Genomic DNA, 57,671 nt, shown 5'->3' with positions numbered 1-57,671 from the left:
CTATCGGTAGAATGGGCAAACCTAATAAGCCTGATTATAAACTTCCTATGACTTTAACTAAAATCATTAATTTTAATGCGAATTCGGTTTTAGGAAATGAAAAAATTCTTGTTGTTGGGGGTGGAAATTCTGCCGCTGAATATGCTGTTGATCTAGCAAATTCAAATAATGTAAGTCTTTGTTATCGTAAAAAAGAATTTACAAGATTAAATGACATTAATCTTAAAGATATCACCGAGGCAGGAAATTCAGGAAAAGTGAATTTGAAGCTTGGTATTGATATTGAAGAAGTTGAAGATGAAAATGGCAAGGCTAAGGTTAAATTTAATGATGGAACGAATGAAATTTATGATAGGATTATTTATGCTATCGGTGGATCTACTCCGCTTGATTTTCTGCAAAAATGTGGTATTGAAGTCGATGATAAGGGTGTTCCTTTGATGGATGAAAATAAGCAGAGCAATGTTAAAGGTATATTTGTAGCAGGAGACATTGCAACTAAAAATGGAGCAAGTATTATTACAGGACTTAATGACGCTGCCAAGATACTTTCTATTTTGTAAAATTTTAGCCCTTTAGGGTTAAAATTTGACTTATTGAAGATATAATGTTATAATTTGTCTGAATTATAAAAATTCAAAAGCTATTATCATGCGAAATAAAACTGAATTAAATAAACTTACGATTAAAATTTTCTACTTAAATTCTTATACTTTAGGATGTTTAGCATTCTATTAGCGATCTTAAAGAGTATTTTTATTTGAAAATATTTTTTAAGGATAAACTATGTCAAATCTTTTTAGCACTTTAAGCCCCTTCAGGCTTTTTGTAAAGTGTGCCGTGCCCAATATGATTAGTATGGCATTTCTTTCACTTTATTATATTATAGATGGAATTTTTGTTGGTAAATATCTAGGAAGTGATGCTTTAGCAGCTTTTGCTTTGATCATTCCTTTTATTATGATGTCTTTTGCATTGTCTGACACTATAGCGATTGGTTCTGCTGTTCAAATTTCTATGAAATTAGGACTTGGTAAGAAAAAATTGGCTGGAAAAATTTTTAGCTCTAGTTTGGTGATTATTTTTCTATTTTCTTGTTTGGTTGGAATTTTAGAGTATATATTAGCACCTATTTTGATCAATTTTTTAAACGTGAGTGATGAGATTAAACTGATGGCAAAAGAATGTATGCTTGTTTTTGCTTTGTTTGCACCTTTTACTATGTTTTCTTTTGCTTTAGATAATTATTTACGAATTTGTGGTAAGACCACTTATAGTATGCTAGTTAATGTTATTCTTGCTTTGACCAATATCTTATTTGATTATATTTTTATAGTTGTTTTAGGTTGGGGCTTGTTTTCTGCTGCACTTGCAACTTGTTTAGGTTTGGTTTTGAGTGGAATTTTTGGAATCATTCCTTTTTTGTTTCAAAATTTAGAATTGCGTTTTTCTTTACCTTATTTTAATTTCAAACTTTTTAAAAATATTTTTTATAATGGAAGTAGTGAATTTTTTAACAATGTTTCAGGCTCGCTTTATGGCGTTTTTGCTAATTTTGTTTTACTTAGAATAGCTGATGTTAAGGCTGTTGCTGGATTTTCTATCATAGTTTATATAGATACTTTTATCATGATGCTTATCATTGCTATGGCTGATGCTATGCAGCCAGCATTAAGTTATAATTATGCAAAAAAAGACTTTTCTCGTATAGTATCGCTTTTAAAAGTTATATTTTTAGCTGGAGCTATTTTATCGATTATTGTATTATTGTTAATCTATTTTCTAGGTTATGATTTGGTCGGATTTTTTGCCAAAAATGATGATGTTGATTTTATTAATTTTACTTATATGGCTTTAGTTCTTTTTTCTTTAAATTACATTTTTGCCTGGTTTAATGTATTGAGCAATTCTTTTTTAACTGCTTTTAATAAGCCTAGTTTTTCTCTAATTTTAAGCTTGAATCAAAATTTATTTATTCCTTTATGTTTTCTTTTTGTTTTATCTTATTTTATGGGTTTAAATGGAGTATGGCTTACGCCGTTTTTTGCAGAATTATGCGTAATGATTTTAGCAATATTTTTTTTAAAAAGATGCTTAAAATAGCTTTTGGTTTTTTTAGATATTTATGTGTTATGTGAATTTTTAAGTTTTTTTGCTAGAATTTTGAAACATTATAAGTTTAAGGAAAAAGATGCAACAAGAGCATTTTGATTTGGATTTAGAACGTGCAATTTTAAGTAGTTGTATTATGAGTGAAGATGCTTATGCTAGTATAGCAGGAGACATTGATCCAAAAGATTTTAGTTTAAAGGCACATCAAGATATTTTTAAAGCTATAATCGCTTGTGTGAATTCAGGAGAGCCTATATCTATAAGTTTTCTAAAAAAGCATAAAAAATTAGATGAGCAAATTTTAAATGAGGTCATTGCAACACCTTCGATGATTGATTTGCCTGCTTACGTTAATGAACTTCGTGAAAAATCAATCAAAAGGCAACTTTTAAGTTTTGCACATCTTCTACCAACTCGCATCAATGATAATCGTGCTGTGAGTGAAATTTCAGATGAAATCAGTAAAGAAATTTTTAATCTAACAAATCGTATCAATACAAATGATATTAAAGACGTAGAGCTTGTTTTAAGCGAACTTTTAGAAGAGTTTAAAAAACAAAAAACTCTTGAAAATAAGTCTATTATAGGCTTAGATACTGGGTTTGAGGATCTAAATTATATGACTAAAGGTTTTAAAGATGGTGAGCTTATCATCATTGCTGCTCGTCCTGGTATGGGAAAAACAACTTTGTGTTTAAATTTTATCGATCAAGTATTAAAGAAAGATCAGGGTGTGGTTATGTTTTCTTTGGAAATGCCTGCTACTCAGATTATGCAAAGGCTTTTGTCTGCAAAAACTTCCATTCCTTTGCAAAAAATTCTTACTGCTGATCTTAATGATGATGAATGGGATCGCATAGGTGATGCTTGTAATATGTATTCTAAAAAAAAGCTTTTTATTTATGACAGTGGTTATGCGACAATAACTGATGTTAGAGCTATTTTAAGACGCTTAAAAGCACAAGAAGAAAGTATAAAGCTTTGTGTGATTGATTATATTGGACTTATGATGAGTAATTCCAATTTTAATGACAGGCATTTACAGGTGAGTGAGATTTCAAGAGGATTAAAACTTTTAGCTAGAGAATTAGATATGCCAATCATTGCACTTTCGCAATTAAATCGTTCTTTAGAACAGCGTGCAAATAAGCGTCCTATGATGAGTGATTTGCGTGAGAGTGGGGCAATAGAACAAGATGCGGATACAATCTTGTTTGTGTATCGTGATGAGATTTATCGAGATCAAGAAGAGAAAGAGCGGGAAAATAAAGCTAAGGCAGAGGGAAAAACATATCAAAGAGTTTTTATTCCAAATCCTATGCAGGAAAATGCTGAAATTTTAGTTGGAAAAAACAGAAACGGTCCGGTTGGAACTGTTGAGGTTTTATTTTTGAAAGAAAAATCGTGCTTTGTAGATAAACCAAAATTTGAAAGCACAGAATTTCAAGAATGATATTTAAGTATGAAAGTAATGGTGGATTTAGCAGGACTCGAACCTGCGACCAACCGGTTATGAGCCGGTTGCTCTAACCAACTGAGCTATAAATCCTTAAAAGTGAGAATTATAGCTTATTCTTGCTTAAAAATATTTTATTTATTTGTCCAAGAATATCTGAAAGTAATCAGATGTTGCAATATTCCAAAAAAAATCATAAAAATAGTAAAAGAGCTTCCCCCATAACTAAAAAAAGGTAAAGGAATTCCAACAACTGGAGCAAAACCTATAGTCATAGAAATATTTACTGCAACATAGATGAAAATAAATAAAGCCACGCAATTAACTACTACTCGAGTAAAATAGTCATCTTTTAGTTTGTGATTGAGACTTAAAAGATGAAAAATAAGTAGAATATAAAGCAAAATTAAAACCAATCCTCCTAAAAATCCCAATCTTTCAACCAAATACGCAAAAATAAAATCACTTGTAGATATAGGTAAGAAATTGAAATGAGTTTGGGTTGCTTCATCTTCTGATTTTCCAGTAAGACCTCCATTTCCTATGGCTATCATGGATTGAGCTACTTGATAACTTGGTTTTTCTGCTATAAAATCATGAATTCTTTGTTTTTGATAAGGTTTTAAAAGATGTGTATAAATTATAGGGGAGCTAATGCTTATAGCAAGAATAATACTTAACCAAATTTTATAATGTACACCTATAATAAAAAGCACTCCAAAACCAACAATTAAAAGAACCATAGCACTTCCTAGGTCAGGTTCTTTTGCTATAAGTAAAAAAGGTAAGATAATAAAAAAACTTATTTTTAGAAATTGCTTAAGTTTATAACCATTTATTGGAGGTGGATTTTGATATATAAGATAGGCAAGCATCAAAATAAAACTAGGTTTAAAAATTTCAGAAGGCTGGATTGTAAAATGAGTAAAAGGGATTTCTAACCATCGTTTCGCTCCGAGTTTTTCAACTCCAAAAATATCCACGCTCAGGAGTAAAAGAATATTAATCCAGTAGGCTATAGGTATAAGCCAAATTAATTTTCGAATTGGAACAATAAAAAAAATAAAAAATGCAATTAGACCAACGCAAGTATAAACAAGCTGTTTTTCTGCTAATAAGGCATTTGCTTCAAAAATTAAAAAGAAAGAAAGAAGTACAATGGGGATAAATAATAAGGGTTGCATATAATCAAAATGCGTTAATATTCTTCTATCTAATACGAACAAAATTTGCCTTTAGTTTATTATTTTAATTTAAAATTATACTCAAATTCTGATATTATTTGGAAACAATTATAGGAAAAATGCAAACTTTTTTAGCAAATGAAAATTCAAGATTAGATATTTTTTTAGCAAAAGTATTAAATCAAAGCCGTAATCAAGTGGCACTGTTAGTGGAAAAAAAATGCGTTCAGGTAAATTCTAAAATTCAAAATAAAAATTCATTTAAGTTAAAAATTGGAGATGAAATTTCTCTTAAATTACCTTGCATTAACGAGAAAGAAAAACTTTCTTTTGATGTGGATTTTAATATAGAAATTTTATATGAAGATGAAGATTTGCTCGTTTTAAATAAGCCTTCAAGTTTGATTGTACATGGAGCAAGTAGTGTTAAGGGTTTAACTTTAGTAGATTGGTTGATTGCGAAAAATTATACTTTATCCAATTTAGGCGGAGAAATACGTGCAGGATTAGTTCACCGATTAGATAAAGATACAAGTGGTGCTATACTTATAGCTAAAAATAATTCTACTCATCAAAAACTTAGCGAGCAATTAAGCAATAAAACTATGGGAAGAATTTATCTTGCGTTAATTGATTTGTCACTAAAAGAAGATAAAATTACTATTGAAAAAGCCTTAGCAAGATCTCAAACCAATGCTATTAAAAAGGTAGCAGTAAGCGATAAAACTAAAGGCTGTAAATACGCTAAGAGTGCCTTTGTTAATTTGGTTAGTAATGAAGATGTTAATCTTATAGCCGCTAAACTTTTTACCGGTAGAACGCATCAAATTAGGGCACATTTAGCGAGTATAAATCGTCATATTTTAGGCGATAAATTATATGGTTATAAAGGGAAATATGATTGTAGGGTAATGCTTCATGCTTATTTGTTATATTTTACCCATCCAAAAAAAAGAGAAACTATTTTTGTTAAAGCTCCTTTGATGGAGGATTTTAAAAATATTTTACAAACAAAATTTATTTTAGGAGAGATTGATGAAAAAATTTCACTTGAGTCTTTGCTTGAGCATTTTAGTTCTTTTGTTTAGTGCTTGCAGTGTTTCACAGGTTAATTCAAATAAAGAGGTATTGATTGATGAGAGTTTGCCTAAAATGGATAATTTAAAAAGCCTTAGTGATATGAGTAATATAGCTTTTGAATGGGAGCCTCTATATAATGACAATATACAAGGTTTTTACTTGTATCGATCTAGTGATATCGATCCTCAATTTAAGCTTATAGCAACCATTAAGGATAAATTTCAAACTCATTATACAGATACTAATCTTGATCCTAATACGAGATATTATTATAAAATGAGAAGCTTTGATAGTCAAGGACATATTTCAGAAGATGGTAAAGTTTTAGAAGCAAAGACCATGCCAAGACTTGAAGCCCTTCCTTTTGTTCAAGCAGTGACTGATTTGCCAAATCGTATTAAATTAATTTGGCGTCCTCATCCTGATTTAAGAGTTAATTCTTACATTGTTGAAAGATCAAAAAGCAATGAAGATAATTTTAAAAAAATTGCTGAAGTAAAGAATCGTTTAAGTGCAGAGTATATAGATGAGGATTTGAAACCTAATGAAAACTTTAATTATCAAATCATTGCTGTAAGTTTTGATGGTATAAGAAGCGAACCTAGTCAAGTGTTAAATTCTACCAGCAAAGCTTTACCTCCAGAAGTTAGAAATTTAAGTGCAAGTTTAGATGGATCCAATAAAATCATTTTAACTTGGGATACGCCTGTATATAAAGATTTTTCTTATTATAAAGTCTATTCTACAAGTTCAAGCATTCTTCCTTATTCTCTTATTGCTAAAACTGATAAAAATTCTTATGAAGATATAGTAGAAGGTTCAGATGAAACTAAATATTATAAAGTTACTATGGTAGATATTTATGGATTAGAAAGTCCTATGCCAGTAAATGGAGTTGAGGGTAGAACTTTAGGAATCCCAGCTACTCCTAGTATCATATTAGCTCAAATTACTTCAGATGGAATTAATCTTGAATGGACTGATGGAGATTCTAGAGCTGTAGAATATGAAGTCAGGCGTTATGGTGGAGAGCAAAATGCTATTTTTAAGGGCATAAAAGAGAAAAGATTAAAAGATATTAAAGCTTTGCCAGGTGTAGAGTATAACTATGAAGTTATTTCTATTGATTCAGCTGGGTTGCGTTCAAAACCTTCAAAAAGAGTTAAAGCAGCACAATAGTGCCAAATTTTAAAGTTAAAAACATTCAAGATCTTATTCTACCTTGTAAAAAAGAAGAGGTAGAATTTGCATGGTTGGCTGAAAATAATAACGTGATTTTAGTATATACAAAACTAGAAGAAGAAAATTTCTTTTTGCAAATTAAAAAGGAAAAGAATAGTTTTATTATTAAAGCCGATAAGCATACCAAGCCTTCCAAAATAGCTTATTTACAAAAAGCCTTACAAGTTTTTAAAGATAGTTTTTGTAAAAATGAAGATGTTATTAGTGAGTCTTTTGCATTTAAGCAAAATGCATTTATTAAAGAAACTCCTTTGATTGCTCAAAATTTCGAACAATTAATCACCAAAATTAAAGGAAGAATTTATATTGAAATAGGTTTTGGTTCCGGTAGACATTTACTTTATCAAGCCAAAAATAATCCGGGTATTTTGGTGGTTGGAGTTGAAATTTATAATCCAGCAATCACTCAAGTGGCTAAACTTGCAAAAGCTCAAAATCTTGATAATATTTTACTGATACAAAGTGATGCAAGACTTTTATTAAGTGTGCTTGAATCAAATTCTGTTGAAAAAATTTTTTTACACTTTCCTGTTCCTTGGGATAAAAAGCCACACAGACGAGTTATAACAAGGGATTTTTGTGAGGAATGTGCGAGAGTTTTGGGTAAGAATGGAAGATTTGAGCTTAGAACTGATAGTTATGAATATTTTGATTTTACACTTAAACAATTTTTGTATTTTAATACTCCAAAATTCAGTCTTAGAAAAAATGAAGATTTAGAAATTTCTAGTAAGTATGAAGATAGATGGAAAAGACAAAATAAAGATATTTTTGATCTTTGGGTATGGAATTTAGATAAAACGAGCAACGATATTGTATTAGATGATTTTGATTTATCAGATATTGTATTTGATCAAAATGATTTAATACTTTTGGAAAAAAATTTTAAGAATTTAACCTTAAAAGAGGATAATTTTTTTCTTCATTTTGAAAATTTATATAAAGCAAAACAAGGTCTGCTTTTAAAGGTGGCTTTTGGAGCATTTAATAAACCTGAACATTGTTATTTTTATATAGATAAAAAAATCAATTTTATATTTCAAAAACCTTTTAAGATTAAAGAAAATTTAAAAGCGATAGAAAAATTAAAAAAGGTACTTAAATTTCATTTTGATATTACGTTATTTTCTTGAAATTTAAGTAAAAACAAAGCATAATTAAAAAATTTGAAAATTAAAGAGGAATAAAAATGCCCAATTTGATTCAGGCAAATAAACTTTCTTTGGGTTATGATGAACTTGTATTAAAAGAAGTGAGTTTTGCATTTAAAGACGATGATTTTGTTTTTATTACAGGAAAAAGTGGGAGTGGTAAAAGTACGCTTTTAAAATCCTTTTATGGTGATTTAGAGCTTCTTTCTGGACAACTTCAAGTATGTGGTTCTTCTATGAAAAAAATCGGAAATTTAGAGCTTTTAAAATTACGTCAAAGAATAGGAATTATTTTTCAAGATTATAGACTGATACAAGAATATAGCGTAGAAAAGAACGTTATGCTTCCTTTGATGATTAAAGGATATAGTAAAAAAGTGTGTCAAGATCAAGCAAATAAACTTTTAAAACATGTAAATTTAACTTTTAAAGCAGATAAATTACCCAATCAATTAAGCGGTGGAGAGCAACAACGCGTGGCTATGGCTAGAGCATTAGCACATAATCCTAAACTTTTGCTTTGTGATGAGCCTACGGGAAATTTGGATGAATATTCTTCAGATATTATTTGGACGCTTTTAAAGTCGGCTAGAGAGCTTTTGGGAACTTGTGTGGTGGTAGTTACTCATAGAATACCGGTTAATTTAAGATTAAATTATCGTCGGTTTAATATAGAAAATGGAACAATGAATGAAATTTTTTAGAACACATTTATCTTTGATTTTGCCTTTACTTTTTATGATGTTTGCGTTTGAATTTATTTTGCTAACTAATTCGACTTTAAAGTATTATGAAGAACTCGCAAATAAGGATTATAACATAGTAGCTGTTAGTTCGAGCGAACTTGATCAAAATGTTATTAAAACTAAAATACCTTCTTTTTCTAGTTTGGAAATTTTAGATCCAAAAAATTTAATAGAACGTTTAAAAAATGATATTTCAGATAAAAATTTAAAGGCCTTGAAAAATTCTTTACCTAAGTTTTATAGTATTAAATTAAGCTATTTACCTGATCAAAATGAACTTGATGTAATCAAAAAACAACTTTTAAGTATTTCAGGTATTAGCAAAGTGGAAACTTTTGCTAAAACACATGATAAAGTTTATTCTTTACTCGTTTTAATGAAATTTGTATTTTGGTTATTTTTGTTTATTATCATCATTCTTTCTTTTGTTTTATTTTTAAAGCAGATGAGAATTTGGCTTTTTGAGCATACTGAACGTGTGGAAATTATGTGCCTTTTTGGAGCACCATTTTGGTTTAGATCTTTTATGCTTTATAAGATTGTATTTGCGGATTGTTTGATTGCCTTTATTATTTTGTTGATATTTTTTACCCAAATTTATAATCTTGAAATTATTCAAAATCAATTAAAGGCAGTCGATATAGTATTGCCCCCAATCAATTTTGTTTTACAGCTTAGTTTGATTTTCTTAGCAACTTTATTTGCATGTTTATTATTTGTAAATTCTGTAATGTTTAGGGTCAAAAAATGACAAAAAAGATTTTTTTTATCTTTTTGTTTCTTTTTTTGACTTATGAACAAATCAATGCGAATGCTCTAAATGAAAAAACTAAAAATTTAGAAGAAAATAAACGCATACAACAACAACTAAATAAAAAACTTGAAGATTTAGCAAGTGATATATTAAATGGAGAAAAAACTTTAAAAGATTTGAGTTTGCAAATTCAAATACTTAACTCTCAAACGGCTAAACTTGAAGAAAGTGCAAAAGTTCAATATAAAGAGCTTAATATGCTTACTAGTCAAAATAGCAATCTTTTAAAAAGTAAAGCAAATATGGAAGGTAAGCTTATAGCTTTATTAGCGAAAGATTTTGCTTATGATCTACCTATACCTGAAGGTTATGTTGAAGGAAAAGAAAGTTTTCTGGCTTTTGAGGTTTTAAGTGGTTTAGATAAAGTTTTAAATAGTGAAATTTTTAAACTCTCTAAGGATTATGAAGGAATAACTAAACTTATTGATGATAAGCAAACTCAAATTAAAAAAATTAATGATAATTTGAAAGATTATAATGATCAGATAACAAGACTTCAAGATTTAAGAAAAAAACAGCTTGATGAGATTAACAAGCAAAAGATGGATCGAGCAATTTATTCTAAGAAGCTTCAAAATTTACAAGCTCAACAAGATGAGTTAAGAAAAACTCTTGATCAGCTAAGAATTATACAAAGAAAGCAACAAGAACAGCAAGAGCAAAAAAGTTCAAAAATTGCAAATAATAATCAAAAAATTCGTCAGCTTGGATCGAGTTATCAAGGAAGTGCTATCAAGCGTTATACTGGAAAAAAAACTATAGCTCCACTTGATTCTTTTACGGTTAAACAGAAATTTGGAAACTATATTGATCCGATTTATAATATTAAAATTTTCAATGAAAGTGTGGTCTTAAAAAGTAAAAAATCAGATGCTATGGTTAAAAATGTTTTAGATGGTAAGGTGGTTTTTGCAAAAGATACAAGTATGTTAGCACGCGTTGTGATTGTGGAACATGATGATGGGATACACACAATTTATGCACATTTAGATAAAATAGCTCCCAATATTAAAGTAGGTAAAAATATAAAAAAAGGAGTAATAGTAGGTAGAATAAAAAGTGATTTGACTTTTGAAGTAACGCAAAAAAATTTTCATATCAATCCTTTGGAACTTATTAGTTTAAATTAGCTAAATTTAATTCACTTTAAAATATAATTTTATGAAAATAAGGAGAGAGTATGCAAGATAAGAAAAGAGTTTTAGTAAAATTTTCAGGCGAGGCTTTGGCCGGAGAAAATGGTCTTGGTATTGAAAATTCCATTTTAAAATTTATAGCAAATGAAATTAAAGAATTGATAAAAAATGATATAGAAGTAGGTATAGTAATAGGCGGAGGAAATATAATTCGAGGTGTTTCTGTAGCCAAAGGAGGGCTTATTAAACGTACAAGCGGAGATCATATGGGCATGCTTGCAACTGTGATTAATGCTATTGCTATTCAAGAAGCCTTGGAGAGTTGTGGATTAGATGTTAGAGTTCAAAGCGCTATACAAATGGAAGCTTTTTGTGAGACTTACATTATGAGAAGAGCGCATAGGCATTTGGAAAAAGGTCGAGTGGTGATTTTTGCTGCTGGAACTGGAAATCCTTACTTTACAACGGATACTACAGCTATTTTAAGAGCTGTAGAAATCAACGCACAAATGGTAATCAAAGCCACAAAAGTCAATGGAGTTTATGATAAAGATCCAAATAAATTTGACGATGCAGTATTTTTACAAACTTTAACTTATGATGAAGCTATGCAAGATAATATTAAAGTAATGGATGATACGGCTATTGCCTTGGCTAAAGATAATTCCTTGCCAATAGTGGTTTGTAATATGTTTGAAGAAGGAAATCTGCTTAAAATTATACAAGGCGATACAAGCCTTTGTTCCATAGTTAAAAATTAATAAGGAGAAAAGATGGATTATAGAATAGAAGAAATAACAGCAAAAGCTTTAGAAAAAATGGGAAATGATCGCTATCGTTTATCTTTAGCGGTTGCAAAAAGAGCAGAGCAATTAGCCGATGGTGCTGCACCTTTGATTGATCTTGATAAAAATAAATTAAAATTTGCAGATATTGCTTTGTATGAAATAGCAGAAGATAAAATATCTTTAGAAGGTTTAGGCGGTGAAACAGATCAATGAGGATTTGTTATTAGAAAAACTCATTGATGATGTTAAAAATTGTAAGGATTTAACAAGAGCAAAAGAACTTCTTTTTTGTGTTTGCGAGAGTGATTCTGTTTTAGAAAAAGCAGTGGAATATTGTATATTTTACCATGAAGGTCAGATAAGAAAAAGTGGTGAACCTTATGCAATACATCCTATTTTAGTAGCTACTTTGGTGGGTTTTTTGAGTGATAATAAAGCCGCTATTTTAGCTGCACTTTTACATGATATTATTGAAGATACTGAATGCACTGAAGAAGAATTAAATAAAACCTTCGGTCATGATGTTTTAAAATTAGTATTGGGATTGACTAAGATAATAGAAATCAGAGAAGACAGCCTTGTTTCTTCAAAATCTAAAAAAAAATTAACCAAATCTGCTTTAACTTTTAGAAATATGCTTTTAGCAAGTACTGAAGATGTTGGTGTTTTAATCGTCAAACTTTGTGATAGACTGCACAATATGCTAACTTTAGATGCATTAAGGGAAGATAAACAAAAAAGAATCAGCGAAGAAACTTTAGTGGTATATGCTCCTATAGCACATAGACTTGGAATTTCTAGTATTAAAAATTATTTGGAGGATTTAAGTTTTAAGTATTTGATGCCTGATGAATATAATATAATAGATAATTATATCAATTCCAACGATCAACAAATGCAATTAAGCTTAAATGAATTCATCTCTAAAATTGAAATTTTATTTTTAAGCAATGGTTTTAGACAAGGAACTTTTGAAATTCAAAAGCGTATTAAACATAGCTATTCCACCTATCTTAAAATGCAAAGAAAAGGTATAGGTATAGAAGAGGTGCTTGATTTATTAGGGGTAAGAATTTTGGTTGAAAAGGTGAGTGATTGTTATTTAGCATTAGGAATTTTGCATACAAATTTCAATCCTTTAATCTCTCGTTTTAAAGATTATATAGCTTTGCCAAAACAAAATGGATATCAGACAATCCATACTACACTTTTTGATACAAAAAATATTATAGAGGCACAAATTAGAACTTTTGATATGCATAAAATTGCAGAATTTGGAATAGCTGCACATTGGAAATACAAAGAAGATGGTAGTGTTGCAGCACCGAATTTAGATTGGCTGACTGATATTTCAATACAAAGTGCAAATAATCTTCAAAATGCAGAAGATTATAGTGCCGTTGAGCTTTATGAGTATGCCAAAGATAGCCTTTATGTTGAAGATGTCGCCGTGTATTCCCCAAAAGGAGAAATTTTTACTTTACCTCGTGGAGCCACTGTGCTTGATTTTGCCTATGAAGTGCATACAAAAATTGGACTTCATGCAAAAAGTGCTTATGTTAATCGAGTCAAAGTTCCTTTGCTTACAGAATTAAAAAATGGAGATATCGTTCGTGTTGTAACAAGTAATGATAAATTTTACCGATGTTCTTGGATAGATAGTGTTAAAACAGGAAAAGCAAAAGCTAGTATAAGAGAATTTTGTAAGCAAAAAATAAGAGAGATTAACTTAGCGAGTGCAATCAATATGCTCGGTTTTGTTTTTGGTGTGGATAAAAATAAAATAGAGACTTGGATAGAAAAAGAAAATTTAGGAAGACGCATACGAGAAGTGGCTAATGATAATACCTATTTTAAAGATATGGTTAATGGGCTCAAAAAATACGCAAAAAAATCTTATTGGTTTGATAAATATGAAATCCAAGAATACAATATAGGAAATTTTTTAATCTATTCTAATCGCAAAATTGCTAGTGTAGAGTTTGATTATTGTTGTCATCCTAAAAGAGGTGATGCTGTGGTTGCTTTTGTTGAAGGCGGGAATGCCATTGTGCATCATAAGCTTTGCGATAGGGCCGAAAAAATGATAGAAAAAAAGAAAGATATGGTTTTTATCAAATGGGATTCTAATATACCGCAATCTTATAAGCTTATTTTTTCTTTAGAAAATAAAAAAGGAGTTTTAGCAGAGTTTTTGGCAGTTTTAGCTAAAATGCAAATTAATTTATTGACAATTAATTTAGCAAAAGATATAAACTCAACCGTGGATTATTTTGAAATAACAATGGAAATTCCAGAAAACATAAATCCAGATAGTGTTTGCGAGAGATTAAAAATTCATTGTAAAATTTTAGATTTTATATCTTTAAATGATGCTTATAAAGAAAAATAAAGGATAAAAATGAATATTAAAGATATTTTAGCTGAAGTTAAAAGAGGATGTGCTGAAATTATTGATGAAGAAAAAATAGAATTGTTGATAAAAAATTATTATGAAAAAGGTGAAAATTTCTTTATTAAAGCAGGTTTTGATCCTACAGCACCTGATTTGCATTTAGGCCATAGTGTGGTTTTAAATAAAATGGCTTTTTTGCAAAAACATGGAGCTATAGTGCAATTTTTGATTGGTGATTTTACAGGTCAAATTGGCGATCCAAGTGGTAAAAACGCTACGAGAAAAAAGTTGGATAAAGAACAGGTTTTAATCAATGCTAAAACTTATGAAAAACAAGTTTTTAAAATTTTAGACAAGGATAAAACCCAAATTAAATTTAATTCCATTTGGCTTAACGAACTTGGAGCGAGTGGTTTGGTAGAACTTACTTCAACTTTTAGTGTGGCAAGAATGCTTGAACGCGATGATTTTACGAAGCGTTTTAAGGAGCAAAGCTCTATCAGTATTTGCGAATTTTTATATCCTTTACTTCAAGGATATGATAGTGTTTTTCTAAAAAGCGATATAGAAATGGGGGGAACTGATCAAAAATTTAATCTTTTAATGGGCAGACACCTTCAAAGAATTTACAATACAGGTAAGGAACAAGCAGTAATTATGATGCCTCTTCTAGAAGGTTTAGATGGTGTTAATAAAATGAGTAAGAGTTTAAATAATTATATAGGTGTTACAGAAAAACCTAATGATATGTATGCTAAAATTTTAAGTATCAGTGATGAGCTGATGTTTAGATATTATGAGCTTTTGAGTCAAAAAACTTTAAAAGAGCTTGAAGATATAAAAAATGATATAAAAAATGCCAAGTTGCATCCTAAAAAAGCTAAAGAGAATTTAGCCTTAGAAATTGTTGAACGTTTTTATTCTAAAGAAGATGCATTTAAAGCAAAGGATGAATTTGATAGAATACATAGTGCTAATGCTTTACCAAGCGAAATTAAAGAGTTTGAATTTAAGGGTGAAAGCGTTTGGTTGGCTAAGGCTTTGGTACTTTGTGAGTTAGAAAATTCAACTTCTGCAGCAAGGAGAAGTATAGGTGCTAATGCAGTGAGTATTAATTCGCAAAAAATAAATGATGAACAAATGCAATTAGGTATTGGAGAATACATTTTACAAGTAGGTAAAAGAAAATTTGCAAAATTAAAGGTAAAAGTATGAGTTTTAAATCTCTTCAAATAGGAAAGCATATTATAAAATATCCTATTTTCCAAGGCGGTATGGGTTTAGGCATAAGTTGGGATAGATTAGCTTCGGCCGTGTCTTTAAATGGTGGACTTGGTATTATTTCATCTGTTGGAACGGGGTATTATGAAAATCGATCTCATGTGAGCAAAGAACTTAATGCCAAGCCTTATGGGAGCGAGAATTTTTATTCTAGAAAAGGTTTACAAGCTTTAATAGATAATGCTAGAAAAGTTTGTGGTGATGCACCTTTGGGATGTAATATACTTTGTGCAAGTAATGATTATGCAAGAATCGCTCGTGATGCTTGTGAGGTTGGATTTAATGTGATTGTTTCAGGTGCAGGACTTCCTACTAATTTGCCTGAATTTACTATGGATTTTCCAGATGTTGCTTTAGTGCCTATTGTATCATCTCCTAAGGCCTTAAAAATTATTTGCAAAAGATGGCAAAGTCGTTACGATCGTTTGCCTGATGCTGTAGTGCTTGAGGGTCCAAAAAGCGGGGGTCATCAAGGTTTTACTTATGAGCAATGTCTTGATCCAAATTATCAATTAGAAAAATTAATCGCACCTGTTGTTGAAGAAGCGAAAAATTGGGGTTCATTTCCAGTGATTGCAGCGGGAGGAATTTGGGATAAAAAAGATATCGAAAATGCGATTTCTTTGGGTGCTAGTGGAGTGCAAATGGGAACGCGTTTTATAGGTACTTTTGAATGTGATGCTAGTGATGATTTTAAAAACGTCTTACTTTCTTGTAAAGAAGAAGATATAGAACTCATTAAATCCCCTGTGGGATATCCTGCGCGAGGGGTAAGAACTAATTTACTCAATTTAGTGGATAAAAGAATGGGTCCAAAGATCAATTGTATTAGTAATTGTGTTGCACCTTGTGGACGTGGAAAAGAAGCTACAAAAGTCGGATATTGTATAGCTGATAGACTTTTTGATGCATGGTCTGGAAAAAAAGAAACGGGATTATTTTTTACAGGAGCAAATGGCTATCGTTTAAATAAATTAATCAGCGTAAAAGAATTGATTAGTAAGCTTATTAATGGCGAATAATGATTAAAATTTTATTTTTATTTTTTGTTTTTTTTAATCTTTGTTTCGGAGCCTATGAGAAAGAGCTTGATAATTTTGATAATCATTTTATCACGTCAAAAAAAGATATACAAATCAAGCTTCATCAACAATTAAAAAGTCTTTATATTCAAAGCGTTATCAATGAAGATGAAAAAACTAAAATTGAAATTTTAAAAAGATTGATTATTAGCTCAAATGTCTTAAATTTAGATGATAAATCTTATGCGGAAGAATTAAAAGAAAGCGGGATTAATCAATCAAGCATTAATGCTTTAAGAAAAGCTGTAGTTGTAGATAAGAAAAAAAATAATTTAGAAAACAACGAAATTTCTGCTTTTTCACAATCTAAAGACACTCAAAAAAACACATCTAAAGAAGATAATAAAAATGTAAAAATTGGCAAAGAAGCTCAAGTTGATAAAAAAGCACAAGCGCAAAATAATTCTTCAGCAACAAAAAAAGAGAGTGATAAGGTTTATATTTTAAGTTCAGATAAGATTAATCAAAGTGTCGAACTTAAATTAAGCACGAATTTAAACGAAAAGGATATTAAAAGTTTTATTTTAGATGAAAAAGGAAACTTTCGCCATATCAGTGATTTTAATGGAGTGTTAGAAGGAGGAAAAAAAGAGTATAAAATAGATGATTATCGAGTGGTAATTTCTCAATACAATCCAAAAACAGTTCGTATTGTAATTTATGCTAAAGAGAGAATTCCTATTGTTTTTGATTTTGATAATAATAAAATAAAAATTTCTAAAAAAACTGATACTACTTCATTAAATTTAAAAAAACAGGAAGTGAAAACATTATCAAAAGATACTAAAAAAAGTCAAGAAAACAAGCAAAATAAAATTCAAACATCTCAAGATAAATTAAAGCAAATTAAAAAAGATCCAATATATGTTTTAAGCGTTAATAAAATTTCAAATGCTCTGATACTTAATCTAAGTGATACATTAAGCGAAGATGATATTTCAATCTTTAGCTCAAAAGATCAAAAATTTTTCAGACAAATTGTTAGTTTTGAAGGAGTTTTAGAGGGCAATCGTAGAAATTTTACCTTTGGAAAAAATGTTATTACGGTAACTCAATATAATCCTAAAACAGTCAGAGTAGTTCTTAGCTCTACTAAAAAAATTGAATTTTTTAAAAAAATAGATGATAAAAGTTTTACTCTTGGTTTTGGAAAAAATTCTACCCCTTTAAGTAAAGAAAAAAGAACAACTAAAGAACAACCAAAAAATAAAGAACAAAAAGCAATCAAGGAACAATCCAAGAATACAAATAAAAATACTTTAAATTCTACTTTTAAATCAGGAAAGGTTATTGTTATCGATGCTGGACATGGCGGAAAAGATAGTGGTGCTTTAAGCAATAAAAAAGGTTCTCTTAAAGAAAAAAATATAGTTTTAAGTACAGCATTAAAGCTTGGTAGCGAACTTAAGAAAAGGGGATATAAGGTTTTTTATACACGAAGTTCAGATAAATTTATTAACTTAAGAGATAGAACTAAGTTTGCTAATGATAAAAAAGCTGATTTGTTTATATCCATTCACGCTAATGCGGCTCCTAATGCTAAAAAAGCTAAAAGCACTGAAGGTATAGAGACTTTCTTTTTAAGTCCGGCTAGAAGTGAAAGGAGTAAAAAAGCCGCTGAAAAAGAAAATCAGGGTGATTTTGAAGAGATTAATTATTTTTCAAAACAAAGCATTTTAAATTTTTTAAATCGTGAAAAAATAGTCGCCTCAAATAAACTTGCAATTGATGTGCAAAAAAATATATTAACTCAAACTCGCAAGAAATATAAAATTGTTGATGGCGGGGTAAGAGAGGCTCCATTTTGGGTTCTTGTGGGAGCACAAATGCCAGCAATTTTAATTGAAATAGGATACATTACCCATCCAAGCGAAGGACAAAGAATTGCAAATAAAAAATTCCAAGATGTTTTAGCTGAAGGTATTGCAGATGGGGTGGAAAGTTATTTTTATCATAATCGTTAATTTATGAAAAAAGCAGATATAGTTTTTAAAAACAATACTCCATTTTCACTTGATTTTGATGATTTTTATTTTAATTCACAAGATGGAATGCAAGAGAGCAAGTATATTTATACAGAAGCTTTCAAATGGAACGATGAAGAACAATTTATCATCGCTGAAACAGGTTTTGGTATAGGACTCAATTTTTTTCTGACTTTAAAAAGATTTCTCAAAGAACAAACCGATCAAAAAAGATTGTTTTATATCAGTATAGAAAAATTTTATATCGACAAAGAGATGTTAAGAGAAATTTATAAAAAACTCGGATTTTATGAAGAATTTAAAGATTTGCTTGATCCTTTTTTAAAATTTTATCCTCCTTGCAAAGAAGGATATTATCGATTTTATTTTAAAAATTGTTTTTTGGATCTTGTGTTTGATGATATCTCTGTTTTGAAAAGGCTTGATTTTAAAGCCAATGTATGGTTTTTGGATGGTTTTTCTCCGAGTAAAAATTCTGATATGTTTGATGATAGTGTATTGAAGGAAGTGGCAAGATTATCAAAAAAAGGATCTCAAGTTTGCACTTTTTCTGCAGCTAGTTTGTTGCAAAAAAATCTTAAAAAACATGGTTTTATCGTACAAAAAATAAAAGGTTTTAGAAAAAGAGAAATGATAAAAGCTTTTTTTGAAAAAGATATAACAGAACAAGAAATGATTAAAGAGGCGTATTTTCAAAGAGTTTTTCAAAAAAGCAAAAATAAAGAAGTCGCGATTATAGGATCGGGTATTTGTGCGGCAGTTTTAGCGTATGAACTTTCTTTAAGGGGTTTTAAGGTAAGCGTTTTTGAGAAAAATGTTTGTTTGGGCGAGGGTGCTAGTGGGAATGAAAGTGGAATTTTAAGCTCTTTGATTTTAAAACCAAAAGTTGCTTTAGGTGAATTCTCTCAATTTTCCTTTATTGAAGCGAGTCGTTTTTATCGTCAAATTTTGGATTTGCAATTAGACGGGGTTATAGAAATTGCACATACTGACTTAATGCAAGAACGTTTTTTGGCACAAAAAGATAATGTTTTATTTAACATTAAAGATAATCAAGCTTTTTTAAAGGATGGTGGGCATATCGATCCAAAAAAAATTGTTAAAACGTTATTTGAAAAAAGCAAAGCTAAGATTTATTTTAATCATAAATTTCAAACTTATAAATACGAAAATGATACTTTTACTTTATTCTTTGATGGAATAGAAAATAAATATCAATCAAATATTTTAATTTATGCGATGGGTGTAGATACCAAAGACTTTCTAACTTATGAATTTATGACTTTAAGTAAAGTTAGAGGTCAAGTGACTCATTTAGAGCCTTTTTATGATACTCAATTTCCACTTTCTTCCAAAGCTTATATTTGCCCAAAAAACAAAGGAATTCAAGTTGTAGGGGCTAGTTATGATCGTTTAAATTTTAATTCTAACCCTCAAAGAGAAGATGATGAAGAAAATATTAAAAACATTGAAGAATTTTTAAAAGGTGATGAAAAATTGATTATAAAAGGTTCTAAAGTAGGATTTAGATCTTATTCTAGTGATAGATTTGCCATAATAGGTGCGGCTTATGATGAAGAATTTTACAAAGAATGTTATAAAGATTTATTATGGACAAAACATAAAGAACAAAAATTACCTAAAAATATTCCCAATCTTTATTTAAATTTTGCTCATGGTTCCAGGGCTTTTTCTACAGCAGTTTTAGCTGCACGTTATCTTTGTGCTTTGATAGGAAATGATCCTTTATGTATGTATAAAGATTTTATACCCTATATCCATCCTGCAAGATTTTTAATACGTAAGCTTAAAAAAGGGCTAAAAAATTAAGTCTAATAATATTTTGATTTAATTTTTTTTACTTTTAATTTAATTTTAATTTTTGTTGTTTTATTATTATAAAATCTAAGATTTTATTACTCAAAGGAAAATTATGCTCGATTATAATCAAATAGAGTCTCGTTTGGCGGCACTTGAGAAACTTCCTTCTTTAAACCCACAAAATTCTATTCCTATGGCTTTAGAAAAAGCTGGATTTAGTAGAAGAGATTTTATGAAATGGGCAGGAGCAATGACTGCATTTCTAGCACTTCCTGCAAGTTTTACCCCTATGGTAGCAAAGGCTGCAGAATTGGCAGATAGATTGCCTGTTATTTGGCTTCATATGGCAGAATGTACAGGTTGTAGCGAGAGTTTGCTAAGAAGTGATACACCGACTATTGATAGTTTAATATTTGATTATATCTCTTTAGAGTATCATGAAACTGTTATGGCTGCTGCAGGTTGGCAAGCTGAAGAAAATTTAGAAAATGCTATGAAAAAATATAAAGGTCAGTATGTTCTAATGGTAGAGGGTGGTATACCTTGTGGAGATAAAGAGCATTATCTTACAGTAGGACCACACGGCAAAACAGGATATGAGCTTACAAAAATGGCAAGTGAAGATGCTTATGCTATTTTAGCGATTGGAACTTGTTCTTCTTTTGGGGGAATTCAAGCAGCAAGACCAAACCCAAGCAATGCACAGCCTTTAAGTAAAGTAACTAATAAAACAGTTATTAATGTTCCAGGCTGTCCTCCAAGTGAAAAAAATATAGTTGGCAATGTTCTTCAGCTTTTGCTTTTTAAAGAATTACCAGCACTCGATGTATATAATAGACCAAAATGGGCTTATGGTTTAAGAATTCATGACCTTTGCGAGAGACGTGGGCATTTTGATGCAGGTGAGTTTGTGCAAAGCTTTGGAGATGAGGGTGCAAAAAATGGGTATTGTCTTTATAAAGTAGGCTGTAAAGGGCCTTATACTTTCAATAATTGTTCAAGAGAAAGATTCAATCAGCATACTTCTTGGCCTATTCAGGCAGGACATGGTTGTATAGGATGTTCTGAGCCAAATTTCTGGGATACTATGGGACCTTTTGAAGAGCCTATGGCGAGTCGCAAATTTGATACCGTTTTTGGTTTAGGTGCCGATAATGTATCAGATAAAATAGGGATAGGTGTATTAACACTTACAGGAGTTGCAATTGCTGCTCATGCGGTGATTGCTTCTATGAAAAAAAATGAGGAATAAAAATGAGTCAGAAAATTATAGTTGATCCAATTACAAGAATAGAAGGACATTTAAGAGTTGAAGTAGTTGTTGATGATAACAATGTAGTTAAAGAAGCTTATGCGGGTTCTACTTTATGGCGTGGTATAGAAACCATTGTTAAGGGAAGAGATCCAAGAGATGCGGGTTTTATGACTCAAAGAATTTGTGGAGTTTGTACTTTTTCTCACTATAAAGCAGGTATTGTTGCGGTTGAAAATGCTTTGGGTATCGTTCCTCCTTTAAATGCTTTGCTTACTAGAACTTTAATGAATGCAGCACTTTTTTTACACGATCACATAGTGCATTTTTACCAACTTCATGGGCTGGATTGGGCTGATGTAGTCAGTGCTTTAAGTGCGGATCCTAAAAAAGCAAGCGATGAAGCTTTTAAATATACTTCAAATCCTTATGCAACAGGTGCAGATAAACTTCTTGAAGTAAAGCAAAGACTTAAAACTTTTGTAGATAAAGGAAATTTAGGACCTTTTGCAAATGCTTATTATGGACATCCAACTTATCGTTTAACTCCAGAAGAAAATTTGATCGTTCTTTCTCATTATTTAGAATGTTTAAGAATTCAAAGAATTATTGCTCAATGTATGGCTATTTTTGGTGCTAAAAATCCACATCCTCAAAGTTTAACAGTTGGCGGTGTAACTTGCGTTATGGATCTTTTAAGCCCTTCAAGAATGGGTGAATATATGAGTAAATTTCAAGAGGTACAAGATTTTGTTAATCGTGCGTATTATCCAGATCTTGTTATGGCGGGAAAAGCGTATGCGAATGAAGCGAGTGTTTTAAATGATATCGGAGTCAATAATTTATTTACTTTCCAAGAATTCCAACTCGGAAAAGATGAATGGTTATTTGAAAGTGGTATTATTAAAAATGGAGACTTAAGTAAAGTTTATGAAGTAGATGAGGATAAAATCACAGAAGAAGCTACGCATTCTTGGTATGTAGATAATGAACCGCTACATCCTTATGATGGTAAAACAAATCCAAATTATACAGGGTTTGTAGATGGCGATAGCATAGATCATCACGGAAATAAAGTTGATTCAAAAGTTTTTGATACTAAAGGAAAATATAGTTGGATTAAAGCGCCACGCTATGAAGGAAATCCTATGCAGGTTGGACCACTTGCAAATATAGTGGTTAATTATGCCAAAGGCAATAAAAATGTTGTTCCAGTGGTTGATGAGTTTTTAAAAGAAACAGGACTTCCTTTAAATGCAGTATTTAGCACACTTGGAAGAACTGCTACACGTTGTTTAGAGGCAAAAATTGTAGCCAATAATGCTTTAAGAGCATTTAATAATTTAGTAGAAAATTTAAAAGTAGATCAAAGCACTTGTGCACCTTATGTTCCAGATACAAGTAAAATGGTAAATGGTGAGTATCGTGGTCGTTATATAGGACATGTGCCAAGAGGAACATTAAGCCACTGGTGTAGAATCAAAGATGGCGTTATTGAAAATTGGCAAGCCGTTGTTCCTTCAACTTGGAATGCAAGTCCAAAAGATGCTAAAGGAATAGGTGGAAGTTATGAGCAATGCTTAATAGGATTAAAAATTGCTGATGTTAAACAACCTCTTGAGATTATACGCAAAATTCACTCCTATGATCCTTGTATAGCTTGTGCTGTGCATGTTATGGATACTAAGGGAAATAATTTAAGCGAATACAAAGTCAATGTAAATTTATAGGAGGCTTTTATGCAAAACAAAGAAGAGAAATTGCAAAGAAAAGTTGAATATGAATTTAGCATAGGCTTGCGTTTAACACATTGGATTCGTGCTATTGCTATAGTGATTTTAATAGGGACAGGTTATTATCTTTCCTATGTATTTCAAAGTCCTATAAGCAATGGTGAGCCTGTTAATTTTATGCAAGCAAAATATCGTTTAATCCATCAAGCGGTAGGATTTATTTTAATCGCTTGTATTATTTTTAAGATTTATCTTTTCTTCTGTGATAAAGTAAGTCGTAAAGAGCGTGCTTCAATTTTAGATGTTTTTAATATTAAGCTTTGGATTAATCAAATCAAATTCTATATTTTTTTAGGCAAACATCCTCATTTAAGAGGAGTTTATAATCCTTTGCAGTTTGTGACTTATTTTTTCTTTTATCTGGTAATGCTAGGCATTATTTTAACAGGACTTATTCTTTATACTCACACTTATCATGAGGGTTTAGGTGGAATGTTGTATAATCTTTTAAAACCGCTTGAAGCAATGCTTGGAGGGTTAGCTGAAGTTAGAACTTATCATAGAATTTTAATGTGGGTTATTATGATTTTTGTTCCTGTGCATGTTTATATGGCCGTTTTTAATGCCGTAAAAGCTAAAAATGGTTCTATGGATGCGATTTTTAGTGGTTATAAATACGTAAAAGAGGAAGGAAATTGAAATTCCTTGTGCTTGGCATAGGGAATATAATGTTTGCGGATGAGGGTATAGGAGTCCATATTTGTAATTTTTTTAAAAAAAATTATCAATTTGCTCACCCTGTCCACACTTTAGATTTTATCGATGGTGGAACTTTAGCCTTGCAGTTAAGTTATATAATTGCAAGTTATGATAAAATGGTTTTGATTGATTGTATTGATGCAGATGATGCAAATATAGGAGATGTTTTTTTCTTTCCTTATGAAGCAATGCCAAAAAATCTCAACTGGAGTGGAAGTGCTCACGAAGTTGAAATGCTCCAAACCCTCCAATATATGGAACTTATGGGGGATTTACCACAAACTCAAATTTTAGCTTGCATTCCAAAACGTATAAAACCTATGAGTTTTCAACTCTCTGATGAAATTTTACAATCAAGTAAAATTATGGAAAAAACCTTGCTTGATTATTTAGAAAAAGAAGGTTTTGAGTATAAAAAAATCGCTGATTATTCTTTACAAGAATTGGCAAATACTTCTTATAAAATTGATTAATTTTCTAATTTAGTGCGATAATTGATCGCTTTATTTAAAGATATCATATCGACATTTTCTAAGCTAACTCCACTCGGGATTCCTTGTGCTATTTTGCTAAATTGTAAATTTAAATCTTTAAATTTATCTTCTATAAAAAAAATAATTGCGTCTGAATTTAAACTATGAGGCAAAGCAAAAATTATTTCTTTACAATTTAATTTCAATATCATTTGTTCTAATTTTATTAATTTATCGCCATCTAATTCATTTAAAACAAAGTAAAATCCTTGATAGCTTTTGCTTTCTTCTATGGTTAGAATATCTTTTGGGGTTTGAACTATACATAAGGTATCTTTATTTCTCTCTTTATCTACACAAATTCCACAAAGTTCATTTTCGCTTAATGCTCCACATTGTTGGCAAGGTTTGATAAAGTGTAGAGCATTTTCGATATTGTGTGCAAGCTTAATGCTCTCAAATCGATTTCCAGTGCAAATGTGATAAGCAAGACGGATAGCTGTTTTTTTTCCAATAGTAGGCAATTTTGAAAAGCTTTCTATGAGTTCATTAAATTTCTCTAAATCTTCATTATAAGCCATTGTTTTTTTTCTCTCCAAAAAGCACTTTAAAGCAATGTTTACCTTTTTCGTAATAATAAGTAATTTCAAAATTATGCAACTTACATACTTCAAAAACTATATAAAGTCCAAGCCCCATTCCTTTAACTTGTTGATATTTTTCTCGAGTAAAGGCTTCAAAATAGTATTCTATAGGTTCACTTAAGGCTTGTCCTAAATTTTTAATCACAAAAGATTCTTCACAACAATAAATTTCACAAGTTCCATCGCTTGAATATTTTAAAGCATTGTCAATTAAATTTTTCAAAATCAAAGGAAAAATTTCCATATCTGCATTGATTAAAGAATCTTTATTGAGATGAATTCTAACGATCTTATTAAAATCATCTCTCATTAAGTAATTTTTAGCTTCTTCGAGTATAGTGCTAAAATGAGTAGGTTTAAAGTGTAAATTATAGTTTTTTGAAAAAAGATTTTCAATTTTTGCAAATTCATTAATCAAAGAATCCATACGAGAAAATATATCTATGAGTCTTTCTTTTTGTTTGTATTCTTTAATCATTTCTGCAATGATCCTCCCTTTACCTATAGGAGTTTTTAATTCGTGCATTATTGTTCGTAAAAAAAGCTGTCTTGATTCTATAAGCTCTTGATTTCTTATAAAAGCTTTTTTAAATTCAAAAGCAATTTTACCTATCTCATCTTCTTGATAATCTATAAATTCAAGTTTTTTTCCATTGGCAGCTTCAGCGACTTGTTTTCTAAGTTTTTTAAGGGGTTCGAGTGATTTTAATACTGAAAAATACATAAAAACAACTAAAAAAGAAAAGAAGAAAAATCCTACTAATAAAAGGTTATAAATTCTATCATTCATATTTTCTTTATATAAATTTTTAAAATTCTCACATTGGAGATCAAGATAAAGATTGTTTTGGTATTTTAAAGAGGAAAATTGACATAACTTGCTACTATTGTCATGAAAAAGACTTTCGGCATTTTTTTTAATTGTAAGTCTTAAGTCTGGATTTTTGACACTTGAAAAACTATTATTGTTAAAATAGGCATCTATATTAAAATTTGAATTATAGGAGCTCAACAAATTTTTAACAAGGCTTTTTTGTCTTAAAATGCCTTCTTCTGCATAAGCATTCTCTTCAATTTTTAGTAAAATTATAAAGAGAATGCAAACTAAAAGAAAAGTTATAACAAATAAAACAATAAGCTTAGTATGAATAGAATATTTTTTTATCATCCTATAAGCTTATATCCTATACCCCTAACAGAAAAAATGTGTTTTGGAGATTTGGAGTTATCATTTATTTTTGCTCTTAAACGACCGATGATAACATCCAAGCTTTTAGAATCTTTATCTTTAAGACTCTTGCAACGATTGACAAGTTGTTCTCTAGATACACTATAGCTGTGCTGCTGGATGAGACATTCTAAAATTTCATATTCAGCTGGAGTTAAAGTTAAAACTTTATTTTGATAGCTGATTTCATGTCTTCTTTCATCGATTTTAAATACTGAATTTATATTTTCATTGCTGAAATTTTCAGTTCTTTTTGTGCGTCGGATAAGACTAGTTATCCTTGCATACATTTCTTTTGGATCGTAAGGCTTTGGTAGATAATCATCCGCTCCTATTTGAAGTCCTACAACTTTATCGCTAAGATCTCCTCTAGCTGAAGAAACTATAATAGGAATGTTATTTTTTTGCCTGATTTCTCTACAAACTTCAAGTCCGTCTATTCCAGGTAAGGTTAAGTCCAAAATCAAGCAATCATAACCTTGAACTCCCATACTTAGAGCTTCTTTTGGTGTTTCAAAATTTGTAATTTTTATATTAAACTGAGCTAAATATTCAGATAAAAGCTGTGCAAAATCAGGATCATCTTCTATCATTAATACGTTTATCATTATAATGTTTTCCTTGAGTTATATTTATAATTTTATCTTCAAAAATAATATTTACATAATTTTATTTAAATTTTGATAAATTATAGATTTATTTTTGCTAAAATTATGTTTTTTATTATTTTTTTATTATTTATTTAAGGTGTTGATAATGGAATTAGATTATTATGAAATTTTAGAAATTACACAAAGCGCTGATAAAGAGACTATAAAAAAAGCTTATAGAAAAATGGCTTTAAAATATCATCCAGATAGAAATCAAGGAGATAAAGAAGCTGAAGATAAATTTAAACTTGTCAATGAAGCTTATGAAGTTTTAAGTGATGATGAAAAGCGTGCTGTTTATGATAGATATGGTAAAGATGGCTTAAAAGGAGGATTTGGAAGCACTTCAGGTTTTGGAGGATTTGAAGATTTGGGTGATATTTTTTCTAGTTTTTTTGGAGATAGTTTTGGAAGATCTTCTCGTCGTAAAAGAGCAAATGAAGAAAAATTTGTAAGTGATTTGATTGTAAATTTGAGATTGAGTTTTAAAGAGGCTATTTTTGGATGTAAAAAAAATATAGATTTTAACTATAAGGATTTTTGTAAAACTTGCAATGGAACAGGTGCTAAAGATGGACAAATGCAAACTTGTCCTAAATGTAAAGGTAGCGGGCAAGTAGGAATTTCTCAAGGATTTATAACCTTTGCTCAAACTTGTCCGGATTGTCAAGGAAGTGGTGAGAGTATTCGTGAAAAATGCAGTGATTGTAAAGGCAAGGGTTATCAAGAAGTTAACGATCAGGTAGAAATCAATATCCCAGAAGGTGTCGATAGTGGGATGAATTTAAGGGTTAATTCAAAAGGTAATGTCGGTAAAAATGGATCCAGAGGAGATTTATACGTTAAGATTATCGCTGATGAGGATAGAACTTTTATAAGAGATGAGAATGATATTTATATAGAATATCCCGTGTTTTTTACTCAAGCTATTTTAGGTCAAAGTGTAAAAGTCCCTACCATACGCGGGGAAGCGACTTTAAATTTACCAAAAGGTGCTAAAGATGGACAAAGATTTGTGCTTGAAAAAGAAGGTGTAAAGGATGTACATAGTTCCCAAATAGGAAATCAAATCGTTCAAATTTCTATCAAATTTCCAACTTCTTTAAACGATGAACAAAAGGAACTTTTAGAAAAACTAAGTGAAAGTTTTGGGATTAAAGATGGTATGCATCAAGAACAAAAGGGATTTTTTGAAAAAATAGCCGATTGGTTTAAATAAAATAAGAATTCTAAGTTTTGAAATTATTCCGTAGTTATTAAAAACTAGTCTTTAAATAAAAAGAGTTTATGATAATAAATAAAGCTTTCTATATAAGTTAAATAGAAATTTTATGCCTTTAAACTCAATTATTAAATAAAACATTATTTTTGATTATTTACAAACTATATTAAAAAACCTTGTTGATATTACAATCATATTGTTTATCATTTTCTTTTTATGTAGAATTCACTTCTCTTTTTGATCTTGTGTTTATATACTTCTATAAACTTTCATATTTTATACTCCAAATCAGAAAATCTTATTGCCAAAAAACAACCCTTTAAAAAAAATCATTTCAAAGAAATCGTAAAGCTTTAAAATTTGCTTTAATCTTCTAAAACATTTTTAAAAATAAATATTAAAATAATAGAATTTTTTATTTTATATAATTACAAAAATCAAGTTTTACATTAAGTATAATCGCAAAGAAACAAAATATTATTTAGTAAATTATTATTGTAAAATCTAAAGAAAATATATCAAAAGAAAATAAATACTTATAAAGGTAAAATTTTAATTATTTTTGAGGCATAAAAAAAGCTAGGCTTTTAAACCTAGCTTTAAAAGAGTGAAATTTTATATCGTTCTTAGAATTTGTAAAGAGCTTGAAGTCTTATAGCGTTGTGATCGCCATCTGCATCGTGATCTCTATCTACATTTAGATAAGAATAGAATGCTGAGAAGTCAAGTTTTGGAGAGTATTTGTAATCTACTCTTGCAACTGCTTCGAATTTTTTACCACCGCTATGAGTGTCTGTTTTAGTTCCACCATATACTAAGTCAGCACCTACGCGAACTATTTCATCAAAAGTGTAACCAGCTGTGATGTAACCAAATAAGTTTCTACCTAAATCACCATTAAGGTTTGAACCTTCAGAATAGAAAATTTCTTGACCAGCAAGTAAAGATCCGATATTTCCTTGATCTTCAATTGTAGTTACAGTTGCTCTATCTTTATCCCCGTAGTATAAACCACCAAGGCTAGCATCCCAACCAGCAACTTCGATACTTCCTCTTAAGCCGAAGAAGTTACCATTGTCAATGCCATATTTATCATAATCGTTATCCATAGCATTTCCTAAGTAAGCACCTTCAAGAGTCCAATTTACACCATCAAAGATAGTTGTGCTATAAGCCATATCTAAAGCATAGAAAAATCCTACATTGTCCCAATAAGCTAACCATAATTGTGGATTAAAATCACCACCAAGAGCTTCATAAGAACCTATAGCAGCACCACCATAGAGATTACCTGGAAACCCATCTAAAGTAATAAGACTCATGATTGGACCCATATCACCTACATAATATGTTCCATCAGCACTTTTACTTGATTGCTCACTAGTCATAAAGCTATCTACACCAAAAGCAGCTAAAGTTAAACCATCAATGCTATTATTCACTACTTTTACACCTGTTCCAACTAAACCATCGATTCCGTTGTCTGTCCAAATAGTGTTAAGTTGTTGTTTACCAGCGATTACGCTTGTAGCTATATTTTCATCTGTATAAGTTAAATATAATTGACGAACAGCAAGAGTATTTTTATCGTTTTGAATTACATTAGGACCATAACCACCATCTTTAGCACCATAATCAAATTGAACGAAAGTTTTAAAATTATCAGCTATAGCAGCGCTGAAATTAAATTGTGCTTTATACAAATGTTGTTGTCTGCTTGTCATTAAGTTGCTTCTTTGACCAGGGAAATCATTATCAAAGTTAGCACCTTCATATCTGTATCTTAATACTCCAGATACATCGATATCTTTGATTGCTTCTTCTACTGGAGTAGCGCTAGCTACTGAAAAAGCACCTGCAGTGAGAGCTGCAACTAAACTAAGTTTAACTAGTTTCATGAGAATTCTCCTTCATAAAAATTAAATTAAAACAATGTAATTGTAGCATAAAAAACGGAATTTTATCTTAAAAAACGCTTAAGGTTATGAATTTAGCTTTTTTTGGAGGTAAAAAACCTAGCCTAAAAGCCTGGCTAGGTGTATTTAAGGAGTTTTCTTATGAATGTTTTACTCATTGTGAAAGTATAGATATAAAAGGTAAATGATAAGTAATTATAAATTTTATAATTTATTTCAAAAATTTTACAAAATAAAGCTATGGCTTTAATTTTTCCAACAAATCATCTGCACTGATAAAACCTGTGATTTTTAATTTTTCTTCACCCTTTTCAAAAAAAATCAAAACAGGAGGCCCAAAAACGCCAAAATTTTGCATAGTTTTTATCTCCTCATCGCTATTTTGACTCACATCTACTTTAATCAGCTTATAATTTTTTACTTTTTGTATCACTCTTTGATCGCTAAAGGTAAGTTCATCTAAAAGTTTGCAATTTTCACACCAAGATGCGGTAAAATCAAGCATTACGTTTGGATTGTTTTTGATTTCTTGTTTGATTTGATCAAGATTGTTTATAAAATGATAGCTTAAAGTCTTGCTTTGTTGTTTTACATGCGTGTTAAAATTTAAAGGATTTAAAAAATCTTTTGCCCCAAAAAGTCCGCCTAAAAATAGGCTAAGAGAATAGCTTAAAACTAAAACTAAGATACTTTTTTTGATTTTAGCTAAGGTATTGAAAGCCTTTTCAAAAATTCCCATAAAAACACTAAAAAATACACCTAAAATTCCAAAAGCTATTAAGATATAGTTTGCCGCTATGATACGAGAGAGTATCCAAATCGCCATCGCAAGCATAACAAAGCCAAAAAATAGTTTGACTTTTTCCATCCAAGCACCTGGCTTTAAAAATCCCAAACCTAAACCTATAAAAAGTAAAGGAATTCCCATACCAAAACTCATCACAAAAAGGGCACTCCCACCAAGCAATGCATCTTTGGTATTTGCGATATAGATTAAGGCTCCAGCTAAAGGGGCTGCTACACAAGGTCCTACGATTAAGGCAGATAAAAATCCCATAATGGCTATACCTATAATGCCTTTTTTGTTATCGCTTTTTTTATGTATGAAATTTTGAAATTTTAAAGGAAGTTCAAAACGAAAAGCGTCAAACATCGCTAAAGCAAAAAGGACAAAAATGAGTGCAAAAATAATCAAAACACTAGGTTTTTGTAAAATACCCTGCACACTCGCGCCTAAAAAACTCGCAATCACTCCAGCTATAGCGTAAGCTAAAGACATAGAAAATACATAAACAAATGAAAGTAAAAAACTATGCTTTTTAGAATTTTTTACTCCGCTTTTTGCGATGATCAAAGAAGATAAAATAGGAATCATAGGCAAAATGCAAGGGGTAAGTGAAAGTAAAATTCCATAACCAAAAAAACTAAGCAAAATCCAAAAAAGATTATCGGTGGCTAAAAAATTAGCGATCATTCCTTCTTCGGATTTGGGGTTAAAATTTTGTTTAGCTTGTTTATTTTCTTTGTAAGGTTTGGAGATTGAAAAATGATTGTTTTTATAGCTTAGATCAAAATACCAAGTTTGTGGGTTGTAACATAGGCCTTGTTTGGAACAGCCTTGAAATTCAAGCTTGATTTGAGAAAGGTTGTTTTTGGCATAATTTTGTAAAAGCAATTCAGGTAAAGTCAAATCAAGCTCTTTAAAATATACTTTTTCATTATCCTTTTGAATACTTGGTGGGAAATTTAAAAAAGGCGTTAAGTCTTTATCGTCAATATGAAGCTTTATTTTATCTGCGTATAAATAGATATCTTTTCCTAATTTGATATTGATATTAACGGAACTATCGTAAGATTTTGAATTGATATGAAAAGCATCGTTTAAAGATAAAATGGAAGCAAAAGAAATATAAAAATTTAATAGTAATAATACAATAAAACGCAATGATACTCCTTAAGTATTTTTAAACGCATTATATTTTTTTGTGGTAAATGTCTGGAAAAGTTTTAATATAAAATTAAATCCATTAATTTAATTTAAACGTTAAAAATTTATAATAATCCACGATAATTTATTTTAATTACAAAACAAGTGATTTAAGGTTTTTTAATGAAAAAAAAGATTGTTTTTTTTACAATGTTTTTGATTGTGATTGTTATTGGAATTTATTTTGTATTTTTTTATGGAAATGAAAAGGTGGCTTATCTCACTCAAAAAATACAAAGAGAAAATATATCTCAATCCATAGAAGCCATTGGAAAGGTTTATGCTAAGGATCAAGTTGATGTGGGAGCACAGGTTAGCGGACAGATTGTAAAGCTTTATGTGGATGTGGGATCTCGTGTAAAACAGGGAGATTTGATCGCACAAATTGACAAAGATAAACAACAAAATGATTTAGATATCACAAAAGCACAATTACAAAGTGCTAAGGCGAATTTAGAAAGTAAAGAGGTTGCTTTAGATATCGCTTTAAAGCAATACGAAAGGGAAAAAAAGCTTTATGCGATTAAAGCAAGTTCTTTAGAAAATTTAGAAACTCAAAAAAACAATTATTATGCTTTAAAGGCAAGTGTTGCTGATCTTAATGCACAAGTAGTTCAGCTTGAAATCACGCTTAAAAATGCACAAAAGGATTTGGGTTATACTACGATCACTGCACCTATGGATGGTATTATTATCAACGTTGCTGTTGATGAGGGGCAAACCGTCAATGCCAATCAAAATACCCCTACCATAGTTCGCATAGCCAATTTAGATGAAATGGAAGTTAGAATGGAAATCGCAGAAGCGGATGTTAGCAAGATTAAGGTGGGAACGGAACTTAATTTTTCTTTGCTTAATGATCCTCAAAAAACTTATCAAGCAAAAATAGCAAGTATAGATCCAGCGGATACTACAGTCAGTGATTCTAATACCAATTCAAGTTCTAGTTCAAGTTCTTCTAGTTCAACCTCAAATGCGATTTATTATTATGCAAAATTTTACGTTCCTAATAAAGATAATTTTTTGCGTATAGGAATGAGTGTTCAAAATGAAATCGTTGTAGCAAGTGCTAAAGATGTGGTTGTCGTTCCAAGCTATGCGATTAAAAATGATGAAAATGGGTATTATGTTGAAGTTTTAGAAAATGAAAAAGCGGTTAAAAAATATGTAAAACTTGGAATCAAAGACTCGATCAATACTCAAATTTTAGAAGGTGTGAGTGAAAATGAAAATTTGATAGTTAGCTCTAGTGCAGATGGGCTTGCTTCTAAGATGAAATTGAGATTTTGATGATTTACTTAAAAAATATTTGTAAAAATATAGGCGAAAATGCTATTTTGAAAAACGTGAGCCTTTGTATAGAAAAAGGCGAATTTGTAGCGATTATCGGACAAAGCGGAAGTGGTAAGACTTCTTTATTGAATATCATAGGGACTTTAGATGTTCCAAGTAGTGGGAGTTATATCCTTGAAGAATATGAAGTAACCAAACTTAATAATGATGAAAAAGCAAGATTGAGGCGTGAAAAAATAGGTTTTATTTTTCAGCGTTATAATCTTTTAAATTTGCTTAATTCTAGCGAGAATGTTTCTTTACCTGCTGTATATGCAGGAAAAAGTGTGCAAGAAAGAAAACAAAAAGCCAAAGAACTTTTGGCTAATCTTGAATTAGGACATAAGCTTGATTCTAAGCCAAATGAATTAAGCGGTGGGCAGCAGCAACGCGTTTCTATAGCTAGAGCTTTGATGAATGGTGGAGAGTTGATTTTAGCCGATGAGCCAACCGGAGCTTTGGATAGTAAAAGTGGGATTATGGTGCTTGAAATTTTACAAGAATTAAACAAGCAAGGTCATACTATAGTCTTAGTAACTCACGATCCAAAAATTGCACAACAGGCTAAAAGGATTATAGAAATAAAAGATGGTGAAATTTTGAGTGATAGCAAGGAAAATAAAATAGTCTCGCAAGAAATTGCACTCAAAACGATGCAAAAAGAAAAAAAGACTTTAACCTTGCTTAAAAATCAAGCTTTTGAATGTTTTAAAATCGCTTATTCTTCTATCATCGCACACAAATTGCGTTCCATTTTGACTATGCTTGGTATTATCATAGGTATTGCTTCTGTGGTTTGCGTGGTGGCTTTAGGACTTGGTTCTCAGGCAAAAGTTTTACAATCGATTTCAGAACTTGGAACTAGCAGTATATCTGTTTTGCCTGGAAAAGGGTTTGGTGATTTGCGTTCAGGTAAAACAAGACTTAATTTTAGCGATTTGCAAACTTTAAGGAGTTTGAGTTATTTAGAAGCTGTGGATGCGTATGCTAGTACTTCAGGTGTGGCAACTTATACCAATATATCCTTAAATGCTAAGGCTGAAGGGGTAGGGGTGAATAATTTTGCGATCGATGGTTTAAAGATAGATATAGGAAGAATCTTGAGTGAAGATGATGTGATCAATAGTTCTAATGTTGCTGTGATTGATTTTAATGCTAAAAAGAATTTATTTCCTGATTTGAGTAATAAAGATGTTTTAGGGCGTGTGGTCATTTTTAATTCTCAACCTTTTAAGATTATAGGAATTTTGAAAAAAGATCAAAATAAAATGTTTGAAGATAATGTTGTGCGTCTTTATATCCCTTATACGACGCTTATGAATAAGATTACGGGTGATAGAAAATTACGTGAAATAGTTATTAAGGTAAAAGATAATGTGAATTCTAGTTTGGCTGAAAATGCAATCATACGGGTTTTAACTATAAAAAGAGGACAAAAGGATTTTTTTACTTTCAATTCTGATACATTTAAACAAGCCATTACGGCAAATAAAAAAACGACAACCATACTTACAGCTTGTGTGGCGGTGATTGCTCTTATTGTTGGAGGGATTGGCGTGATGAATATTATGCTTGTTTCAGTGAGTGAAAGGACGAGGGAAATAGGAATTCGTATGGCTATAGGCGCTAGAAGAGAAGATATCATGATGCAGTTTTTGATCGAAGCTGTGATGATATGCACCATGGGGGCGGTTTTGGGAGTGATTTTATCTGTGTTTGTGATTTTTGCTTTCAATCATTTAAGTACTGATTTTCCTATGGTTTTAAATTTTTATTCTGTGCTTTTGGGGCTTTTAAGTTCTATGTTAATTGGGGTTATTTTTGGGTTTTTTCCCGCTAGGAATGCGGCGAATTTAAATCCTATTAGCGCTTTATCAAAGGAATAAAATGAAGGTTTTTCTAAGTATTTTTCTAAGTATTTTTCTAAGTATTTTTCTAAGTGCTTGTGGAGCAAAACTTGTTTTACCTAAAGAGGCTAAAATAAGTCAAAATGATTTAAAAGATTTAAATATAAGTTATGATTGGTATAAAGCGTATGATAATCAAAAATTAGATGAATTTATAGCTTATATTTTGAAAAACAATAGTGATGTTAAAGTCGCAAGGCTTAATTTGCTTAGTGCTTTAGCTAGGGCGGATTTGATTGATTATGATTTATATCCTAGCTTGAGTGCGAATTTGGGTTTTGGAGAAAGTAAAAATTTAAATTCAGGCTTGGAGAGTAAAAATTTTAACAACGCTTTGAATTTGAGCTATGAGCTTGACATTTATGGAAAAATAAGAGATAGTGCAAAAGCAAGTGAATTTAGCGCAAAAGCAAGCGAGTATGATTTGCAAAATTTACAAATAAGTATGATCAATACAGCTTTAAACGATGTTTTCGAGCTTGCGTATTTTAACGATGTGCAAAATTTACTCGAGCAATATTTTAAAAATTTAAGCCAAATGCAAGAACTTTATACTTATAAGTATAAGCTTGGAAAAATAGAAGAGCTTGATTTGTTGAATTTAGATCAAAGCGTATTAAGAGCAAAACAAAATCTTTTAAGCAATGAACAAAATATAAATTTGTTGATAAAAAATCTGCAAGATTTATTGGGTAAAAAAGAAGGGTTTTCCTATATAGAGTATTTTAAAACCTTATCTTTATCTGACTTTAAAGAGTTAAAACCTCAATTTAATATCCCTTTAGAAACTCTTGCTTATCGTCCAGATGTACGTTCGAAATTAAATAACTTAAAATCAGCTTTTAAGGATTATACCTCTATGCAAAAATCTATGTTACCAAGCGTTTCTTTAGGAGGATCTTTAAATGGTAGTGATGAAAAATTTGATGATAGTTTTAAATTTGAAATTTTAAGCGGGAATGTTAAAATTTCCCTTCCTTTTCTTGATTATGGTAGAGTGCGTCAAAATATCAAAATTTCAGAATTTGAATACGATAAACTTTTGGTAGAATACGAACAAATTTTGCAAAGTGCGATCAATGAATATGAGCTTAATTATAAAGATTATCAAAGCAATGCCTTACTTTTGAAAAATTTAAAAGATATCAATACAAAACAAAGAATGATTGAGAAGGCTTATTTTGAAAAATACAATTTAGGAAAAAGCGAACTAAAGGATTATTTAGATGCTTCTAATGCTTTAAATTCTAGCAATCAAGAACTTTTAAGAGCGAGATTTAATCTCTTGAAAACGATCAATTTGTATTATCAAATTACAGCTTTGGGTATGTAGATAAAAATTGAAATTCTTTTAGAAAACTCTATAAAAATTTAAAAATTATAGGGTTTTAAATTAATAATGTATGTATCTTTTTAAATCCTCAAGTACTTTTTTAGCCATCAATTCATAGCCTTTTACGGTAAGATGAACGTCTTTTAGTGAAAGTTTTTGCTTAATCCATTCATTTTTACCTCCACTTTCTTGCATAAATTGATGCATATCAAAAATAAGGGTTTTTTCTTCTTTTGCAATCTCATAAAGAGCTTCGCGTATGGTAAAAAAATCATTAGCTAAGATATATTTTTTACCCTTTTTTTGTACTACGGTTGGAGGAGAGATCAGCATAATGACAGCATTTTTATTATAGCTTTTTAGCATTTTGATCCAGTGTTTAAGATTGTTTTTGAATTTTTGTTTTTCAAAACCTTTAAAAAGTGCATCATTAGATCCATAGGCAAGTATGATTAAATCATTATGTAAAAGTTCCAATTCATTTTTTACAACCGATGGATTCCAAGAAAGCCATATATCACTTTTTGCACCATTGATAGCAATCGTATCTAAAAAAGCATTATTTTTTTCATTTGTGATAAAATATCCTCCAAGTTCAGCATCTTTTTGCAAGGCCGAAATTTGCAAAGGAAAAGTTAGTTCTAATTTTTTATAAGACCATTTATTTGTTTGTATGGAACGTAATTGATAATTTTTACCTTGAGAGTCTTTTATAGCGAAAGCATTGGTGTTGTGTTTAGCTTTAAATAAAAATCCTACTTGAAATTTTTTCTTATCTAAGGTTGTATCAAGATTGATTTTTGCGTCTTTATTTTTAGCTTTAGCTATGATACCACCTAAAGGAAAGTTAAGTGTTGCATTTTCAGGATTTCTAGAATTTAGAATTTTAAAGTCTTTATAGGAGTATTTGAGATTTAAATTTTGTTGATATTTGGGTTGTAATGCGTGAGCAAAGCCAATTGAATTAGATTTGATTAGATAGCCTCTAAGCACTCTTGGGAAAAAATCAGCAGCCATGTGTGAATCGCCAAAAATTCTAATGCTTATATCTTTTTCATTTTTAAGTTTTTTTTCTAAGACTTTTAAATCTTTTTGAAGTGCATAGTTTTTTAATGCGGGGTGATTTTTGGTTTGATTGAGTATTTTTTCTATAACGTCATTTGTATCATTTGCATATAAATTGGTGAAAAATATAAGAGAGAGAAGAAATATTTTTAATCTACTGGCTGACATTTTCATCCTTAATTTCTATATGATTTAATAAAAGTTTTGACATAGCTTTTGCACCATTTGATGTAAAATGAACACCATCATCTGTTCTCATTTTTATACTTTTATTGTTTTCATTTTTAATATAAGTTGAGTATTCATTGTCGACGCTGAAAAATGATTGAGTATTGATGAAAATTTCTTTATTTTTAAGAATTTCTTGGCTGTAAATCTTATTTAAAATTTGAATTTTTTTATTTAAACTATCTTTTTTAACCGGAGGAATTTCAAACCATAAAATTTTAACTTTATATTTTTGAGCTATTTTAATGATTTCATCTACACGACTTTTATAAATTTCTCTCCAAGGAGGAGTTCCAAAACGAAGATAATTCCCACCCTTTTTTATATCCCAAGGATCATTTGCTCCTAGCAAGATAACTAAATATTTTATATTGGGATTTTTAGAAAGAGCTTCTTTGGTAGCTTTAGCCCAATTAAAATAAGATTTGTAAGAAAGTCCTGTATTTTGTTTGCTTATATCGGTTGCTTTCAGGCCTAAATTTCTTAAATTTTTATTTAAAGCTACGGCAACTCCTTGCATTAAAGAGTCGCCTATAAATAAAAATTCTTTATTTGGGTCAACCTCTAATCGAGTGTTAGTAAGATGAGTGTTTTGTTTAGAAATAGTGATATTTTCTTCTTGTATAGGTTTTTGTTCTATATTTGTGTTTGATTCTATGCTGTCATTTACATCTGTATTTTCATCTATAATTTCGTTATTTATTTGAAGATCAGCTTCTGTATTTTCTTGAGGTAAAGGTTCGTTGCTAAGTATGGCACGAATTTGTTCAAGCTTGATTTTAAAACCATTTGCTTCTTTTAAAATATCATTTTGTGGATAAAATATAAAATGATATTTTTGTTCTATGTATAAACTAATACTTTGATTCATAACAATTAAAACCAACAAAAACACTGTAACTAAAATAAAGAAAAATTTAACTATTTTCATTTAAAAACTCGAGTAAATAAATTCAGGAATTCCATCTGGCATAAAGGCAAATACCAGAAGTAAAATAAAGGTAATAATAAAAGGTTTTAGCAAAAACGGAGTAAGGTTTAAAATTTTGACACAATACTCTTTAAAATTAATAAATAAAGGATAAATCATAAAAAGAACAGCAAAGCTTACAAGAACATAGATATCATTGTAACTTGGCACTTGGAAAAAATTATAATAACAAGCTTTAAAATATTCTATTAAATCTTCTAAGGCTTTATTATAATAAAAGAAAATCCAAGCAAAACATACAAATTGAAAGGTTAAAAATCGTCCAAGAGCAGGAATTTTTTGCAAACTAAATTTTGTTAAGGCTAGTAAATGTAAAAAAGCAATACCAATACCGTGTAATAAACCCCAGATTAAAAAACCTAAAGTATTTCCGTGCCATATACCTGAAAGTATAAAGGCTATAAAGATATTGGCTATAGTACGTGGCAAACCTTTTTTACTTCCACCTAATGGGATATAAATATAATCTCTTATAAACATTGAAAGACTAATATGCCATCTTGACCAAAATTCTTTAAGATTTTTAGAGAGATAAGGCATATTAAAATTTAGTGGTAGATTAAAGCCCAGCATTAATGCAAAAGCACATACTAAATCTACATAACCACTAAAATCACAATAAATTTGAACAGCATACGCATAAACTGCACTTAAAAGTTGTACAAAATTGTAAGATTGTGGAAAATCTAAAATGCTTTTAGAATAAATTCCTAAATAATTAGCTATGAGAACTTTTTTAACTATGCCAAAAATTAGCAAAACGATAATCAAATCCGCGTGCTTAAATTCGCGTTTTTTATAAGCTTGTTCAAAAAAGAATGAACTTCGCATAATAGGCCCTGAAAGCAAGGTTGGAAAAAAAGATAAAAATATAGCTAAATTTAAAAAGCTTTCCAAACGGCGTTTTTTATGAACTTCTACAAGATAGGTGATCGAAGCAAAGGTGTAAAAGCTAATTCCTATTGGAAATATGATATCTAAATCGATAAAATCTAAGCCAAAAAAATTCATTACAAGATCAAAACTGGTTTTAATACTTGCAAAATATTTAAAAAAACATAAATTCAAAATAATAAAAGCAATACAGGTAGCGAAAATATAACATTTTCTACGGACGAAGATCAGTAAAGCAAAATAGTGTATAAAAAAAGTATATACAAATAAAATTAGGGCAAAATAAGGATTGATTAGAATATAGATTGTATAAGAAAAAATTAAAATTGAAATATTTTGTATTTTATAATCATCGTGAAATAACCAATAAATAGCAAAAAATACTATCATTAAGATGCTAAATTCTAAAGAAAAATAAGTCATACAAATATCCCAATCAATGTGATTTTGCCTTTTTAGGCAAAATTTTTATTTTAATTTTATGCTTTTGATGTATTGATCAGCTAAATAAAGCCCATTGCCACTTTCGCCAATGAGTTTAATTTTATCCACTATACCGCGGAAAAGTGCTTCCTCTTCATGCTGTTCGCTTACATACCATTGTAAGAAATTAAAAGTAGAATAGTCTTTATTGGCAAGCATATGCTCTACAAGCTCATTGATTGATTTTGTAATGCTTTGTTCATGTGCGTATGTTTTTTCAAAAACATCGAGTAAAGAACTGAAATTTTGTTCTGGTTGTTTAACCTCTCTAAGTTCAACATGAGAATCTGTTTCATTAAGATAGGTAATGAGTTTTTTTGCGTGTTCGCTTTCCTCGCTTGCGTGCGCAAACAAAAATGCTCCTGCTCCATCAAAGCTATTTTCATAGCACCAAGAACTCATACTCAAATATAAATTTGCTGCATACATTTCTTTATTGACTTGATCATTAAGCAATCTTACTACTTCTTTTGAAAGCATTTCATCTCCTTTTTTATTGTAAAAATATTTTTTTTGAGATAATATCTAATTTTTTATTATTTTTATTTTAATTTTTAATTAAAACATTTATTCTAAATATTTAAGAAAAATTTCGTTAAAATCTTAAATTTATCTAAGAAAATAAGGAATAAAAATAAATGGCTAAAAAAAATTTTTCTTTATCAAGACTTAGTATTCCTATTTTTTGGGATTTATTTTTCAGATTTCTTAGCGTTATTGTCAATACTGCTATGGTATCTCACTATTCTAATGATTTAGTTGGGGCTATGGGGGCTGGTAATGAAATTGTCGATTTATTTATCACGGTTTTTGGTTTTTTAAGTGTAGGGTGTAGTGTTGTTGTTGCTCAAGCGATTGGGGCAAAGGATGCTATATTGGCTAGAAAAGTAATCCACCAAAGTTTGTTTTTAAATTTGCTTTTTGGTTTGGTTTGCGGGAGTTTTATTTTATGGCAAAGCGAACTCTTGCTTAATCTTTTAAATATACCTAAAGAATTATTAAAAGATAGTCAAATTTATCTTGATATGCTTGCAATATGTCTTGTTTTTGATGCTATAGGTTTGATATTGTCGGCAATTATTAGAGTTTATAATATGGCTTATTGGGTGATGATGGTGGGTTTTATGATGAATATAATCGTTGTTATAGGCAATTTTTATGTTCTTCATTTTACACAATTAGAACTTTTTGGCGTAGGGATAAGCAATATCGTTGCAAGAGTGGTTGCCGTCATTGCTATGGTTTTAATCCTTGCTTATAAACTTAAGATCTATATTAAAATTAAAGAAATGCTAAGACTCGAGAAGGAAGTTTTGAAAAAAGTCTTTAGTATAGGCGGTTTTTCGGCTGGAGAAAATCTCATTTGGATCAGTCAATATATCATTAGTTTTAGTTTTGTTGCGAGTCTCGGAAAAGAAAATCTCAGTGTTCAAACGATTTATTTTCAGCTATCTTTGTTGATTATGATGGTGGGAATTGCTATGAGTGTTGCCAATGAAATCATCGTAGGAAAGTTAGTGGGCGCAAGATATGAAAATATAGCGTATAAGCACACTTGGAGAGCGCTTTATTTTAGTATTATGGTTACGATTGTAGTTGCATTAACTCATTATTGCTTGAAAGATTTTACTATGGATCTTTTAGATTTAAAGCAAGAACTTAGAGAAATTATGCTTCCTTTGTTTGCACTTTCTATTTTTCTTGAAATTTCACGCACTTTCAATATAGTAATGGTAAATGCTTTAAGGGCGAGTGGAGACGCTAAATTCCCATTTTTTAGTGGTATGGTATTTATGCTAGGAGTTTCTTTACCTGTGGGATATATACTTTGTTTTCATTATAATCTGGGAATTTTAGGAATTTGGATAGGTTATTGTGCGGATGAATCTTTAAGAGGGCTTGTTAATGCTTATAGATGGAAAAGTAAAAAATGGCAAGGCAAAGCTCTAGTATAAAAGAATTTTTTTGGAATGATTGGGTATTTTTTTATCAAAAAAAATCCATTAAAAATTTATATTTAAGATTAAATGAAAGAGGTGAATTTTGTTTAAGTTTACCTTATCATTATGCTTTGGAAGATATTGAAAAATTTTTAATTAAAAATGAAGATTGGATAAAAAAAGCGTGGCTTGATTTTCAAAATAAGACTAATGAAGCGGATCAAGTTTATTTTTTAGGTAAAAAATATCGGTTGATTTTAAAAGAAAATCTTTTTAAAACAAAAATTTTAAAAAACGAAATTCATACTCCTTCTAAATTAGAATTTGAGTCTTTTTTAAGGAAAAATTCTAAAATTATTTTTTCTTTTTATCTGAAAAGATGGACGCAAAAAACAGGTCTTTTTTATACGCATTTAAGCATTAAAAAAATGAAAACACGCTGGGGATCTTGTAATCATAAAAAGGGCTATATTAATTTAAATTTAAAACTTTTAGAAAAAAGTTTAAAAGCAATAGAATATGTTATTTTACACGAAATAGCACATTTAAAATATCCTAATCATAGTCAAGAATTCTATGATTTTTTAGCATTTTATATGAAGGATTTTAGGCAAAGAGAGAAAGAATTTAAAAAGTAATTTGATTTAAATTTTTGTTATACTATAGTTTTATGAAAATGAAGGAAATAATTTGGTTTTAGAATTTGAATTTGAATATATTGGAGATAATGATTATTTTATATATCTTTTGCAATTTTATGCAAAAGGATATCGATGCAGTTTTGATAGAAAAGAAAGCAAGATTGTCTTTCAAATTGAGGGCAGTGAGGATGAGTTGAGCTCTTTTTGCGAAAGTTTAAAAGATATGAGTAATAGTATTTTTTTAAAGAAATTTGATGTAAGAGCGGCGAGTGGTTTAAACAATTTGGATTTTCATCTTGGTGAATGTGAAAAATTTCCTTATATTACCCATTTAAATTCAAGTGCTTATGTAGAAAGAAAAGAACTTTTAGCTAATGAGTGGGATATTTTTTGTGAGAATGAATTTTCATTAGACGGCTTGAATTTTGAAAAAATAGATAAGAATAACTTTCATACATTTTTAGAAAATGCTTTGCAAATACTTAAAAATAAGCAAGAAATTTATTTGAAAAATCATAAAGGAAGCTACAAATTAAAACTTTTTGATAAAGAATTTGAGTGCGATTTTTTAATGGCTTGTGATATTAAAGCCATTCAAACGATTTTTGTTTGTTCTAATGAGAATTTAAAACTTCTTGCAAGTTTGGAAAAACCTTTAATTAAGCTAAGATTGAATGCTATGTTTAGAAAAAAATATAATTTAGATTTGCATGAATTTAAACTGACTTTAGCACAGGATTTATTTAGTTTTGCTGTGTGCAATGAACTTTATAATCAAGATTTTCATTTTTTAAGTGTTAAAAAAATTGAAGAGAAGTCAAAAGATTTTGAAGTGATGAGTTTAGATGAAAAAATCGTTATTTTACAGGGTTTTGAATTTATTAACTATAAAGCAAGGGAACTTATTTTTTCTAAAGAAGATAAAAATATGGCAAGAATTTCTTATATCCTAAGTCGCTTTAAAGAAGAAGCTTTTATTTTGGAGCTTAGTAAGGATTATGAAGATATTTTGCTTGCTAATAAAGAGTTTAATTTGTTAAAACTTTCTTTACCTAAAAGTTTTAAAAAGCTTTATGAAGAAATCCAAGAAGATGAGATTGGAGCTAAGCTTTTATCTAATTTTTCAAAAGAATTTCCACTTTTAGATGAAGAATTTACCTTGAAAAATAATTTTTATTCTTTATTTTGTATTTTGGGCAGAATTTTAAATTTGGATGAAAATTTTAATATTGCTGGAGAAAAGCTTTTAAAAATAGCGGATGAAACCAAAATGCCGCGTGGGGTTAAGATAGATTATCGTTTAAAAGAGGATAAAAGTTTTGATTATACAAGAACTTTGCGTTCTGCTATGAGTTTTATGCTTGCTGGGGTTGATAGTACCAATATTGCTTATGGAGCTGTGGAGAGTTTGAGTTATTTTTTACGCGATATGTATGATGAGTTAAGATCAAAAAAGCAAGCCCAAATAGCTATTGTAAGCGGATCTTTGTTTGAACATAAATCTTTGCTTAAAAATACTTTAAAACACTTAAGAGATTGTAAATTAAGCAATGCGCCACTTAGGATTTAAAATCAAAATTTCAGGCTTGGTCCAAGGTGTAGGATTTCGGCCATTAGTTTATGAGTTAGCCCTTAAACTTAAGCTTTTAGGAGAGGTGAAAAATGATGGCTTTGGAGTAGAAATTTTACTTTCTTGCTCTCATGAAAAATGTCTTGAGTTTATAGAACAATTAAAAAGCAATCTACCACCCCTTGCAAGAATAGACAAAATCGAACTTTTAGAATGTAATTTAAAAGCTTATGATGAATTTTGTATCACCCCTTCAAAACAAAGCATTAAGACAACACCAATTTTAAGTGATTTTGCACTTTGTAAAGAATGCAAAAGCGAATTTTATGATCCAAATAATAAACGCTTTCATTATCCTTTTATCACTTGTACTCATTGTGGGCCAAGATTTAGTATTATAAAAAATTTACCCTATGATAGAGAAAACACTACTATGAGTGAATTTATCATGTGTGATTTTTGTGAGAAAGAATATAAACATCCTTCAAATCGTCGTTTTCACGCTCAACCTATCAGTTGTCCTGAATGTAAAATTTCTGTGTATTTGAAAAACAGACAGGGTGAAGTTTTATCTACAGATGAAAATGCTTTTATAGAATGTGCAAAACTTTTAAAACAAGGAAATATCCTTGCTATTAAAGGAATGGGCGGGTTTCATCTGATGTGTGATGCTTTTAATGAAAAAGCTTTAGAGGAATTAAGAATAAGAAAAAATCGCCCTAAAAAACCCTTTGCTTTGATGTGTAAAGATATAAACAGTGTTAAAGAACTTGCGTTTTTAAATAAAAATGAAGAAGAATTGATCGGTGGAGTGCTTGCACCTATTGTAATCTTAAAAGCAAAAAAAAGTTTTAGTTTAATTGCCCCTGATATTGATAGATTGGGGATTATGCTTGCTTATACTCCTTTGCATCTTTTGCTTTTTGAGTATTTTAAAGGTGTTCTTGTGGCAACGAGTGCAAATTTAAGTGGTGAAAGTATTGTTAAAGATGAGGATGATTTAAGATCTAAGCTTGGTAAGGTTTTTGATTATTATTTGGATTATGATAGAGAAATTTTTAACTCAAGCGATGATAGTATAGCTCAATTAATCGGCGATCAAGCTATGTTTTTACGCACTTCAAGAGGTCTAAATCCTTGTTATATAGAATCTCATCTTGAAAAGAAAGGAACTTTTTTAGCTTTAGGATCAGAGCTTAAAAATGAATTTGTGATTTTTTATCAAAATAAAATTTTAATCTCTCCTTATATTGGGGATTTGAAAAGTGTGGATACTTATGAAAGATTTTCAAAACTTTTGGATTTTTTTAAGAAAAGTTATGATTTAAAATTTGATACTGTGCTTTGCGATAAGCATCCTCATTTTTTATACACGAAAGATTTTAAAGAAACTATGAAAATTCAGCATCACTACGCACATTTTTGTGCAGCTTATTTTGAATATGAAGAGGAATTTAAAAAGCATGAAAAAGCTTTAGGATTTGTTTGGGATGGAACGGGTTATGGAGATGATGGTAATATTTGGGGCGGAGAAATTTTTATAGCTAATTTAAAAGAGTATGAAAGAATCACTCATTTTGATGATTTTAAATTAATCAATGCGGATATAAAAAATATATATCATTTGGCTTTAAGTGTGATTTGGCATTATAAATTGGAAAATGTAGCTCAAGAGTTTTTAAGCAAAATCCCACAAGTTAAGCTTGAAAATCTTAAAAAAATTTATGCAAATTCCACTCTTAAAACCAGTTCTTTAGGACGCATTATTGACGCTTTTGGTGCTATTGTTTTTGACTTAAAAGAAAGTTCTTATGAGGCGCAAATAGGTCTTATGTGTGAAAGTTTTTATCAAAAAGATTTAGATTTTTCTTATAAACTTTACATAGAAGATGAAAAAATCAATTTCAAAGAGCTGATTTTAGGAGCTTTAAAAGACGAAAAAAGCAAGGCTGTTACAGGTATGCTTAATGCTTTGGCTAATTTCATCATAGAATATAGTCAAAATTATGATTTAAAAGTGATTTTAAGTGGCGGAGTTTTTCAAAATAAAACCTTACTTGAAATTTTAAAAGCTAAAAATTTTGATTTTTTTGTGTCTTTAAAACACCCTTGCAATGATAGTTCTATAGCTTTAGGCCAAATGATACATTTTTTAAATAAAGATTAATTTTTAACTCATTAAATTTTAATACTTTTAAGGATACAATGGATTAAAAAATTTTATAAGGGGTATAAATGTGTAAAGATTGTGGTTGCTCAATAAATTCTCACGAACATTCTTCTATGCATCATCATGAAAATCCGAGTTTAAAAGAGAGTAAAACCATAGAGGTGATTTCTAAAATTTTAAGTAAAAATGATGAACAAGCTCTGCATAATCGAAGCCATTTTAATGAAGCGCGCACTCTTTGTATCAATCTAATGAGTTCTCCAGGGAGTGGCAAAACCACTCTTTTAGAGAGTACCATCAAGGCTTTAAAAAATGAATTAAAAATTGCTGTGATCGAGGGAGATTTAGAAACTAATAATGACGCACAAAGAATTAAAAATGCAGGATGTGAGGCGTATCAGATTACCACAGGGCAAAGCTGTCATTTAGATGCTTTTATGGTGCATGATGCCTTACATCATTTGGCAATTGATGATGTGGATTTGCTTTTTATAGAAAATGTGGGTAATTTAGTTTGTCCTGCAAGTTATGATTTGGGTGAGCATTTAAATGTTGTTTTGCTTTCAGTCACTGAGGGAAGTGATAAGCCACAAAAATATCCAGTGATGTTTAAAAAGGCTGATGTTGTATTGATTACAAAAGCAGATTTAGCGCATCATTTCGATTTCGATATTAAAGAAGCGACTAAGCTTATTAAGGAATTGAGTCCAAGAGCAGATATTATAGTTTTGGATGCTAAAAACGGAAGTAATATGGAACTTTGGTATAAATTTTTGAAATTAAAAAAGGAGCTTTTTTAAAATGTGCTTGTCTATTCCGTCTGAAATTTTAGAAATCGATGAGTTAAATAATGCCACTGTGCAAACTTTAGGTGTTAAAAGAAAAGTGAATTTAGATTTGATTGATGAGCCTTTACAAAAGGGAGATTTTGTTTTGATCCATGTGGGCGTTGCTATGGAAAAAATCGACAAAGAAGCAGCTTTAGAGAGCATAAAAACCTATCAAGAAATTGTAGAAAAAATGAATAATGGGGAAATAAAAAACGATGAAGGGGATTTAGGTTTAAATGAATTTCATCGATGAATTTAGAGACAAGCAAAGCATTTTAGCCTTAAAAAAATTGATAGAAGAAGAGATTAAAAGCCCTATTAATATTATGGAGATTTGCGGTGGGCATACGCATAGTATTATGAAATATGCCTTACCTTCTATCTTGCCTCAAGAAATTAATTTCATCCATGGTCCAGGTTGCCCTGTATGTGTTATGCCAAGAAATCGCATCGATGTAGCTATAAAACTGGCTTCAATGAAAGATAATATTTTTTGTACCTTAGGAGATCTTTTAAGGGTGCCAGGAAGTGATTTTTCTTTGATTGATTTAAGAGCGAAAGGAGCGGATGTTAGAGCGCTTTATTCTCCACTTGAAGTTTTAGAAATCGCTAAGGAAAATCCAAGCAAAAATATCATTTTTTTTGCCATAGGTTTTGAAACGACAACACCTATGAGCGCGCTTTTACTCGAAAAAGTGATGGAATTGAATTTAAAAAATGTTTTTTTTCATATCAATCATATTACCGTTCCAGCACCTATTGAAGCGATTATGAATGATGAAAATGTGCAAATCAATGCTTTTTTAGGACCTTCTCATGTGAGTGTGATAACAGGTTTTGGTATTTATAAACCTATAGCGGCTAAGTTTAAAACCCCTATAGCTGTGAGTGGTTTTGAGCCAGTTGATATCATGGAAAGTATTTTAAATATAGTAAGACAGATCAATAAAGGTACGTTTGATGTGTATAATCAATACAAAAGAGCCGTGAGTGAAGAAGGAAATATTAAAGCACAAAATTTGGTTAAAAAATATTTTAAATCTTGTGATTTTGAATTCCGTGGCTTAGGAATTATTAAAAATGGCGGTTTGGAGTTAAGGGAAGAATTTGCTAATTTTGATGCAAACAAGCGATTTGATTGTGCAGTGTCAAGCAAAAATGAAAGTAAAGCTTGTATTTGTGGACAAATTTTAAGAGGTTTAGCTAAGCCTTATGATTGTAAAGTTTTTGGAAAAGCTTGTACCCCAAGAAGTCCTATAGGAAGCTGTATGGTTTCAGGAGAAGGAGCGTGTGCGGCTTATTATAAATATTCAAAGGTAAATGCATGAAAAATATTTCTTTAGCCCATGGCGGCGGCGGAGAAGAAATGAATGAGCTTTTGGGTGAAATTTTTAAAATTTTTAACAATGATATTTTAAATGCGGCAAATGATGCTGCAATTTTAGGAAATTTAGCCCTTAGCACAGATTCTTTTGTTTTAAATCCTATATTTTTAGATGATGAAATAAATATTGGTAAACTTTGTGTTTGTGGTTCTATCAATGATGTTTTGATGGTCGGAGCTAAACCAAAGTACCTTAGTTTAGCTTTTATTTTAGAAGAAGGTTTTGAAATAGAAAAACTCAATAAAATTTTACAAAGCATACAAAAAGAGTGTTCTAAAGCTGGAGTTTTAGTTGTGTGTGGTGATACTAAAGTGGTGCCAAAAGGCAAGGGTGATGAAATTTACATCAACACAACAGCTTTAGGAGAAATCCTTGATAAAAAAGAAACTAAAAATATAAAAGCAGGGCTTAGCGTGTTGGTTTCTGGAGATATAGGTAGGCATGGCGCGAGTGTTTTGATTCAAAGAAATCATTTAGAAGCTAATATTAAAAGCGATTGTAAGATTTTAAATGAAGAAGTTTTAGAGCTTTTGGAAAATAATGTAAAAGTTGTAGCTATGCGTGATGCAACTAGAGGGGGCTTGAGTGCGGTTTTAAACGAATGGGCAAAACAAAGTGGAAATGATTTTTTAATTTTTGAAGAAAAAATTATCATACAAGATGAGGTATTAGGGCTTTGTGAGCTTTTTGGTTATGAGGCGTATGAACTCGCAAATGAAGGCACTTTTGTTCTTTGTGTGGAAAAAGAAGATGAGAAAAAAGCCTTAGAAATTTTAAGAAAATATAATAAAAATGCAAATATCATAGGGGAAGTTTTAGAAGAAAAAGCCTCTCGTGTGATTTTGCAAAATTATTTTGGAGCTAAGCGTTTTTTAGAGACTCCAAAAGGTGAGCTTTTGCCGAGAATTTGCTGATGCATGAACTTAGCATAGTGGAATCTTTAATCGATCTTTGTGAAGAAAATGCTTTAGCTAATAATGCTAAAGATATACAAGAAATTTATGTCAATATCGGGCGTTTAAGCGGAGTTGAGGTAGATCTTTTTAAGCGTTGTTTTGAAACTTTTAAGGAAAATTCACAATTTTGTAAAAATGCAAAACTTTTGATTGAACTTGCTCCACTTGAAATTTTATGTTTAAAATGTAGTCAAAACAGTATCTTAGAACAAAATGTTTTTAAGTGTCCAAAGTGCGAAAGTATAGAGTATAAGATCACACAAGGCGAGGATTTACACCTCATGAGACTTGTTATGGAGTAAGATTTTTTCTGCTATTCTTGTAAAATTTTTAGATCTAATATTTCTTTAATGAGAATAGCTTTTTCAGCCTCTTCTGTTTTGCTAAAATCAAAAGGTTTTTCACGAGTATTCAAGGAAAGCGTTACACAAATTCTACCAAGTCCTTCTTCTTTAAAATCTGTGAAAAAATGATAATAAATACCATCGGTTGTAGTAATAATACATTTAATGCTAGGATTCTCATTGGCATATATGGTAAGCCAGTTATCATCATATTTGTATTTCTCGAATCCTAATGTTTGAATTAAAATAAAAGGCTTTCTATCTTTAAAATAACATAACAATCTTTTTATTGACGCTGTCAAAATAAGCAAACCTGTTATAAATCCTTGGTATGATATAGTTTGAATCAACAACATCAGGATTAAAAATGTCATAACCTAATGCTCTTATAAAAGGTTCAATGAGATATGTTATTTTCATTTACAGCAGCAGATATACTTAGACCTTGTAATATTTTTCATTAAAGCATCGCGTTCCTTATAATCTATTTTAATTCCTTATTATCCTTAACTTTTTGGGTAGTATAGCGTTTTTTTCAATATGAGGGGCGAAAAAGTTATAATTTATAGATTAATTATTTTTTAAAATTCTGGCAAGTTCTAATAAATTTGAGATTAAAAATTCTTTTTTAGCTAGTTTAGAATTCGTTTTTAATTCATACTCGCTTTTGAGTAAAAGATTAAAAATTTCTTTATATTGTTCGAGTTTTAGACTAAAGGCTTGTTGGCTTAAATTTTGACTTACCATAGGAGGTGGAGTGTAGCCTAAGAGTTCTTTAAAATCGACTTTACCATTGATTTTAGCATAAACAGCAATTTTAAAAAGGCGATAAAAAGCACTGCTTAAATAATTAAGTAACGCGATTTCATTATAATTTTCTGAAATTCTTTCAAGTTCATTTTGAAAATCTGTTCTTTTTATGATTTTTTCAAAAAAATTTTCAAAGTTTCCAGAATTTAAGCTATAACAATATTGTTCTATATCTTTTTCACTGATTTTTAAATCTGAAAATTTATTAAGCTCACTTGCTGCTAGGTATAAGTTTTCATCAAAATTAGAAAACAAGGTAAATAAGGCATTTTGAGTGATTTCTATATTTAGTTCTTTTGCTTTCATAGCTAAAAGTTCTATACCTTCTTTTGCATTGTTTGGCTTGAAAAAGCGTGCGAAGTTATTTGTGAAAATTTTTTCTATATCACTTTGTTTTGAGTTTTCATCGTAAAGTTCTAATAATAAAAAATTATTTTGATTGTTTTTACAAAGTTCGACTAAAATTTTGAGTTCTTTTGTGGGAATTTTTTTATTTGTTTTTATCTCTAAAAGTTTTTTTTCACTAAAAAGTGATCCGCCACTTAAAAAATCACTTGCTCTAGTAAAATTGTATTCTTCAAAAAATAATTTTAAAATTTCATCACAATTGTATTTTTGTTTTATAAAATTAGCGTAAAGCTCACTTTGAAAATTATCAATCCCATAAAGAAAGAAAAAATTTGGAAAATTATTTTTTGAAAGCAATATTTGCAAGTCTTTTCTATACATTTTTTACCTCAAGTTCGGTTAAATTTTTAGTGATTTTAGCATAAATTTTAGCCATAATAATATCTGCTTGTAAGATTTGAATTTCAACCCTTTGCAATAAACTAGCATGGGTATCATAAAGGATAATATCAGACCCTTTGATTTTATCATCAAGTTTAGCAATACAAACTCCATCATTTTGCGTGATCAAAGCCTTAAAGTGTTTGCCTATATTTTTAGCAGCCCATCTTGCAAATTTTCTATCCATAAAATCAAAAGCGACTTTATCGGCCTCTCTTTCAAGCGTACTTAAATTTTCACAAGTGCTTTGTATGTTTAAAAGTAAGTAATTAAAAAGCTTTTCGTCTTTTTTTTGTTTGGCTTTTAATAAGCGGTGTAAAATAAGATCGGAATATCTTCTAATAGGGCTAGTAAAATGCGAGTATTTATCAAATCCTAAGCCAAAATGACCTTGATTTTGGCTTGAATATTCTGCTTTTTTTTGTGCTTTAATGATGAGCTTATCCACTTCCGCCCTTAAATTAAGCTCATCAGCTAAGGTTTGGATGTCGCGTATAAGATCGGGTAAATTGGGATTAAATTTGATATCGATTCCAAGTTCTATAAGTTCATCAAGAAGTTTGTTTATTTTTCTTGTATCTGCACTTAAATGATTTCTAAAAATTCCAATATCTCCTAAAAGTTTAGCTGCTGCTTTGTTGGCTAAGAGCATACAATCTTCTATTAAATTATGAGATGGCGTGTCTTTTTCAAAAAGAGTATTTTTTAGACTTAAATTTTCATCTAAAGTCATTCTTAATTCTTCAGTTCGGAATTCAAAAGCGTTTTTAAGACGTTTTTTACGTAAATTTTGAGTGATTTTAAAAAGTTCATAAAGCCAATTATGTTGTTCTAAATTTGGTTTTTTTGATAAAAACTCATCTACTTCATCGTAATGAAAGCGACGTTTTGAGTTGATAATTCCTTCAAAAAGTTCTTCTTTGATAACATTGTATTCATGATCTAATGTGATTTTAAAACAATACACTAAGCGATCTTCATAAGGCTTTAAAGAACAAATATTTTCACTCAAGGCATAGGGTAGCATTGGAATGGCAATGTGTGGAAAATATATCGAAAAACCACGATTTCTAGCTTCTTTATCAATAGCACTATAAGCATAAACGTATTCGCTAACATCTGCAATAGCTACATAAATTTCTTGTTTTTGTGCGTCAAAATAGATCGCATCATCAAAATCTTTAGCGTGTATAGGATCTATGGTGCAAAAAGGCAGAGATCTTAAATCGATCCGGTTTTCATACATACTTGCATCAACACTATCGCCATTTGCCAAAGCTTCTTTAATGCAAGTATCACTGAATTCACTATTTTTATTAAAAAGCGCAAGAGAAATTTTTTCATCCACTCTTTCATCATCGATATGTCCTAAAACTTCTATAATATTGTTATTTTCATTTTCTATTTTTAAGATTGTTCCTAAAGGCAAAGTCTTTAAAGACTTTTGAGAGGCTTTTAAAGCCGTGCTTAGTCCAGTTTTAAGATTCATACCAAGTATGGCTTCCCCGTATCTTTTAGTGATAACTATCGAAGTTTCATTAGCGCGTTTTAGCACCAAAACAACTTTAGCACTAGGTCGTTTTTTCTTTATAGGTAAAAGCTTAACAGCGACGATATCCTTATAATTAGCTCCTTTTAGGTTTTTGTTTTCAATAAGCAGATCTTTTTTAAAACTTTCGTCAAAACATTCTAAAAATCCTGTACCTTTGCTTGAAATATCGAGTATTCCAAAGGTAAAACCATTGTTTAAATAAAATTTGTTTTTGTATTCTTTGATGATTTGATTTGCTAAAAGTTCTCTGATGATTTGTTTAAATTCATTACTGACTTGATTTATGCTGATTCCGTAATTTAAGCTGTTTAAAAATTCTTTCATTGAAATATGCTTTTGGTAAGTTTTTAGAAATTTTACATAAAGTTTATAAAAAAAATATGAAATTTATACTTTAATTGTTATAATACTATCCTTTTAATTTTTATTTTCAAGAGGTAGAGTGTATGCATAAAGTTTTTATAGTATCTAATTTAGATAAAAATATATTTTAATGTTCATTTTAATAGTTTAAGAAAATATCTTGTCAAAGAAAAAATTAGTCCAAATTCAAAGAATCTTGATTATCGTGATTCTTTTCTTGTTATGCATAGCATTAGCTTTAGGAATTCTAATTAAATATCAAAATTCTAATACTCCGGAAATAAACAATAATGTTGCAATAGAGCAAAAAAAACAAGATGATTCTACTTTATTTTATGATGATAATAGTGATAATAAACAAGATGAAATTAATGTTTTTGACGATTCTTATATCCAAGAAGACAATAATCACTCTTTAAGTATTTTAGAGCAAAAAGCACAACTTATTGATGCGAATTTAAGCTTTCAAGATGATAAAAATATTACTGAACAAAATATAAGTATTGTAGAACAAAATATAACAGAGCAAAATACAACAAGTATTGTAGAGCAAAATATTACCACAGAACAAAACGTGAGTTTAATTGGGCTAAATGACTTAAACCAAAGTTATGATGATGTAAATTTAAGTTTTAATCATCATGAGAAAAATTTAACTATATATGATCCGATTCAAAAAGAAAAAACAAACAAGCAACCAAAACTCGCCATTATTATAGATGATATGTCTAGTATGAGTCAAGTGAAAGGTTTAAAAGCTTTAAATTTGAAACTCAATCCTTCTTTTTTTCCACCTGATAAGAATCATCCAAATACTCCAAAATTAGCTTCTAATTTTAATTTTTATATGGTGCATTTACCTTTGGCAGCTATTCATTATAACAAGCCAGAGCTTGATACTTTAAATCCAAGTGATAGCAAAGAAAGAATTTTTAAAAAAATCGCACAGATTAAAAAAGATTTTAAAAATTTAAAATATATCAATAATCACACTGGAAGTTTATTTACGAGCAACGAAAAGGCTATGAGAAAGCTTTATGAAGCTTTAAAAAATCAAAATTTACTTTTCGTGGATTCTAAAACTATAGGAAACTCTAAAGCATTAAAAGTTTCTAAGGAAATGGGTATGATTTATATACAAAGGGATGTGTTTTTAGATAATGAAGATAATGTAGCTTATGTTAAAAAACAGCTTTTAAGTGCTGTAAGATTAGCACAGAAAAAAGGATTTGCCATTGCAATTGGTCATCCAAGAAAAAATACTTTAAAAGCTTTACAAGAGAGTAAAGATTTACTTAATAAGGTAGAACTAGTATATTTGAGTGAAATTTATGGAAGGTAAAATTTTAAGCGATGATTTTTTAGACCTTTTTAAAGACTTAAAAAAACCTCCAAAAAAACTTTACTATAAAGGAAATTTAGAGCTTTTAAAGAAGCGTAAAATTGCAATTATTGGCTCAAGAAAAATGAGTGTTTATACAAAAAATTGCGTTTTTTCTTTGGCAAATATGCTTAAAAATTCGGGAATTTGTGTTGTAAGCGGTGGGGCTTTAGGAGTTGATATCAGTGCAAGTATCGCTGCTATGCCTTATACGATAGGAATTTTTGCAAATGGTTTGAATCAAATTTATCCAAAAAGCAATGAAAAAATTATCAAACAAATGTATCAAGAAGCCTTAGCTTTAAGTGAATATGAAGAAAATTATATCCCTAAAAAATATGATTTTTTGCTTAGAAATCGTTTGATCATCGCTTTAAGTGAAGCTGTAGTCGTTGCTCAAGCTGATATGAGTAGTGGCTCTATGCAAAGTGCTAAACTTGCTTTAGAATTAAAAAAACCTTTATACGTTTTACCTCATAGGATTAATGAAAGTAGCGGGACGAATTTACTTTTGAAAGAGAAAAAAGCGGAATTAATTTATGATTTTAAAGAATTTGTTGGCCAGTTTGCAAAAGTGTGCGAAGATAAACAAGATGAATTTTTGGATTTTTGTAAAAAAGGGGTCAGTGTTGATGAGGCCTTAGCACTTTATGGCGAAAAAGTCTATGAATATGAACTTGAGGGTAAAATTTCTATCGAGGGTTTATTGATAAGAGTTTTAAAATGAGAGCATTAGCATTGGATGTGGGTTTAAAGCGTATTGGAGTGGCGCTTTGTATCGATAAAATAGCACTTCCACTTGATGCTGTTATGAGAAAAAATCGCAATCAAGCCGCTACAGAAATAAAAAAAATCTTACAAGAATATGATATTTCTTTATTGATTGTGGGTATTCCAAAAGGAGGATCAAGCGAAGATGAAATGCAAAGACGCATCCAACATTTTGTTTCTTTGCTTGAATTTGAAAAAGAAGTAGTCTATGTAGATGAAAGTGGAACAAGCAAAGAGGCTTTGAAATTTCAAAGGGCCAATACTCGAAAAAAAGATGGAAAATTGGATTCTTTGGCGGCTTTTATTATGATAAGGGATTATTTTGCTCTCTAAAATCAAAACTCTTTATACAGAAAAAGAATTTGTTCAAATTTTAAATTCTTTTGAAAAGGAAAAAAATATTTGTGTCTTTTTAAATTCTTTAAGGTGCAATGCTAAAGAATTAGAAAATGATTTTTTAAACGCCCATTTAAAATGGAAAAAAATCAATGAATATTGTTATTTGTTTGAGGCTAAGGATAAAAATATTTTAAGCTCTATGAAAGCTTTTAATGAATTTAAATTTTACATACAAAATTATTCCTCTTATTTATGTGCTTTAAATTTGGACGTAAAAGCGGGAGAAAGTGTTTTAGATATGTGTGCCGCTCCAGGTGGCAAAAGCATTAATCTAGCTAATTTTATGCAAAATACAGGTTATTTAGCTTGTAATGAAATTAGCAAGGATCGTTTTTTTGTTTTGCAAAAAAATCTTCAAAATTATGGAGTAAATGCAAAATGCTTTATGAAAGATGGTAAAACAATAGGAAATTTATGTCCTTTAAAATTTGATAAAATTTTACTTGATGCCCCTTGTTCGACTTTTGCAAAAATGGGTTTTGATTTAGAAAAAAGTTATAAAGAAATAAAAAATATAGCTAAAACGCAAAAAAAGCTTTTACATTCTGCATTAAAGGCTTTAAAAGTGGACGGAGAGCTTGTTTATAGCACTTGTACATTTACCAAAGAAGAAAATGAAGAAGTCATAGAAAATGCCTTAAAAAGCGAATTTAAACTTGAAATTTTAGACATCAATTTAGAGTATGTTGTAGCAAAAGATGCGCAAAGTGAGTCTTTTCAAGAAATTTCAAAATGCAAGAGAATTATTCCAAATTCAGATTACGATGGATTTTTTATAGCTAAACTTAGAAAATTATCTTAAACCCTAGTTTGTCCTATGAGATTATTTAATCTATCCATTATAGATCCAACATAAGAATTGATACTTTCACTACTTGCTTTCCAGCCACTAGCTTTTGCTTGATTAAACTGATTATCAAACCAAGCTCCACCATAACCTATAACAGAATTCTGCCATTTAACTCCTTTTTCCATTGCATAAATATCTGCGTCAAGCCAACCATCTTGTGCATAGCCTTTTAATAAACTTGCAAAATCAACCTTGCCTGTCATGATGTCATCTAAGGAAATACCATCACTATTAAAACTCTCCTTAGCCATAGCCATATTATAAGTTTCTACTTTTGGATTAAGTGTAGTATTTAAACTTTCAACAGGTTGTCCGCTACCATAAGATTTTAAAAAACTCATAAATAAATCTTCTTTAGTATAAGTTCCATCTTCATTTTTTGGATAAAATGACATATCAGGTTTAAATTGCCAATCCTCTCCTTGAGAAACATTTTTTATTTCTTCTAAGAATAAACCAAAACTATGTCCACTTAAGCCATCTATAGAAGCTCCAGATTGTATATATAAACTTTCAGCTTCTTTCATTTGATCAGAGGTTTTGTAAATAT

The 57,671-nt window shown here is 29.9% G+C and carries 51 protein-coding genes and 1 tRNA gene (1 of these 52 running past the window's edge); 37 read left to right on the top strand and 15 right to left on the bottom strand.

The genetic code is table 11. From position 1 onward, the window contains the following. The 3 genes from CQA76_RS01980 to CQA76_RS01970 form a co-directional block, all read left to right on the top strand. Positions 1-563, top strand: partial view of an NAD(P)-binding domain-containing protein gene (locus CQA76_RS01980; RefSeq protein ID WP_137621778.1) — the 3' portion only. The gene continues 373 nt to the left of window position 1, outside the view; the window shows 563 of its 936 coding nt (coding positions 374-936); the start codon falls outside the window, past its left edge; the stop codon is at positions 561-563. A 223-nt stretch (positions 564-786) separates the two neighbouring features. Next, the gene (locus tag CQA76_RS01975; RefSeq protein ID WP_137621777.1) at positions 787-2,103 is read left to right on the top strand and encodes an MATE family efflux transporter; all 1,317 of its coding nucleotides are present in this window, start codon (positions 787-789) and stop codon (positions 2,101-2,103) included. A gap of 88 nt (positions 2,104-2,191) precedes the next feature. Further along, complete coding sequence (locus CQA76_RS01970) at positions 2,192-3,565, top strand: replicative DNA helicase (protein WP_137621776.1); 1,374 nt, start codon at positions 2,192-2,194, stop codon at positions 3,563-3,565. Positions 3,566-3,584: 19 nt separating this feature from the next. Here CQA76_RS01970 and CQA76_RS01965 read toward each other — a convergent pair. Both CQA76_RS01965 and CQA76_RS01960 read right to left on the bottom strand, forming a co-directional pair. Further along, a tRNA-Ile gene (locus CQA76_RS01965) sits at positions 3,585-3,661 on the bottom strand. Between the two features lie 41 nt (positions 3,662-3,702). Next, positions 3,703-4,794, bottom strand: coding sequence for an FtsW/RodA/SpoVE family cell cycle protein (locus CQA76_RS01960; RefSeq protein WP_137621775.1), 1,092 nt, complete (start codon positions 4,792-4,794; stop codon positions 3,703-3,705). Between the two features lie 77 nt (positions 4,795-4,871). On the opposite strand from CQA76_RS01960, the gene CQA76_RS01955 reads away from it, so the two are divergent. The 17 genes from CQA76_RS01955 (at position 4,872) to CQA76_RS01875 (ending at position 24,490) form a co-directional block, all read left to right on the top strand. Continuing rightward, complete coding sequence (locus tag CQA76_RS01955) at positions 4,872-5,840, top strand: RluA family pseudouridine synthase (RefSeq protein ID WP_137621774.1); 969 nt, start codon at positions 4,872-4,874, stop codon at positions 5,838-5,840. Beyond that, entirely contained in the window at positions 5,785-7,011 is a 1,227-nt protein-coding gene (locus CQA76_RS01950; protein WP_137621773.1) for a fibronectin type III domain-containing protein, read from the top strand. The genes CQA76_RS01955 and CQA76_RS01950 overlap by 56 nt, the downstream gene beginning before the upstream one ends. After that, complete coding sequence (gene trmB, locus CQA76_RS01945) at positions 7,011-8,207, top strand: tRNA (guanosine(46)-N7)-methyltransferase TrmB (RefSeq protein ID WP_137621772.1); 1,197 nt, start codon at positions 7,011-7,013, stop codon at positions 8,205-8,207. Before CQA76_RS01950 ends, trmB begins: the two co-directional genes overlap by 1 nt. Positions 8,208-8,263: 56 nt before the next feature. Next, positions 8,264-8,929 carry a cell division ATP-binding protein FtsE gene (locus CQA76_RS01940; RefSeq protein WP_137621771.1) on the top strand — a complete coding sequence of 222 codons (666 nt, stop codon included), beginning with the start codon at positions 8,264-8,266 and terminating at the stop codon, positions 8,927-8,929. Further along, complete coding sequence (locus tag CQA76_RS01935) at positions 8,916-9,722, top strand: ABC transporter permease (protein ID WP_137621770.1); 807 nt, start codon at positions 8,916-8,918, stop codon at positions 9,720-9,722. The genes CQA76_RS01940 and CQA76_RS01935 overlap by 14 nt, the downstream gene beginning before the upstream one ends. After that, positions 9,719-10,915, top strand: a complete 1,197-nt coding sequence (locus CQA76_RS01930; RefSeq protein ID WP_137621769.1) for a murein hydrolase activator EnvC family protein — start codon at positions 9,719-9,721, stop codon at positions 10,913-10,915. Before CQA76_RS01935 ends, CQA76_RS01930 begins: the two co-directional genes overlap by 4 nt. A gap of 50 nt (positions 10,916-10,965) precedes the next feature. Further along, positions 10,966-11,682: a UMP kinase gene (pyrH, locus tag CQA76_RS01925; protein WP_137621768.1), complete on the top strand. Its 717-nt coding sequence runs from the start codon at positions 10,966-10,968 to the stop codon at positions 11,680-11,682. Positions 11,683-11,694: 12 nt separating this feature from the next. Then, positions 11,695-11,922, top strand: a complete 228-nt coding sequence (locus CQA76_RS01920) for a DNA-directed RNA polymerase subunit omega (RefSeq protein WP_137621767.1) — start codon at positions 11,695-11,697, stop codon at positions 11,920-11,922. Then, positions 11,906-14,101 (top strand): RelA/SpoT family protein, encoded by a 2,196-nt coding sequence (locus CQA76_RS01915; protein ID WP_137621766.1) that lies wholly within the window; start codon positions 11,906-11,908, stop codon positions 14,099-14,101. Before CQA76_RS01920 ends, CQA76_RS01915 begins: the two co-directional genes overlap by 17 nt. A gap of 9 nt (positions 14,102-14,110) precedes the next feature. After that, positions 14,111-15,319, top strand: coding sequence for a tyrosine--tRNA ligase (tyrS, locus tag CQA76_RS01910; protein WP_137621765.1), 1,209 nt, complete (start codon positions 14,111-14,113; stop codon positions 15,317-15,319). After that, on the top strand, positions 15,316-16,407 hold the full coding sequence (locus CQA76_RS01905) for a nitronate monooxygenase (protein WP_137621764.1): 1,092 nt from the start codon (positions 15,316-15,318) through the stop codon (positions 16,405-16,407). The genes tyrS and CQA76_RS01905 overlap by 4 nt, the downstream gene beginning before the upstream one ends. Next, positions 16,407-18,431 carry an N-acetylmuramoyl-L-alanine amidase family protein gene (locus CQA76_RS01900; RefSeq protein ID WP_137621763.1) on the top strand — a complete coding sequence of 675 codons (2,025 nt, stop codon included), beginning with the start codon at positions 16,407-16,409 and terminating at the stop codon, positions 18,429-18,431. Before CQA76_RS01905 ends, CQA76_RS01900 begins: the two co-directional genes overlap by 1 nt. A gap of 3 nt (positions 18,432-18,434) precedes the next feature. Continuing rightward, positions 18,435-20,282, top strand: a complete 1,848-nt coding sequence (gene mnmC, locus CQA76_RS01895) for a bifunctional tRNA (5-methylaminomethyl-2-thiouridine)(34)-methyltransferase MnmD/FAD-dependent 5-carboxymethylaminomethyl-2-thiouridine(34) oxidoreductase MnmC (RefSeq protein WP_137621762.1) — start codon at positions 18,435-18,437, stop codon at positions 20,280-20,282. Between the two features lie 103 nt (positions 20,283-20,385). Further along, positions 20,386-21,525, top strand: a complete 1,140-nt coding sequence (locus CQA76_RS01890) for a hydrogenase small subunit (protein ID WP_137621761.1) — start codon at positions 20,386-20,388, stop codon at positions 21,523-21,525. A gap of 2 nt (positions 21,526-21,527) precedes the next feature. Continuing rightward, a complete protein-coding gene (locus CQA76_RS01885; RefSeq protein ID WP_137621760.1) occupies positions 21,528-23,255 on the top strand; it encodes a nickel-dependent hydrogenase large subunit in 1,728 nt (575 codons plus the stop codon). Between the two features lie 9 nt (positions 23,256-23,264). Beyond that, entirely contained in the window at positions 23,265-23,957 is a 693-nt protein-coding gene (cybH, locus tag CQA76_RS01880) for a Ni/Fe-hydrogenase, b-type cytochrome subunit (protein WP_137621759.1), read from the top strand. Then, the gene (locus tag CQA76_RS01875; protein ID WP_137621758.1) at positions 23,954-24,490 is read left to right on the top strand and encodes a HyaD/HybD family hydrogenase maturation endopeptidase; all 537 of its coding nucleotides are present in this window, start codon (positions 23,954-23,956) and stop codon (positions 24,488-24,490) included. The genes cybH and CQA76_RS01875 overlap by 4 nt, the downstream gene beginning before the upstream one ends. Here CQA76_RS01875 and recR read toward each other — a convergent pair. The 3 genes from recR to CQA76_RS01860 are packed head-to-tail and all read right to left on the bottom strand — an operon-like array spanning position 24,487 to position 26,970. Next, positions 24,487-25,071 carry a recombination mediator RecR gene (gene recR, locus CQA76_RS01870; protein ID WP_137621757.1) on the bottom strand — a complete coding sequence of 195 codons (585 nt, stop codon included), beginning with the start codon at positions 25,069-25,071 and terminating at the stop codon, positions 24,487-24,489. The two genes, CQA76_RS01875 and recR, sit on opposite strands and share 4 nt — an antisense overlap. Beyond that, the gene (locus CQA76_RS01865; protein WP_137621756.1) at positions 25,061-26,302 is read right to left on the bottom strand and encodes an ArsS family sensor histidine kinase; all 1,242 of its coding nucleotides are present in this window, start codon (positions 26,300-26,302) and stop codon (positions 25,061-25,063) included. Before CQA76_RS01865 ends, recR begins: the two co-directional genes overlap by 11 nt. Continuing rightward, positions 26,299-26,970: a response regulator transcription factor gene (locus CQA76_RS01860; protein ID WP_137621755.1), complete on the bottom strand. Its 672-nt coding sequence runs from the start codon at positions 26,968-26,970 to the stop codon at positions 26,299-26,301. The genes CQA76_RS01865 and CQA76_RS01860 overlap by 4 nt, the downstream gene beginning before the upstream one ends. A gap of 148 nt (positions 26,971-27,118) precedes the next feature. Here CQA76_RS01860 and dnaJ point away from each other — a divergent pair, with 148 nt between their 5' ends. Continuing rightward, a complete protein-coding gene (gene dnaJ / locus CQA76_RS01855; protein WP_137621754.1) occupies positions 27,119-28,231 on the top strand; it encodes a molecular chaperone DnaJ in 1,113 nt (370 codons plus the stop codon). A 629-nt stretch (positions 28,232-28,860) separates the two neighbouring features. Here the strand turns inward: dnaJ and CQA76_RS01850 are convergent. Both CQA76_RS01850 and dsbD read right to left on the bottom strand, forming a co-directional pair. After that, complete coding sequence (locus tag CQA76_RS01850) at positions 28,861-30,132, bottom strand: major outer membrane protein (RefSeq protein ID WP_137621753.1); 1,272 nt, start codon at positions 30,130-30,132, stop codon at positions 28,861-28,863. A 256-nt stretch (positions 30,133-30,388) separates the two neighbouring features. Beyond that, entirely contained in the window at positions 30,389-32,095 is a 1,707-nt protein-coding gene (gene dsbD, locus CQA76_RS01845; protein WP_137621752.1) for a protein-disulfide reductase DsbD, read from the bottom strand. Between the two features lie 165 nt (positions 32,096-32,260). On the opposite strand from dsbD, the gene CQA76_RS01840 reads away from it, so the two are divergent. From CQA76_RS01840 to CQA76_RS01830, 3 genes are read left to right on the top strand one after another with little or no spacing between them, the layout of a single operon-like run. Further along, positions 32,261-33,427: an efflux RND transporter periplasmic adaptor subunit gene (locus tag CQA76_RS01840; RefSeq protein ID WP_137621751.1), complete on the top strand. Its 1,167-nt coding sequence runs from the start codon at positions 32,261-32,263 to the stop codon at positions 33,425-33,427. Beyond that, the gene (locus tag CQA76_RS01835; RefSeq protein ID WP_137621750.1) at positions 33,427-35,355 is read left to right on the top strand and encodes an ABC transporter permease; all 1,929 of its coding nucleotides are present in this window, start codon (positions 33,427-33,429) and stop codon (positions 35,353-35,355) included. Before CQA76_RS01840 ends, CQA76_RS01835 begins: the two co-directional genes overlap by 1 nt. Position 35,356: 1 nt before the next feature. Then, complete coding sequence (locus CQA76_RS01830) at positions 35,357-36,709, top strand: TolC family protein (protein ID WP_137621749.1); 1,353 nt, start codon at positions 35,357-35,359, stop codon at positions 36,707-36,709. A gap of 60 nt (positions 36,710-36,769) precedes the next feature. Here the strand turns inward: CQA76_RS01830 and CQA76_RS01825 are convergent, their stop codons facing one another. Genes CQA76_RS01825 through ftnA form a run of 4 tightly spaced genes read right to left on the bottom strand, consistent with a single transcriptional unit; the run spans position 36,770 to position 40,850 of the window. Next, positions 36,770-37,942, bottom strand: a complete 1,173-nt coding sequence (locus CQA76_RS01825; protein WP_137621748.1) for an SGNH/GDSL hydrolase family protein — start codon at positions 37,940-37,942, stop codon at positions 36,770-36,772. Further along, the gene (locus CQA76_RS01820; RefSeq protein ID WP_137621747.1) at positions 37,929-38,933 is read right to left on the bottom strand and encodes an SGNH/GDSL hydrolase family protein; all 1,005 of its coding nucleotides are present in this window, start codon (positions 38,931-38,933) and stop codon (positions 37,929-37,931) included. Before CQA76_RS01820 ends, CQA76_RS01825 begins: the two co-directional genes overlap by 14 nt. Beyond that, positions 38,934-40,310 (bottom strand): MBOAT family O-acyltransferase, encoded by a 1,377-nt coding sequence (locus CQA76_RS01815; RefSeq protein ID WP_137621746.1) that lies wholly within the window; start codon positions 40,308-40,310, stop codon positions 38,934-38,936. Between the two features lie 45 nt (positions 40,311-40,355). Beyond that, entirely contained in the window at positions 40,356-40,850 is a 495-nt protein-coding gene (gene ftnA, locus CQA76_RS01810; protein WP_137621745.1) for a non-heme ferritin, read from the bottom strand. 158 nt (positions 40,851-41,008) lie between these two features. Between ftnA and CQA76_RS01805 the strand changes: the two genes are divergently transcribed. From CQA76_RS01805 to hypA, 9 genes are all read left to right on the top strand, one after another. After that, positions 41,009-42,325: an MATE family efflux transporter gene (locus tag CQA76_RS01805; RefSeq protein WP_137621744.1), complete on the top strand. Its 1,317-nt coding sequence runs from the start codon at positions 41,009-41,011 to the stop codon at positions 42,323-42,325. Next, complete coding sequence (locus tag CQA76_RS01800; protein ID WP_137621743.1) at positions 42,301-42,948, top strand: M48 family metallopeptidase; 648 nt, start codon at positions 42,301-42,303, stop codon at positions 42,946-42,948. The genes CQA76_RS01805 and CQA76_RS01800 overlap by 25 nt, the downstream gene beginning before the upstream one ends. Positions 42,949-43,000: 52 nt before the next feature. Beyond that, the gene (locus CQA76_RS01795) at positions 43,001-44,521 is read left to right on the top strand and encodes a hypothetical protein (protein WP_137621742.1); all 1,521 of its coding nucleotides are present in this window, start codon (positions 43,001-43,003) and stop codon (positions 44,519-44,521) included. Continuing rightward, positions 44,502-46,688, top strand: coding sequence for a carbamoyltransferase HypF (gene hypF / locus CQA76_RS01790; protein ID WP_137621741.1), 2,187 nt, complete (start codon positions 44,502-44,504; stop codon positions 46,686-46,688). Before CQA76_RS01795 ends, hypF begins: the two co-directional genes overlap by 20 nt. Before the next feature lie 68 nt (positions 46,689-46,756). Next, positions 46,757-47,491 carry a hydrogenase nickel incorporation protein HypB gene (gene hypB, locus CQA76_RS01785; RefSeq protein WP_137621740.1) on the top strand — a complete coding sequence of 245 codons (735 nt, stop codon included), beginning with the start codon at positions 46,757-46,759 and terminating at the stop codon, positions 47,489-47,491. A 1-nt stretch (position 47,492) separates the two neighbouring features. Further along, complete coding sequence (locus CQA76_RS01780) at positions 47,493-47,774, top strand: HypC/HybG/HupF family hydrogenase formation chaperone (protein WP_137621739.1); 282 nt, start codon at positions 47,493-47,495, stop codon at positions 47,772-47,774. Then, a complete protein-coding gene (gene hypD / locus CQA76_RS01775; protein ID WP_137621738.1) occupies positions 47,758-48,849 on the top strand; it encodes a hydrogenase formation protein HypD in 1,092 nt (363 codons plus the stop codon). Before CQA76_RS01780 ends, hypD begins: the two co-directional genes overlap by 17 nt. Beyond that, a complete protein-coding gene (gene hypE / locus CQA76_RS01770) occupies positions 48,846-49,820 on the top strand; it encodes a hydrogenase expression/formation protein HypE (protein WP_137621737.1) in 975 nt (324 codons plus the stop codon). Before hypD ends, hypE begins: the two co-directional genes overlap by 4 nt. Beyond that, a complete protein-coding gene (gene hypA, locus CQA76_RS01765; RefSeq protein ID WP_137621736.1) occupies positions 49,820-50,164 on the top strand; it encodes a hydrogenase maturation nickel metallochaperone HypA in 345 nt (114 codons plus the stop codon). Before hypE ends, hypA begins: the two co-directional genes overlap by 1 nt. Before the next feature lie 11 nt (positions 50,165-50,175). Here hypA and CQA76_RS01760 read toward each other — a convergent pair whose 3' ends face one another. The 3 genes from CQA76_RS01760 to CQA76_RS01750 all read right to left on the bottom strand — a co-directional run bounded on the left by CQA76_RS01760 (position 50,176) and on the right by CQA76_RS01750 (position 53,681). Next, complete coding sequence (locus CQA76_RS01760; RefSeq protein ID WP_137621735.1) at positions 50,176-50,580, bottom strand: hypothetical protein; 405 nt, start codon at positions 50,578-50,580, stop codon at positions 50,176-50,178. Positions 50,581-50,776: 196 nt separating this feature from the next. After that, positions 50,777-51,745, bottom strand: a complete 969-nt coding sequence (holA, locus tag CQA76_RS01755) for a DNA polymerase III subunit delta (RefSeq protein WP_137621734.1) — start codon at positions 51,743-51,745, stop codon at positions 50,777-50,779. Beyond that, positions 51,738-53,681 (bottom strand): RNB domain-containing ribonuclease, encoded by a 1,944-nt coding sequence (locus CQA76_RS01750; RefSeq protein WP_137621733.1) that lies wholly within the window; start codon positions 53,679-53,681, stop codon positions 51,738-51,740. The genes holA and CQA76_RS01750 overlap by 8 nt, the downstream gene beginning before the upstream one ends. Positions 53,682-53,880: 199 nt before the next feature. Between CQA76_RS01750 and CQA76_RS01745 the strand changes: the two genes are divergently transcribed. Genes CQA76_RS01745 through CQA76_RS01730 form a run of 4 tightly spaced genes read left to right on the top strand, consistent with a single transcriptional unit; the run spans position 53,881 to position 57,073 of the window. Beyond that, positions 53,881-55,062 carry a divergent polysaccharide deacetylase family protein gene (locus CQA76_RS01745; RefSeq protein WP_137621732.1) on the top strand — a complete coding sequence of 394 codons (1,182 nt, stop codon included), beginning with the start codon at positions 53,881-53,883 and terminating at the stop codon, positions 55,060-55,062. Then, positions 55,052-55,828 carry a DNA-processing protein DprA gene (locus CQA76_RS01740; RefSeq protein ID WP_137621880.1) on the top strand — a complete coding sequence of 259 codons (777 nt, stop codon included), beginning with the start codon at positions 55,052-55,054 and terminating at the stop codon, positions 55,826-55,828. The genes CQA76_RS01745 and CQA76_RS01740 overlap by 11 nt, the downstream gene beginning before the upstream one ends. Beyond that, positions 55,825-56,205, top strand: a complete 381-nt coding sequence (ruvX, locus tag CQA76_RS01735; RefSeq protein ID WP_137621731.1) for a Holliday junction resolvase RuvX — start codon at positions 55,825-55,827, stop codon at positions 56,203-56,205. The genes CQA76_RS01740 and ruvX overlap by 4 nt, the downstream gene beginning before the upstream one ends. Then, a complete protein-coding gene (locus CQA76_RS01730) occupies positions 56,195-57,073 on the top strand; it encodes an RsmB/NOP family class I SAM-dependent RNA methyltransferase (RefSeq protein WP_137621730.1) in 879 nt (292 codons plus the stop codon). The genes ruvX and CQA76_RS01730 overlap by 11 nt, the downstream gene beginning before the upstream one ends. Here the strand turns inward: CQA76_RS01730 and CQA76_RS01725 are convergent. Continuing rightward, the coding region (locus CQA76_RS01725) for a Cj0814 family flagellar-dependent secreted protein (protein WP_408608966.1) at positions 57,070-57,671 on the bottom strand (602 nt) is incomplete at its 5' end. The genes CQA76_RS01730 and CQA76_RS01725 overlap by 4 nt on opposite strands.

Origin of the sequence: Campylobacter aviculae, from assembly GCF_005406215.1 — a bacterium.
In the GTDB taxonomy this organism is placed as follows: domain Bacteria; phylum Campylobacterota; class Campylobacteria; order Campylobacterales; family Campylobacteraceae; genus Campylobacter_D; species Campylobacter_D aviculae.
Note: the sequence above shows the minus strand (reverse complement) of the source record. Positions and strands in the feature narration are given on the sequence as shown.

Coding starts and splice junctions, on each gene's coding strand:
- CQA76_RS01835 (WP_137621750.1), top strand. CDS start 33,427: ATGATTTACTTAAAAAATATTTGTAAAAATATAGGCGAAAATGCTATT.
- mnmC (WP_137621762.1), top strand. CDS start 18,435: ATGAAAAAAGCAGATATAGTTTTTAAAAACAATACTCCATTTTCACTT.
- CQA76_RS01780 (WP_137621739.1), top strand. CDS start 47,493: ATGTGCTTGTCTATTCCGTCTGAAATTTTAGAAATCGATGAGTTAAAT.
- hypE (WP_137621737.1), top strand. CDS start 48,846: ATGAAAAATATTTCTTTAGCCCATGGCGGCGGCGGAGAAGAAATGAAT.
- CQA76_RS01865 (WP_137621756.1), bottom strand. CDS start 26,302: ATGATAAAAAAATATTCTATTCATACTAAGCTTATTGTTTTATTTGTT.
- CQA76_RS01935 (WP_137621770.1), top strand. CDS start 8,916: ATGAAATTTTTTAGAACACATTTATCTTTGATTTTGCCTTTACTTTTT.
- CQA76_RS01920 (WP_137621767.1), top strand. CDS start 11,695: ATGGATTATAGAATAGAAGAAATAACAGCAAAAGCTTTAGAAAAAATG.
- CQA76_RS01800 (WP_137621743.1), top strand. CDS start 42,301: ATGGCAAGGCAAAGCTCTAGTATAAAAGAATTTTTTTGGAATGATTGG.
- CQA76_RS01825 (WP_137621748.1), bottom strand. CDS start 37,942: ATGTCAGCCAGTAGATTAAAAATATTTCTTCTCTCTCTTATATTTTTC.
- CQA76_RS01760 (WP_137621735.1), bottom strand. CDS start 50,580: ATGACATTTTTAATCCTGATGTTGTTGATTCAAACTATATCATACCAA.
- CQA76_RS01970 (WP_137621776.1), top strand. CDS start 2,192: ATGCAACAAGAGCATTTTGATTTGGATTTAGAACGTGCAATTTTAAGT.
- CQA76_RS01905 (WP_137621764.1), top strand. CDS start 15,316: ATGAGTTTTAAATCTCTTCAAATAGGAAAGCATATTATAAAATATCCT.
- CQA76_RS01850 (WP_137621753.1), bottom strand. CDS start 30,132: ATGAAACTAGTTAAACTTAGTTTAGTTGCAGCTCTCACTGCAGGTGCT.
- ruvX (WP_137621731.1), top strand. CDS start 55,825: ATGAGAGCATTAGCATTGGATGTGGGTTTAAAGCGTATTGGAGTGGCG.
- hypF (WP_137621741.1), top strand. CDS start 44,502: ATGCGCCACTTAGGATTTAAAATCAAAATTTCAGGCTTGGTCCAAGGT.
- CQA76_RS01750 (WP_137621733.1), bottom strand. CDS start 53,681: ATGAAAGAATTTTTAAACAGCTTAAATTACGGAATCAGCATAAATCAA.
- CQA76_RS01840 (WP_137621751.1), top strand. CDS start 32,261: ATGAAAAAAAAGATTGTTTTTTTTACAATGTTTTTGATTGTGATTGTT.
- CQA76_RS01830 (WP_137621749.1), top strand. CDS start 35,357: ATGAAGGTTTTTCTAAGTATTTTTCTAAGTATTTTTCTAAGTATTTTT.
- cybH (WP_137621759.1), top strand. CDS start 23,265: ATGCAAAACAAAGAAGAGAAATTGCAAAGAAAAGTTGAATATGAATTT.
- CQA76_RS01940 (WP_137621771.1), top strand. CDS start 8,264: ATGCCCAATTTGATTCAGGCAAATAAACTTTCTTTGGGTTATGATGAA.
- CQA76_RS01890 (WP_137621761.1), top strand. CDS start 20,386: ATGCTCGATTATAATCAAATAGAGTCTCGTTTGGCGGCACTTGAGAAA.
- pyrH (WP_137621768.1), top strand. CDS start 10,966: ATGCAAGATAAGAAAAGAGTTTTAGTAAAATTTTCAGGCGAGGCTTTG.
- CQA76_RS01885 (WP_137621760.1), top strand. CDS start 21,528: ATGAGTCAGAAAATTATAGTTGATCCAATTACAAGAATAGAAGGACAT.
- CQA76_RS01955 (WP_137621774.1), top strand. CDS start 4,872: ATGCAAACTTTTTTAGCAAATGAAAATTCAAGATTAGATATTTTTTTA.
- hypA (WP_137621736.1), top strand. CDS start 49,820: ATGCATGAACTTAGCATAGTGGAATCTTTAATCGATCTTTGTGAAGAA.
- CQA76_RS01815 (WP_137621746.1), bottom strand. CDS start 40,310: ATGACTTATTTTTCTTTAGAATTTAGCATCTTAATGATAGTATTTTTT.
- CQA76_RS01860 (WP_137621755.1), bottom strand. CDS start 26,970: ATGATAAACGTATTAATGATAGAAGATGATCCTGATTTTGCACAGCTT.
- dnaJ (WP_137621754.1), top strand. CDS start 27,119: ATGGAATTAGATTATTATGAAATTTTAGAAATTACACAAAGCGCTGAT.
- CQA76_RS01930 (WP_137621769.1), top strand. CDS start 9,719: ATGACAAAAAAGATTTTTTTTATCTTTTTGTTTCTTTTTTTGACTTAT.
- CQA76_RS01820 (WP_137621747.1), bottom strand. CDS start 38,933: ATGAAAATAGTTAAATTTTTCTTTATTTTAGTTACAGTGTTTTTGTTG.
- tyrS (WP_137621765.1), top strand. CDS start 14,111: ATGAATATTAAAGATATTTTAGCTGAAGTTAAAAGAGGATGTGCTGAA.
- CQA76_RS01975 (WP_137621777.1), top strand. CDS start 787: ATGTCAAATCTTTTTAGCACTTTAAGCCCCTTCAGGCTTTTTGTAAAG.
- CQA76_RS01900 (WP_137621763.1), top strand. CDS start 16,407: ATGATTAAAATTTTATTTTTATTTTTTGTTTTTTTTAATCTTTGTTTC.
- CQA76_RS01805 (WP_137621744.1), top strand. CDS start 41,009: ATGGCTAAAAAAAATTTTTCTTTATCAAGACTTAGTATTCCTATTTTT.
- CQA76_RS01740 (WP_137621880.1), top strand. CDS start 55,052: ATGGAAGGTAAAATTTTAAGCGATGATTTTTTAGACCTTTTTAAAGAC.
- ftnA (WP_137621745.1), bottom strand. CDS start 40,850: ATGCTTTCAAAAGAAGTAGTAAGATTGCTTAATGATCAAGTCAATAAA.
- holA (WP_137621734.1), bottom strand. CDS start 51,745: ATGTATAGAAAAGACTTGCAAATATTGCTTTCAAAAAATAATTTTCCA.
- hypD (WP_137621738.1), top strand. CDS start 47,758: ATGAATTTCATCGATGAATTTAGAGACAAGCAAAGCATTTTAGCCTTA.
- hypB (WP_137621740.1), top strand. CDS start 46,757: ATGTGTAAAGATTGTGGTTGCTCAATAAATTCTCACGAACATTCTTCT.
- recR (WP_137621757.1), bottom strand. CDS start 25,071: ATGGCTTATAATGAAGATTTAGAGAAATTTAATGAACTCATAGAAAGC.